Below are 57,047 nucleotides of genomic sequence, written 5' to 3' on the forward strand. Positions count from 1 at the left end.
ACGCCCAGCAGCAAAGTCGCTGGATCCCCGCCTGCGCGGGGATGACGCTTCCGCAAAGGCATGGCCGCGCTGCGGCCACGCGCTAAGCCCAACAGCAAAGTCGCTGGATCCCCGCCTGCGCGGGGATGACGCTTCCGCAAAGGCATGGCCGCGCTGCGGCCACGCGCGGAAGCGTCACTTGGCTTCGACGAAGACGTAGTCTGCTCCCGAGGGAGTCACTGCGGCCTTGACCCGCTCGTTGTCCGCTGCCTGGCCGATGAAGAGGATCTTGACCTTCTTCATGGTGTCCGGCGGTACGGGCTTGAAACCGGCGATGATGATGTCGGCCATCTTGGCCGACTCCGGCGAGCCGAATGCGATCAGGTTGCCGCCGACGATGCCGCGCGCCAGTGCATTGCTGACTTGATCCTGTTGGCCTTTGTAGTCGGATTCGAACTTGGGATTGTCTTGCCCGGTCAGGTAATAGACGAACGGGTTGTTGGTGATGTCGCCCATGTTGCGGCCGACCACATCCTGCAGGTAGGCCTTCCATGCGGCGTCATCGGCCGTGGCCGGGGCGCTCAGCGCCGCGGCTTGCGCGGGTGCGGCGGCTTCCTGCTTCTTGCAGGCTGCGAATGGCAGTACGAGGCAGGCGACCAGCAGTAAACGGGTAGCGATCTTCATGGTGTTTTCCCCTCCGTTGAGTCTTGCGATGAATGATGTTGCGTGGGTCATGGCGCGGTTTTGGACCGCCATTGTTCCTGCAGCGCGGCGGCCACGGCCTGCGGCACGAAACCGGAAATATCGCCGCCAAGGCGCGAGATTTCGCGCACCAGCGACGATGAGATGAATCCGTACTGCTCGGCCGGGGTCAGGAACAGCGTTTCCACTTCCGGGATCAGGTGGCGGTTCATGCTGGCCAGCTGGAACTCGTATTCGAAATCGGACACCGCGCGCAGGCCGCGCAGCAGCACGCCGCCGCCGACTTCGCCGACGAAATGCGCCAGCAGCGAATTGAAGCCGCGCACTTCGATGTGCGGATGATGGGCGACGGCTTCGCGCGCCAGCCGCACGCGCAATTCGAGCGGCAGCGCCGGACCCTTGCCCGGGCTTTCGGCGACGCCGATGATAAGCCGCTCGAACAGCGGCGCGGCACGGTCTATCAGGTCGATATGACCATTGGTGATGGGGTCGAACGTGCCGGGATAAACCGCGATACGGGTACGCGCCACACTCATTCAGGGACCACCACGGAAATGTTGCCGTTCAGTGTATCAGCGCTGCGCAGCCCGGGCGCGCGGTACAGGGCGTAGCGCACCTCGCGGGTGTGTCCTTCGCGGTGCAAGGCCCACTCCACCGGCAGCGTGGGCGCCTGTCCGGGCGGAGACTCCACGTACAGCCATGCGCTTTGCGCCAGCTTCGGCAGCAGCGCGGCCAGGGTCGGCTGCCACAGGTCCGCATCGAAAGGCGGATCGACGAATGCCACATCGAAACTGGCCGGTGCCTGCCGTCCCAGCCAGGCCAGCGCATCGCCGTGCGCGACTTCGACCAACTCCTGCGCCGATAATCGCGCAACCGTTTCACTCAGGGACCGGGCCAGCGCCGCGTCGCGCTCCACCAGCACCGCATGCGCCGCGCCGCGGGATACCGCCTCCAGGCCCAAGGCGCCGGTGCCGGCGAATACGTCCACCACCCGCGCGCCCGCAAGTACCGGCATCAACCAGTTGAACAGGGTCTCGCGTACGCGATCGCCGCTGGGGCGCAAGCCGGGGCTGGCCGGCACCGGCAGGCGCGTACCGCGCCAGCGGCCGCCGATGATGCGGACCTTGCCGTGCTCGGTTCGGGCGGCGAGATTCATAGGGGCGGGTTTCATCGGGGCATGTTCATCGGGGCCTGCCGGGTGCCGGTGCTAGCATGTGCGCATTCTCCGATATCCCCGAGCAATGGTCAGTTTTTTCCGCCGCAAGAAGCCTCCCACCGGCCCTGGAACCCCGCCCGATACCGACTCCACACGCCGTTTCAGCGTCGAGGAGCTGGCGGCTGCGTTCCCCGAACCAGCCCGGCAGGAGGAACCCGACTCAGGACAAATCGCTCCCGTGACCGGGGAAAGCGACGCGGCCGCAGCTTCGGTACCCGTGCAGGTCGCCGACCCGGTCATTCCCGTTCCGGCCTCCGCAGTCGTCGACAACTCGCCAGCGCCTGCGACTCCCGGCAAACCCGGCTGGCGCGAACGCCTGCGCGGTAGTGGTTTCGCCCGTGGCTTGGGTGGGTTGTTTTCGCGCAACCCCAAGCTCGACGACGACCTGCTGGACGAAATCGAGACCGCCCTGCTGACCGCCGATGTCGGCGTACCCGCGACCACGGCATTGATCGAAGACCTGCGCAAGCGCATGAAGGCGCGCGAATTCGCCGATGCCAACGCCTTGCTCAAGGCCTTGCGCGCCGAATTGATCGCGATGTTGGCCGCGGTCGCAATGCCGCTGCGGATCGACGCCTCCGCCAAGCCCTTCGTCGTGCTCACGGTCGGTGTCAACGGCGTGGGCAAGACCACCACCATCGGCAAGCTCGCGCGCCGTTTCAAGGAACAGGGCCACAGCCTGATGCTGGCCGCCGGCGACACTTTCCGTGCCGCCGCGGTCGCGCAACTGCAGACCTGGGGCGATCGCAACGGCGTGCCGGTGATCGCCCAGGGCCAGGATGCGGATGCGGCCTCGGTGGCCTTCGATGCGCTGCAGGCGGCCAAGGCGCGCGGCATCGAAGTGCTGATCGCCGACACCGCCGGACGCCTGCACACGCAACAGGGATTGATGGCCGAACTGGGCAAGATCCGCCGTGTACTCGGCAAGCTCGACCCCACCGCGCCGCACGAAGTATTGATGGTCATCGACGGCACCACGGGGCAGAACGCGCTTTCGCAATTGCGCCAGTTCCATGCCGCGGTCGGCGTCACCGGCCTGGTGGTGACCAAGCTGGACGGCACCGCCAAGGGCGGCGTGGTCTTTGCCCTCGCGCGCGAGTTCGGCATCCCGATCCGCTATGCGGGCATAGGCGAACGTTCCGAGGACCTGCGGGTATTCGATGCAGAAGCCTTCGTCGATGCACTGCTGCCGGAATCACTGGGCGCGTGAGCGACCACGGGCAGCGCTGACATGACCCGGCGCCGCAAGATCGCACTGCTGGTGATCGCGGCGGCGATACTGGCCGGCGTGGTGGCGTTGCGTTGGCTGCTCGATCCCGGCTATCTGGTGCCCACTGCGCTCAACCTGGCGGGAAAATCGCTGGGTCTTGAAATCACCGCCAGCGGCATCGGCGAATATCGGCTGCGTGGAACGCCGCAACTGGTCGCCCGCAACGTCATCGCGCGCGAACCGGGGGCGAAGACGGCCGTGTTGACCGCCGAACGCGTCTTCATTTCGGTGCCGTGGTCGACCTTGCGCGCTCGTGGCCGCGACCTGATCGCCAACCGTTTGGAACTGGATGCGCCGGTGCTGGATATGGCCGCCTTCCAGGCCTGGCAATCCAAGCGACCGCCAAGCACGACTCCCATCCCGACACTCGCCAGCGGCATCGGCATCGTTCGCGGGCAGGTGATCGGCGAAGGCTGGAAAATCGACAATCTCGATGCGGAGCTGAAGTCGCTGGCGCCCGCAAAACCGTTGAGAGCGCATTTGCGTGGCCGTTACGACGGCAATGGCCTGACCGCACCCATCGATGTACATGCGACTCTGACCAAACCCGCATCCGGTGCCGGCGTTGGTATTGCCGGACAGATCGCACTGGAAAGCGCGCAATGGCGATTGCCTTCGCGAATCACCTTGTCCGCAAAACTGAACATGGAGAGCGGCCTGGGCTTGCAGGGCGCGGTGCTGGCGGCGAAGTCGCGTTATGTTTCCGGCAACACTTCACTGCCGTTCGCCGTGGCTATCGCGGGACCGCTCCAGTTCGGCGACAGCGGACTGAGCCTGCGGCCCGCAGGTCTGGCGCTGCGTGGCCAGGAAACGATGCCCACGCTGGACGCCGGCGGTGCCTTCTCGTTGTACGACGACATGCGAATCGACCTGGACGGTTCGCTCGCCGACTGGCCCGCCGCATGGCCGGCATTGCCTGCACCGCTGGGACATTCGACCTCGCCGCTGCCGTTCGTGCTGGCCTATGGCGGACCCGGCGATCTGTCCGGTATCGCAGCCCTGAAGCTGCAACGCGACGACACCGTGTTCGACGTACGTTTCCATCTGTTCGAGGTGATGGAATGGATCGATGCTTCCACACAAGGCTCGCCCCTGCCTCCGATCGCAGGCACCTTGAAGACGCCGAAGCTGGAAATTTCCGGGGCGACGCTGGAAGGCGTGGAAGTGCGACTCGAAGACCCGTCGATGCCCACGACCGCACCTGCCCAATGAACAATCCGCCCGACACCTTCGCATCGCGCCTGCTGGACTGGTTCGATCATTCAGGCCGCCACGACCTGCCGTGGCAGCATCCGCGCACGCCCTACCGGGTGTGGCTGGCGGAAATCATGCTGCAGCAGACCCAGGTGAAGACGGTGATGCCGTACTTCGATCGCTTCGTCTCGGCATTCCCGACGCTTGCCGATCTCGCCAGGGCGTCGCTCGACGAAGTTCTGGCGCAATGGTCGGGGCTTGGCTATTACGCCCGCGCCCGTAACCTGCATGCCACCGCGCGCTTGTGCATGGAACTGCATGGCGGCGACCTGCCACGCGACCACGATGCGCTGGTCGCCCTGCCCGGCATCGGCCGCAGCACCGCCGGCGCGATCCTGGCGCAGGCCTGGGGCGATCGCTCCGCGATCCTCGACGGCAACGTCAAGCGCGTACTCACCCGCTACCACGGCATCGGCGGCTGGCCGAATTCGCCCGCGGTCGAGAAGGAACTGTGGGCATTGGCGCAGGCGCACCTGCCCGATGCGCGCATGGCCGACTACACCCAAGCGCAGATGGATTTCGGCGCGACCTTGTGCACGCGACAGAATCCCGCCTGCATGTTGTGCGTGCTGCAGGACGATTGCGCGGCCCTGCGTGACGGACGCGTGGAAGAACTACCCACCTCGCGTCCTGGCAAGCCGCTACCCGAACGCAGCGCGCTGGTCCTGCTGGCGGAAAACGCAGCCGGCGAAGTGCTGCTGCAACGACGGCCACCGACCGGCATCTGGGCTTCGCTCTGGTCGCTGCCCGAGGCGGAAAGCCACGAGCAGGCCCGCGAGTGGTTTTCGGTGCACCTGCGCGGCGACTACGACCACGCCGAAGCCCTGGCGGAAATCCCGCATGTATTCACCCACTACCGCCTGCGCATGCATCCGCTACGCTGGCAGGCCCTCGCCGCACGCGACGTGGTACGCGACAATGACGACCTGCGCTGGGTGGCGCGTGCGGACCTGGTCTCGCTCGGATTGCCCGCGCCCATCCGCAAGCTGCTCGGCGAACAAGCGCCGCGCTGAAAGGACCGCCATGCCAAGAACCATCTTCTGCGAATACGAAAAAGGCGAAGCCGAAGGCCTGGATTTCGTCCCCTATCCCGGCGAGCTGGGCCAGCGCATCTACGCGCACATCGGCAAGCCGGCCTGGGCCGCATGGCTGGCGCACCAGACCATGTTGATCAACGAGAACCGGCTGTCGCCGCGCGATCCCAAGCACCGCAAGTTCCTGGAAGAGGAACTGGAGAAATTCCTGTTCGGCAGTGGTGCAGAAAAACCCGCGGGTTTCGTCCCGGAACAGTGACGCACATGGCTTGTAGAGCCGAGCTTGCTCGGCTGCTCTGCGCACAGGATCAAAGGCAGCCGAGCAAGCTCGGCTCTACGTAGACCCAATTTGGACATCGGGCTCAACCAGCCGCAGCCTCGCGCTCAACCAGCTTCGCCTCGCGCAGGTTCTTCTGCGCCTGCTTCAACGCCTTCACGTCCAGCGGACGGATGGTCTCGATCCGGCACGGTACGCGCATGCTGCTGGAGCCGCCGCCATGCACGTAGACATTGTCGAAACGCGCCGAAACCCGGCTCATCATGTTGCTCAGGCTGATCGCCGGGGCGTAATCCAGATCGGCGCATCGTCCGTAGAGCTCCAGCAGATAGGCCTGACTGGGCTTGGTCCAGACCACGAGGGCGCTGTCGCCCAGCGGGGTCCAGCCATTGATCTGGCCGAAATACTGGAAATCCCTGACCGGTTCGCCGGCATGGGTCTTGTACAGGGCCAGGGTTTCGGCATCGCTCAACCTGGTGGTGCTGCATGCGCCCAGCACCAATGCCAAGGCCAGGCCCGATATCAACTTCTTCATGACGCTCTCCGGAGGGGAATAGCCGTGATACGCAGAGGATGCGGCCATCGTCGCTCCATGGACACCCCGCCACCCACCCGGTTCAGCCCACGTGCGGCTTGCCGCGAAGGCCCCGCGCCCGTATCATGCCGCCCCTCACTTCGGCTCGGCCGCAGGTGCATGGCCGGGTAGCTCAGTCGGTAGAGCAAGGGATTGAAAATCCCTGTGTCGGGGGTTCGATTCCCTCCCCGGCCACCATTCTGGTGGCGCTGAAACGTAGGAAGGACAAGGGTTTCCAGTGATGGAAGCCCTTTTTCGTTTCCGGGGTCCGGTTTCATTGTCCGGCAATTGTCCGGCCGGGATGAGTCTGGCCGGTGCCGTGTCAGATTTTCCCTACCCCACGCCGGGTCGTCCGCCGACTGTCGTGCCATCGCCCGCCGGGCATGCTGTCCCTGCGATGGAATTCGCCTTTGATGCACAGGGAATGGAGTGCCGGTTTGGATCGGCGGTGGGGCAGCGTCGACGCCTCGCTGCAGTCGAGGTGCCTGGCCATGAAACGTTCCCTGCTGATGCTTCGCCCATCGTACGAGGGATGGAAATTGATGGACAACGGCAAGCCGGTGTTCTGGTTTCCGGAAAAGAGCGCGGCGCTGGAAGTCGCCAATATGATCGCCGAAGCGCGCCATGCTTATTCGCAGCAACCCACCGGCGTCGAAGTGGAGTCCGATGGGCGCGCGCTCGAGCGGGTAAGCACCTATGGCTAGAGAAGCCCTGCATCATTGATCCCGTTCGTGGCGAGCCCGTCCAGGCCCTGCCGGGGACTCATCGAAAATCAACAACTTGCCGGCCAGGCCCGGTAAATACCCCAACGATTGCTTTACACATCCCCCTGGCGGCCAACCTAAGCTGCGCTTCCGACTGTGGAGCCGTCGCATGCGTAGCCTGCCCGCCCTGCTGTTGCTCTTGGCCTGTCTCGTACCTGATGCGCACGCCGCCAATCCCGTCGTCTCGGTGCCGCAGCTGGATATCTCGCGCTACGCCGGCCAGTGGTACGAGATCGCGCATTTGCCGACTTCGTTCCAGGCGAAGTGCATCGGCGACATAACCGCCACCTACACCTTGGGCGAGGATACGCATATCGGCGTGCGCAACGCCTGCCGCACCGCCGATGGCGGCATCCGGGTCGCGGAAGGCCTGGCGCGCCCGGTGGAAGGGTACCCCGGCCGCCTCGAAGTGCGTTTCGTACCCGACTGGCTGTCGTGGGTGCCGTTCGTATGGGCCGATTACTGGGTGATCGACCTGGATCCCGGCTATACCTGGGCCGTGGTCGGCGAACCGGACCGCGAGTACCTGTGGATCCTGTCGCGCGAACCGAGCATGGACCGCGTCCTGTTCGAGCAGATCAAGGCCCGGGCCATCGCCATGGGCTACGACCTGGGACTCCTGGTCGTGACTGCGCCGCTGCGAGGGGATTAGCTGCCATACGCCGTAGTATCCTTGTCCATCGCCTGATCGATGGGAACGGACATGACGCGTACTTGGCAGTGGATTTCGTTTTCGCTTCTTTGCCTGGCCCTTGCGGCCTGCAGCGGAGGACTGGTGCGGCGCGTATCCCCGCCCGCGGCCAGCATCCAGCAACTGACGGTCAACACCGACGGTAGCTGGTCGGTGGACCTGCGGCTGCAGAACTACAGCAGCATTCCGATGCGTTTCGACAGCGCCGATCTGGCGATCACGGTCGGCGATCAGACCGCCGGCAGCCTCAAGGGTGCGCCGCGGATTTCGATCGGCCCCGAGTCCGCCGACGTGGTCACCCTGCCATTCAAGCCCGGCATCGAAGCACGCATGGCCGTCGCCGACGCGTTGGCCGGGCGGCGCTCACTGGGCTACACGCTGAAGGGCAAGCTGGAAGCGGTGCCGGACGAAGGCAAATCGAAATCCTTCGATATCGATACCAAGAACACCCTGAGCCCGGTTCCCGGCCTGGATGGCGTGCTGCGCTGAAAATCCCCCGTAGGAGCGGGCCTTGCCCGCGACGCTCCTTCCAGTCGTAGCGAAAAGCATCGCGGGCAAGGCCCGCTCCTACACCACCTTATGGAACCCACTGACGCATGAGCACCTACAAAGCTCCCCTGACCGATATCCGCTTCGCCCTCTACGATGTGCTGGGCGCCGAAGCCCTGTTCGCGAAACTCGGCTACGACGATGCCACTCGCGACGTGCTGGACGCGGTGCTGGAGGAAGCCGGACGCTTCGCCGAAACCGTGCTGGCCCCGCTCAACAGCGTCGGCGACGAGGTCGGCTGCAGCTTCGACAAGGCCAGCGGCGACGTCACCACGCCGCCGGGCTTCCGCGAGGCGTACACGCAATTCATCGAAGGCGGCTGGACCGGCCTGACCGCCGCCCCGGAATCCGGCGGCCAGGGCCTGCCGCACGTCATGGGCGTGCCGTTGAACGAGATGATCAACGCCGCCAACCTGGCCTGGGGCAATTTCCCGCTGCTTTCGCATGGCGCGGTGGAGGCGCTGAAACAACACGGCGAGGACTGGCAGCGCGAGGTGTTCCTCAAGCCGATAGTGGAAGGCCGCTGGACCGGCACCATGTGCCTGACCGAACCGCATTGCGGCACCGATCTGGGCCTGATCAAGACCCGAGCCGAAACCAATGCCGACGGCAGCTATGCGGTCACCGGCACCAAGATCTTCATCACCGCCGGCGAGCACGACCTGACCGACAACATCGTCCACCTGGTGCTGGCGAAACTGCCGGACGCACCTGCAGGCGCGAAGGGCATCTCGCTGTTCGTCGTGCCCAAGTTCAAGGTCGCGCGCGACGGCAGCGTGGGCGAACGCAACGCGGTGCGTTGCGGCTCGATCGAGCACAAGATGGGAATCAAGGGTTCGGTCACCTGCGTGATGAACTTCGATGGCGCCGAAGGCTACCTCGTCGGACAGCCGCACAAAGGCCTGCTGGCGATGTTCACCATGATGAATACCGCACGCCTGGGCGTCGGCCTGCAGGGCATCGGCCTGTCCGAACGCGCTTATCAGAATGCGTTGCGCTATTCGCTTGACCGTTTGCAGACCCGCTCGCTCAGCGGCCCCAAATTCCCCGACAAACCCGCCGATCCGATCGTCGTCCATCCCGACGTGCGGCGCATGTTGTTGACGGTGAAGTCGCTGGTCGAAGGCAGTCGTCTGCTGGCGTTGCATGCCGGTACGTTGATCGACATCGCCCATCATGCCGAGGATGCGGCGGAACGCGAACAGGCCGACGTGCTGGTCAGTTTCCTGACCCCGATCTCCAAGGCCTGCCAGACCGAATGGGGCATCGAAAACACCTACAACGCGCTGCAATGCTTCGGCGGCCACGGCTATATCCGCGAGCACGGCATGGAGCAACTGGCCCGCGATGCGCGCATCACCACACTGTACGAAGGCACCACCGGCATCCAGTCGCTCGACCTGATGGGCCGCAAGACGGCTTCGACCAAGGCCGCGGGATTGAAGTTGTTCCTCGCCCAGATCGAGGCCTTCGCCAAGGAACACGAAGACGATGCGTCGCTGGCCGAATTCATCGCGCCATTGCGGCAGAAAGCCGCCGAGTGGGCCAGCTTGACCCAGGGCATCCTGCAGCGCGCGGCCGGCGATCCCGAGGAAATCGGCGCGGCCAGCACCGACTACCTGTTCTATTCGGGCTATGTCGCCCTGGCCTACTGGTGGGCGCGCAGCGTGGCCGCGGCCAATGCATCGGCGCATCCGCAATCGTTCAAGCAGTCCAAGCTGGAAACCGCGCGTTTCTACTACGCCCGCATCCTGCCGCGCACGCTGGCCCATGCGGCGGCGATCGAATCCGGTGCGGCGCCGCTCATGGCGATGGACGCAGAACGCTTCGGCCCCTGACCCTCTTGTAGGAGCGGGCCTTGCCCGCGATGCTTCTGACTCACCGGCAAAAGCATCGCAGGCAAGGCCCGCTCCTACGACCGACCGACCGACCGCCTGTACACAAATCATCAACATTTAGGTATAACCTGTTTCCCCGATGGAAGCAGACGCAGCTCAGCTTCACCTGATAGACACCGGCAGCACTCCTGACCCGGTCTCGTTCGCATCGCATCCCTCCACCCGTTCCAGTACCGTGCGCCTGCTGTCGCTGGATGCGCATGGCCGCGTCCTGGACTGGATCAACTGGCAGGACGCCACCTGCCTGTACGCGCGCGATGCCGTCGCCTGGACCCTGGGCGACCCCTGCCTGCGCGTGCATGGCGGCACCAGCCGCACGACCGGCGAACAAAGCATCATCGAGCTGCACCCCATCGTCGCCTCGCGCGGCCATGCGCGGGTGCAGGCGCTGTCGCCGACGCCGACCCTGAGCAACACCGCGCTGTTCGCCCGCGACGCCCAGCTGTGCCTGTACTGCGGGCGCGAATATTCGCGCCCCAGCCTGACCCGCGACCACGTGCTGCCGCTGTCCAAGGGCGGGCGGGATATCTGGGAAAACGTGGTCACCGCCTGTTTCCACTGCAACTCGCGCAAGGCCAACCGCACCCCGCAACAAGCCAACATGCCGTTGCTGGCGGTGCCTTACCGGCCCAGTTGGATCGAGCACCTGATCCTCTCCAACCGCAATATCCTGGCCGACCAGATGGCCTTCCTGAAGGCGCACCTGCCGAAGCGCTCCAAACTCTCTGCCTGAACCAACCCCGTAGGAGCGCCCCTTGGGCGCGATGCTCTTTCGTGTCGTAGCCGGCATAAAAGCATCGCGCCCAAGGGGCGCTCCTACGGGGTTTGCTTGCCCGTCCCTGCAATGGGGAGGAAAATGGCGCGAATGATCGACCCCAGCCGCTACCCCCGCCTTTCCCACATCGAAACCCCGGCCGACCTGCGCCAGTTCGACGAATCCGAACTGACCGCGATCGCCGATGAGTTGCGCGCCTACCTGATCGAATCGGTGGGCAAGAGCGGTGGTCATTTCGGCGCCGGCCTGGGGGTGATCGAACTGACCGTCGCCCTGCACTACCTGTTCAACACTCCCGACGACCGCCTGGTCTGGGATGTCGGCCACCAGACCTACCCGCACAAGATCCTGACCGGGCGCCGCGACCGGATCCACACGGTCAAGCAGGCCGATGGCGTGGCCCCGTTCCCCAAGCGCGAGGAAAGCGAATACGACACCTTCGGCGTCGGCCATTCCTCGACCTCGATCTCGGCCGCGCTGGGCATGGCCATCGCCAATGCGCGGGCCGGCAACGAGCGCAAGGTCGTGGCGGTGATCGGCGATGGCGCGATGACCGCGGGCATGGCCTTCGAGGCGCTCAACCATGCAGGCGGCATGGAGGACCCGGAACCCAACCTGCTGGTGATCCTCAACGACAACCAGATGTCGATTTCCGAGAACGTCGGCGGCCTGACCAAGATGCTCGGCCGGATCAGCAGCAGCCGCACGCTCAATGCCCTGCGCGAAGGCGGCAAGAAGCTGCTCGGCGACAAGCGCAAGCCACCGGCGCGCTTCATGCGCCGCTGGGAAGAACACTGGAAGGGCATGTTCGTGCCCTCCACCCTGTTCGAACAGATGGGCTTCCACTACACCGGCCCGATCGACGGTCATGACGTGCCGGCGCTGGTAGGCGCGCTGAAAACGCTGAAGACCCTCAAGGGTCCGCAACTGCTGCATGTCATGACCACCAAGGGCAAGGGCTACGAACTGGCCGAAGACGACCAGATCGGCTATCACGCGGTGGGACCGTTCGATCCCGAAAAGGGACTGATCAGCAAGGGCGGCGCGAAGAAGCCGACCTATACCGACGTGTTCGGCGACTGGATCTGCGACATGGCCGCCGCCGATCCGAAACTGCTGGGCATCACCCCGGCGATGCGCGAAGGCTCGGGCCTGGTGCGCTTCAGCAAGGAATACCCGCAACGCTATTTCGATGTGGCCATCGCCGAGCAGCATGCCGTCACCCTGGCCGCGGGCATGGCCTGCGAAGGCGCCAAGCCGGTGGTCGCCATCTATTCCACCTTCCTGCAGCGCGGTTACGACCAGTTGGTGCACGACGTGGCGATCCAGAAGCTCGACGTGCTGTTCGCGATCGATCGCGGCGGCGTGGTCGGCCCGGACGGCGCCACCCACGCCGGCAACCTTGATTTGAGCTACCTGCGTTGCGTGCCGCACATGGTGGTGATGGCGCCGGCCGACGAGGACGAGTGCCGCAAGATGCTCAGCACCGGCTTCCGGCACGAAGGCCCGGCCGCGGTGCGCTATCCGCGCGGCACCGGCCCCGGCGTGGCCATCGATCCGTCGCTGGCGACCCTGCCGATCGGCAAGGCCGAGGTCCGCGCGCAGGGCGCGCGCATCGCCCTGCTCGCATTCGGCGCGACCGTGCCGGCGGCGGAACAGGTCGGCAAGGAGTTGGGACTGACCGTGGTCAACATGCGCTTCGTCAAGCCGCTGGATCGCACCCTCATCCTGGAGCTGGCGAAGACCCACGAAGGCTTCGTCACCATCGAGGACAACGTGGTCATGGGCGGCGCGGGTTCCGGCGTGGCCGAATTGCTGAATTCGGAAGAGCTGCCGATGCCGATCCTGCACCTGGGCCTGCCGGACGATTTCCAGCATCACGCCAGCCGCGAACAACTGCTGGCCGAGGCGGGCATCGATGCGGTCGGCATCCGTGCGGCCGTACTCCGGCGCTGGCCGTCGTTGCAGGCGACGGACGCAGTCCGCAGCGTCGCCAGTTAGCGCTATCGGTTAAAGCGGCGCTTCGACCTGGTAGCCCTTCACCTGCAGGTAGGACAGGTAGCCATCCGGCTTCAACAGTTCGGCGATGGGCAGGATCGCGAAAGTAATCCGGTTCTTCTGCAGCGCCTCTTCCGCCGTTTTGAGCCACTGCGCCCTGACCCGGGCTTCGACGTCGCTCATCCCGCGCTTCCTGGCGAACTCGCTGCTGGTCAGCGCCGAGAGGCAGGCGCCCGCCTGCTTTTCCGATGGCAAGGCACGCAGTGCATCCAGGTCGCCGACGGACCATGCGTTGGCGCGATCGACCATCTCCGGGATGTCCTTCTCCACCCGGTCCAGGGACGCGCGGAAGCACTCGAGGTCGTTCACGCCTTCCCGGGTGAAATCCTTGATCGCCGCTTTCGGGTCGTCGATCACTATCTTCAGCGTGGTCGGCGTGATCTTCATCTTGCGCTGTTTCAGCACCGCCTCGATCACCGGCGTGATGACCGGCTTCTGCCCGAGGCCCGCCTTGCGATTGGCCTTCGCATAGAGTTCGTTGGCCACGAGTATCGGCCGCTTCTTCTCGATGCCCTTGTCCTTGCCGAAATACCGGGGCTTCAGCGCGGCCCATCGCGCATAGACGTCTGCCGGCAACACCTCGCTCAGGGTCTTGCCCTCCGGGTTCTTGCCTGCTTTCAGCGCCGAGGGCAGCAGCATCAGGCCCTTGAACACGCCGATATCCGCATCCAGCACCAGGCCAGGCATGCCAAGCACCTGGTCCGCCTGTTCGAGAATCGACCTGACCTCGTCCGATTTCCAGCTGATGCCGCTGGGCAGCGGCGACAAGGTTCCCAGCACCCAAAGCCCATGGTCGCCCTTCGATACCTTCCACATGCCCGGGCCAGGCTGCGCGCCGGTCACCACCATCGTTTCCAGTTCCAGCACGCCCTCGCTGTCGATGTGTTGCGCAGGCGTCGATTCGACGGGCGATGATTGCGCCATGACCGGCGAAGCCAGGCACCAGCAGGCCATGAGTGCGAAGAGGAAACGCATGGGCGTCGCCGTGAAGGGAGGTGTGCGACAGATTAGCCGCAAGCACGGGCGCATTGAATGATCGGCACCGGCAACGGCATGCCGATGTTCAGCATGATTCCTGCTGTCAGTGCGCCAGTCCGCCCGCGGCGCGCAGCTCGCTTGCCAGGGGACTCCGCTCGTCCAGCATCTCCAGTCCGCTCCACACGAACCCCGGCGACACCGAACAGTTCACCAGCGAATATTCGCCGTGGGTCCGCGCGCTTTGCCAGATGCCCGCAGGCACCACCTGCAGCAATTGCCCACCGCGCGCGGAGGTATCCAGTTGCACGCGGCTGAGCGCATGCGCGGCTGCGTCGTACATCAGCAACTCGACCGAGCTTCCTTCCTGCCAGTCCCAGACTTCGGCCGCGTCCACGCGATGCCAGCGGCTGCCTGCGCCTTCGGTAAGCAGGAACTGGATCGAGGTGAGCGTAGGCCGCAGCACGCCGTTCGCCTCGACCTGCTTGGTGGATTCGTAAACCCGCCGGTAATGGCCCCCTTCCGGATGTGGCGCCAGTTGCAGTGTGTCTATCAGTTCAAGGGCCCGCGGGTGCATCGATCAATCCTGGTCCAGCTTCGGTGTACATGCTTTTATGAACATGCTTCTGTGTACACGCTTCTGTGAGCATGGCGCAATAAAAACCCGCATTCTGCAATGCGGGTTTTGGTGAGTGCTTTCGCGATTGGTCGGGACGGCCGGATTTGAACCGACGACCCTCTGCCCCCCAGGCAGATGCGCTACCAGGCTGCGCTACGCCCCGAACTTGTGCGAATTCCCGCCTTGGCGACGGGGCGGCAATTATAGCTGTATTTCCTACCGTCTTTCAGAAGAAAGCGGCACGCCTCCGTAGGAGCGCCCCTTGGGCGCGATGCCTTTCCACCAACTCCCGCGAAAAGCATCGCGGGCGAGGCCCGCTCCTGCGGACATTGGCGGGAAATGCACGCTAACGGCGCAGCAGCTGCAGTATCTCTTCCAGCTCCATGCGCACCTGCTTGACGATCTGGTTGCTCAGTGCCGATTCCTGCCTGGCGCCCTCGCCTTCCAGGCGCAGCCGGGCACCGCCGATGGTATAGCCCTGCTCGTACAGCAGGCCGCGGATCTGGCGCACCATCAGCACGTCGTGGCGCTGGTAATAGCGGCGGTTGCCGCGGCGCTTGACCGGCTCCAGGCTGGGGAACTCGGTTTCCCAGTAGCGCAGCACATGCGGCTTCACGTCGCACAGCTCGCTGACTTCACCGATGGTGAAATAGCGCTTGGCGGGGATCGGCGGTAACTCGCGGTTGCTGCCCGGATCAAGCATGTCCGGCTCCGGCGTAGGCTTCCACGCGCTCCTTGAGCTTCTGTCCCGGGCGGAAGGTGACCACGGTGCGGGCCGAGATCGGAATCTCTTCGCCGGTCTTGGGATTGCGGCCGGGGCGCTGGTTCTTGCGGCGCAGGTCGAAATTGCCGAAGCCCGAAAGCTTGACCTGGCGGCCCTGCTCCAGTGCTTCGCGCAGCACGTCGAAATAGGCGTCCACGAATTCCTTGGCCTCGCGCTTGTTCAGCCCGACCTCGTCGAACAACCGCTCGGACATTTCAGCTTTCGTCAGTGCCATGTATTCCTTCCCCTCAATCCTTTAACCGCCGGCCTTCAACCACGAATCCTGGCGCCGTGGTCGCGCTCGATCGCGGCCACCACCGCGGTCACTACGCCTTCCACATCGCGGTCGGTCAGAGTGCGTGAGTTGTCCTGCAAAATCAAGCCCATAGCCAAGCTCTTTTGACCAGATTCGACCCCTGCGCCGACATAACGATCGAACAGCAGCAGATCCCGCAGCAATGGGCCCACGACCTCTCGGACCGTGGTCGAAATAGCCGCCCAGGGCACGCTGTCGGCCACGACGAACGCGAGATCGCGACGGACGGACGGAAAGCGCGAAAGCTCGGAAGCCCTCGGCAACGCGCGCGAGGTCAGCGGCGCCAGATCCAGTTCGAACCCGAGCACCTCATCGTCCAGATCCAGCGCGCGCAGCAGGCGAGGATGCAACTGGCCTATCCAGCCGATCCGCACGCCCTCGCGGAACACGTCGGCCGAGCGCCCGGGATGGCCGAACGCATGCGCGGAGGGACGGTATTCGAGGACCGCGCCGGAGGCTGCGGCCAGGCTGTCCAGGTCGCCCTTGAGGTCGTGGAAATCGGCCTTGCGCGCCGCTTCGCCCCATTGCTCGGACCGCGCGTCGCCATGGATCGCCGCGGCGATGCGCAGCGTCTCGAGGGGAGCTTCACCCGACTTCCGGCTCGCGAATACATTGCCCAATTCGAACAGGCGTACCCGGCCGGCTTGCCGGGCGACGTTGCGCTGCACCGCCGAAACGAGTCCGGGCAGCAGTCGCGTGCGCATCACGCCCAACTCCGCGCTGAGCGGATTGGCCAGGGGCACGGCGTTCTCGCTGGCGCTCCACTGCGCGAGCAGCGCGGCATCGACGAAGGCGTAGTTCACCGTTTCCAGATAATCGCGCGCGGCCAGCTGGCGGCGGACGCTGGAGGCTTCCACCCGGGTTTCGGTGGGCGCGGCGATACGGGTGGCGCCGCCGGGCAGTGTGGTCGGGATGCGGTCGTAGCCGTGGATACGGGCCAGTTCCTCGATCAGATCCTCCTCGATGGCGATATCGAAGCGCCTGCTGGGCGAAACGATTTCCCACCCGGCGTCGTTGGCTTCGACCTGCATGCCGAGCGCGCGCAGGATGCGCTCCACGTCGGCGTCCGCGATTTCGATTCCCAGGACACGTGCGATGCGGGCACGGCGCAACGCGATGCGAGCCGGCCTGGGCAAGTGCTCCGACAACATGGCCTCCACCACCGGCCCCGGCGAACCGCCGGCCAGTTCGACGATGAGCCGGGTCGCCACTTCGACGGCCTGGCGCGGCAGTTCGGGGTCCACGCCACGTTCGAAACGATGGCCCGCATCGGTATGCAGCCCGAGCTTGCGTCCACGGCCGATGATCGCCGAGGGAACCCAGTGCGCCGCCTCCAGGAAAACATTGCGCGTCGCATCGGTCACCCGGGTGTCGTGGCCGCCCATGATCCCGCCGAGCGCCACTGCGCGCGAACCGACGCCACCCTGCTGGCTATCCGACACCACCAGGAAGTCTTCGCCGAGCGACACCGTGCGGCCATCGAGGAGTTTCAGCTCTTCACCAGCACGCCCTTCCCCGCTCCGCGCATGGCGCACCACGATGGGGCCGGCCAGCGTGTCGCGATCGAACGCGTGCATCGGCTGCCCGAGTTCCAGCATCACGTACTGGGTCACGTCGACCAGGAAACTGATCGGCCGCACGCCGCTGCGACGCAGGCGTTCCGCCATCCATACGGGCGTGGCGATGGCAGCGTCCACGCCTTCGATCACGCGGCCGACGAAGCGCGGCACTTTCGCGCCGGCGTCCAGCTCGATCTCGAGCGCGCTGTCGATCAGTGCGGGCATCGGCGTGGCGTCGAAGGCGACCACCGCGCTGCCGCAGGCCGCGGCCACGTCGAAAGCGATGCCGCGCACGCTGAAGCAGTCGGCGCGATTGGGCGTTAGCTTGATCTCGATGCTGGCGTCGGGCAGCGACAGGTAATCGGCGATGGATGCACCGATCGGCGCATCGTCGGGCAATTCCAGCAGGCCGGAGGCATCGGCATCGATGCCCAGTTCCTTCGCCGAGCACAGCATGCCGTTGGAATCCACGCCGCGCAGCTTGGCCGCCTTGATGGTGATTTCGCCGACCACGGTACCGACCGTGGCCAAGGGCGCGACCAGGCCCGGTCGCGCATTCGGCGCACCGCACACGATCTGCAGCAACTCGCCCTGCCCGGCATCGACCTTGCACACCTGCAGGCGATCGGCTTCGGGATGCTTGGCGCATTCGACGATGCGCGCCACGACCACGCCGGCCAGCGATTCGCCGAGCGGGGTGACTTCCTCGACCTCAAGGCCGATCGCGGTCAGCGTGGCGGCGAGTTCGTCGCGCGAGGCGTCGGTGGGAACGTGGCTGCGTAACCAGTTTTCGGAAAATTTCATCGTGTCGTCACCATAGGGTGGGCCCTGGCCCACCATTTCCATGCATCAAATGTCGTGAATGCCGAACGAAGCGGTGGGCCAAGGCCCACCCTACGCGAACTGTTTCAGGAACCGCACATCGTTCTCGAAGAACGCGCGCAGATCGTTGACGCCGTAGCGCAGCATCGCGAAGCGCTCCACGCCCAGGCCGAAGGCGAAGCCGGTGTAGCGCTCGGGATCGATGCCGCAACTCTTCAGCACGTTCGGATGGACCATGCCGCAACCCAGCACTTCCAGCCAACGGGTGCTGCCGTCCGGCTGCTGCCAGGCGATGTCGACCTCGGCGCCGGGTTCGACGAAGGGGAAATAGCTGGGGCGGAAGCGCATCTCGAAATCGCGCTCGAAGAACGCGCGCACGAATTCGGTGAGCGTGCCCTTGAGGTCGGCGAAGGTGGAATGCTCGTCGACCAGCAGGCCTTCGACCTGGTGGAACATCGGCGAATGGGTCTGGTCGCTGTCGCTGCGGTAGACCTTGCCGGCGGCGATCATGCGCAACGGCGGTTGGTGCTCGCCCATGTAGCGGACCTGTACCCCCGAAGTGTGCGTGCGCAGCAGGCGACCATCGCCGAAATAGAAGGTGTCATGCATCGCGCGCGCCGGGTGGTGCGGCGGGAAATTCAGCGCTTCGAAGTTGTGCCAGTCGTCCTCGATCTCGGGGCCATCGGCCAGTTCGTAACCGAGCCGGCCGAAGATGTCGGCGATGCGTTCCAGGGTGCGGCTGATCGGGTGCAGGCCACCGCGTCCTGGATCGCGCCCCGGCAGGGTGACGTCGATGTTTTCGCCGGACAGACGCGCATCGAGTGCAGCATCCTCCAGCAGGGCCTTGCGTGCTGACAGCGCGGTGGCAATGGCATCGCGCGCGACATTGATCGCCTCGCCCGCGGCCTTGCGCTGGTCGCCCGGCAAAGTGCCCAGCTGCTTCAGTTGCGCGGTGACGGTGCCGCTCTTGCCCAGCAACGCCACGCGCAGGGACTCCAGCGCATCGGGCGTCTGCGCGGCGGCGATATCGGCCAACGCCTGGGTGGACAGCGATTCGATTTCACTCATGAACGATCTGACCTCATATGGCATCGGCTCGCACACCCTGCCGTGGGAGCGACGTAAGTCGCGATGGCGTTACCGATAGAACCCAATCGCGACTTACGTCGCTCCTACGCAGAATGGCCAGGCCAAAAAAACAATGGGGAAGGACTTGCGCCCTTCCCCACGTGTTCGGCGATGAACCGCCAGTACTGCTTTACGGTGGAGATCGCAGGCTTACGCCGCGAGTGCGCCCTTGGCTTTTTCGGCCAGGGCCGCAAAACCCACTGGATCATGCACGGCGATGTCGGCCAGCACCTTGCGGTCCAGGGTGATACCGGCCTTGAGCATGCCGTTCATGAAACGGCTGTAGCTCAAACCGTTGATGCGGGCAGCCGCATTGATGCGGGTGATCCACAGCGAACGGAAATTGCGCTTCTTCTGCTTGCGGCCGATATACGCGTACTGACCGGCCTTGATGACGGCCTGGTTGGCGACGCGGAAGACCTTGCGGCGGGCGTTGTAGTAGCCCTTGGCGAGCTTCAGGATTTTCTTGTGACGGCGGCGCGCCGTTACACCACGTTTGACTCGTGCCATTGTTCAGTCCTCAGAGATACGGAAGCATACGATCCAGACGCTTGGAGTCTTCGGCGCGAATGATGTTCGTCGCACGAAGGCCGCGCTTACGCTTGGTCGACTTCTTGGTGAGGATGTGGCTCTTGTTGGCGTGGCCAGCCTTGTATTTGCCGGAAGCGGTCTTCCGGAAACGCTTGGCCGCCGCCCGGTGGGTCTTGATCTTGGGCATTGCGGTGGTCCTTGTTGGTTTCTGTAACTGACCCGGGCGGCAGCCTTGATGCTTCGTCATGAAGCGGCCACGCTTTCCATCCATGCCCAATGTCGGCTTGTAAGTCGTTGAATCTTTTAGGAAATAAACGACAGGTCCTGTGGCTGCGAGCAGCCGGCCCGATGTACCGGGCCGCGTATTATGCCCGCGGCGGGTTTTCCTTGCAAATCAGGGTTTTGCCTCTGCTGGCCTGGGCCTGGAGATCAAAAGGCCCTCTCCCTTTGCCCTCTCCCGCAAGCGGGCGAGGGAAACGGGTGGCGTCAGCGGCCTTTGGCCGCCGACCTCATTTCTTTTTGGGCGCGATCATCATCACCATCTGCCGGCCTTCCAGGCGCGGGCGCGATTCGATCACGATCTCGTCGCCGAGCTCGGTCTCGATGCGCGTGGCCATTTCGCGGCCCAGTTCCTGGTGGCTCATCTCACGGCCACGGAAGCGGATGTTGATTTTGACCTTGTCGCCTTCTTCCAGGAAGCGGCGGATGTTGCGCATCTTGATCTGGTAGTCGCCCTCATCGGTGACCGGCCGGAACTTGAGTTCCTTGATCTCGACCTGCTTCTGCTTCTTCTTGGCGGCGTTGGCCTTCTTCTGGGCTTCGAACTTGAACTTGCCGAAGTCCATGATGCGGCAGACCGGCGGATCGGCCTGGGGCTGGATTTCCACCAGATCCATGCCGGACTCCTCGGCCAGCGCGATCGCGGCGTCGCGCGACAACACGCCGACCATCTCGCCATCGGCACCGATCACGCGCACGTTGGGTACGCGGATCTCGCCGTTCTTGCGGTTTTGTTTGTTATCGGGGGTACTGATTGGTGCAATCTCCCAAGGGATATTTCATGCCGGCCCCACAGGGGCCGGGACATTTCTTTACGCGACTTCTTTACGCGACTTGCTCCGCACGCAGGCGTTCGGCGAAGGCGGCGACGCTCATTGTGCCTAAATCTTCCCCGGAGCGCGTGCGTACCGCAATGGCGCCATTCTCCTTCTCGCGGTCCCCGACCACCAGCAGATAAGGCACCCGCTGCAGCGTGTGCTCGCGGATCTTGTAGCCGACCTTCTCGTTACGGACATCGGAAATGACACGAAATCCTTGATTTGAAAGGGATTTTTGCACTTCGGCCACATAATCGGCCTGGGCGTCGGTGATGTTCATCACCACTGCCTGGCGTGGGGCCAGCCACGACGGGAAGGCCCCGGCATGGTGTTCGATCAGGATGCCGATGAAGCGTTCCATCGACCCGACAATGGCCCGGTGCAGCATCACCGGGTGCTGGCGCGCGGAATTCTCGTCCACGTACTCGGCCCCCAGGCGTTCCGGCATCATGAAATCGACCTGCATGGTGCCCAGTTGCCAGGTCCGGCCGATGGCGTCCTTGAGGTGGTACTCGATCTTGGGGCCGTAGAACGCCCCCTCGCCCGGCAATTCTCCCCATTCCACCCCGGCCGCACGCAAGGCCGAGCGCAGCGATTCTTCGGCCTTGTCCCAGGTGGCGTCGTCGCCCAGGCGCGGTTCCGGGCGCAGCGCCAGCTTGACCTGCACCTCGGTGAAGCCGAAGTCGGCGTAGACCTTCATTGCCTGCAGGTGGAAGTCGGTGACCTCGGACTCGATCTGCTCTTCGGTGCAGAAGATATGGCCATCGTCCTGGGTGAAGCCGCGCACGCGCAGGATCCCGTGCAGCGCGCCGGACGGTTCATTGCGGTGGCAGGCGCCGAATTCGCCATAGCGGATCGGCAGGTCGCGGTAGCTGTGCAGGCCCTGGTTGAACACCTGCACGTGGCCCGGGCAGTTCATCGGCTTCAGCGCATAAGTGCGCTTCTCCGATTCGGTGAAGAACATGTTGTCCTGGTAGTTGTCCCAGTGGCCGGATTTCTGCCACAGCGACACGTCCAGGATCTGCGGGCAGCGCACTTCGCCGTAGCCGGTATCGCGGTAAACCTTGCGCATGTACTGCTCGACCACCTGCCAGACGGCCCATCCCCTGGGATGCCAGAACACCAGGCCCGGCGCCTCTTCCTGCAGGTGGAACAGCTCCTGCTGCTTGGCGATCTTGCGATGGTCGCGCTTGTCGGCTTCCTCGATGCGAGTGATGTAGGCCTCGAGCTGCTTCTTGTCGGCCCAAGCGGTGCCGTAGATGCGCTGCAGCTGCTCGTTCTTGGCATCGCCGCGCCAATAGGCGCCGGAAATGCGCGTGAGCTTGAACGACTTCAAAAAGCGCGTGTTGGGCACGTGCGGGCCGCGGCACATGTCCACGTATTCCTGGTGGTAGTACAGGCCCATCGCGGTCTCGTCGGGCATGTCCTCGATCAGGCGCAGCTTGTATTCCTCGCCGCGCGACTTGAACACCTCGATCACTTCCGCGCGCGGGGTGACCTTCTTGACCACGTCGTAGTCCTGTTCGATCAGTTCGCGCATGCGCTGCTCGATCGCGGCCAGGTCCTCGGGGGTGAACGGGCGCTCGTTCCAGATATCGTAATAGAAGCCTTCGGCGATGACCGGGCCGATCACCATCTTGGCCGCGGGGAACAGCTGCTTCACCGCATGGCCGACCAGGTGCGCGCTGGAGTGGCGGATGATCTCCAGCCCTTCCTCGTCCCTGGGGGTGATGATGCGCAGCGAAGCGTCGTGGTCGATGCGGTCGCTGGCATCCACCAGCTTGCCGTCCACCGCGCCGGCCACGGTGGCCTTGGCCAGCCCGGCGCCGATGGACTGGGCCACTTCCATGACGCTGACGGGGTTTTCGAATTCGCGGCGGCTGCCGTCGGGGAGCGTGATCGTGATCATTCTTCGGTTCCAGAAACGGAAAAAGGCGCTGCGCGCCTTCTGTACACCAACGGAAGAGGCGGCAGGGAAATCAGCAGGGGAAGTTGGTAGTGCTCATGTCGCACGCTAGACGGCCCGTCGCCGCCACCTCTGGATTGTCGCCATTGCCGGAACCACGCCTGCAAGCGTGGTGGGCGGTACAGGGTTCGAACCTGTGACCCCTACCATGTCAAGGTAGTGCTCTACCGCTGAGCTAACCGCCCGGTATGCCCCGAAAGCACGCTTTCAGGGGCGCGCATCATAGCATCCATGCGCGTGGTTCGGAATCCATCAACGCTCCGGCTGCGGGATCGGCATCCGGCGCTCGCGGGACTGTGGGCGGCCGCTGGCCGGACGTGGCCGGATCCAGGCCTCAAAGTCCAAACGCCGGGATAAAGAACGGCTCTGTTCCCGTTCGCTGCGGATGATTCCCTCAGAAGTCGCCCTGTCGCATAGGCGACAGGCCTTTGTGGGAGGGACTTCAGTCCCGATGCTTTATCGATAGAGCCCGTCGGGACTGAAGTCCCTCCCACGCCCCGAAGGAAGTCCCCTTGGGGGACAGACCGCGCCCTGATACGCACGGCGCCAAAACTAGAGAGAAGCCGGCCCTTCAGATCACCAGGCTGGCGTCTTTCAGCTTGTGGATCTCGTCGCGCAGGCGCGCCGCGTCCTCGAACTCCAGGTCGCGCGCGTGCTGGTACATCCGCTGCTCCAGCTGCTTGAGCCGGGCGGCGATCTGGGCCGGGCTGAAGGAAGCGTAGTCCGGCGCCTCCTCGGCCACGCGTCTGCCCTTGCCGCGCCCTCCCTTGCCGCTCTGGCCGCCCTCGTTGGCCGCCTCGCTGCGCGCGCCTTCCAGGATATCGACGATGGGCTTGGCCACCGAAATCGGGGTGATGCCGTGCTCCAGGTTGTATTCCACCTGCTTCTCGCGGCGACGGTTGGTTTCGTCGATCGCCGCCTGCATCGAGTTGGTGATCTTGTCGGCGTACAGGATCGCCTTGCCGCGCAGGTTGCGGGCGGCGCGGCCGATGGTCTGGATCAGCGAACCGCGCGAACGCAGGAAGCCTTCCTTGTCCGCGTCCAGGATCGCCACCAGCGACACCTCGGGCATGTCCAGGCCCTCGCGCAGCAGGTTGATGCCGACCAACACGTCGAACTTGCCCAGGCGCAGGTCGCGGATGATCTCGACCCGCTCCACCGTGTCCACGTCCGAATGCAGGTAGCGCACCCTGACCCCGTGTTCGCCCAGGTATTCGGTCAGGTTTTCGGCCATGCGCTTGGTCAGGGTGGTGATCAGCACGCGATCGCCCATGGCCACGCGCAGGTTGATCTCGGACAGCACGTCGTCGACCTGGGACGCGACCGGGCGGATCTCCACCGGCGGATCGATCAACCCGGTCGGACGCACCACCAGTTCCACCACTTCCCCGCCCGACTCGCGCAATTCGTAGGGTCCGGGCGTCGCCGAGACATAGATGCTGCGCGGCGAGCGCATTTCCCATTCCTCGAACTTCAGCGGCCGGTTGTCCAGCGCCGAAGGCAGGCGGAAACCGAAGTCCACCAGCGTCGTCTTGCGCGAACGGTCGCCCTTGTACATGGCGCCGATCTGCGGAATGGTCACGTGCGATTCGTCGCACACCAGCAACGCATCCGGCGGCAGGTAGTCGAACAGGGTCGGCGGCGGCTCGCCCGGCAGCTTGCCGGTGAGGTGGCGGGAATAGTTTTCGATGCCGTTGCAGTAGCCGACCTCGGCCATCATCTCCAGATCGAACTGGGTGCGCTGGGCCAGGCGCTGCGCCTCCACCAGCTTGTTCTGTGCGTACAGCTCTTCGAGCCGCGCCTTCAATTCGACCTTGATCGTCTCGATGGCCGCCAGCACGCGGTCGCGGGTGGTGGCGTAATGGGTCTTGGGGTAGATGGTGAAGCGCGGCAACCTGCGCAGGGTCTCGCCGGTCAGCGGATCGAACAGGGTCAGGTTCTCGATCTCGCCGTCGAACAGCTCGATGCGCAGCGCCTCGATGTCGGATTCGGCCGGGAACACGTCGATGACCTCGCCCTTGACCCGGAACGTGCCGCGATGCAGTTCGTATTCGTTGCGGGTGTACTGCAACTGGGTCAGGTGCTTGATCAGGTCGCGCTGGTCGATATGCTCGCCGCGCGACAGGATCAGGCGCAGCGACAGGTAGTCCTCGGGCGCGCCCAGGCCGTAGATCGCAGAGACCGTGGCGACCACGATCGTGTCGCGACGGGAAAGCAGCGCCTTGGTCGCGGCCAGCCGCATCTGCTCGATGTGCTCGTTGATCGAGCTGTCCTTCTCGATGAAGGTGTCCGACGACGGCACATAGGCTTCGGGCTGGTAGTAGTCGTAGTAGCTGACGAAGTACTCGACCGAGTTGTGCGGGAAGAACGACTTGAATTCGCCGTACAGTTGCGCGGCCAGGGTCTTGTTCGGGGCCATCACCAGGGTCGGCTTCTGCACCGCCTGGACCACGTTGGCGATGGTGTAGGTCTTGCCGGAGCCGGTGACGCCGAGCAGTGTCTGCTTGGCCAGGCCGGACTCGAATCCCTCGATGAGTCTGGCGATCGCCTGCGGCTGGTCGCCTGCGGGCGAGTACGGGGAAACGAGTTCGAAACGTTCGGTCATGGCGGGGATTCTGTGGCGACTGGCCAGTATAGCGGTGGCCGGGATTACGGCCGTGTCAGGGAAATCCCTACGTACCGGCACGTCGCCCGCCGATTCAAGGCGCCGGGCGATGGGAGGAATCTGGACAAGCCCGGACTGGGCCCACCAGGAGATCACCATGCGCAGGACGCGTACCGAATTCCATCCGAACCGACATTGCCTCCAGCGACTGCCCGCCTGCGGAACCTCCGCCAGGATCGAGACCGGCTTCAGCCTGGTCGAGGCGCTCACGATCCTGGCCATCACCGCCCTCCTGTTGCTGGTCGGGGTGCCTTCCTATGCGGGTCTGGTCGAAAGCCAGCGCGTGAGTTCCGCCATGCACCTGCTGACCGCGCACATGGCTTCGGCCCGCATCACCGCCATCACCTACCGCATCCCCACGGTGGTCTGCCCCTCCGACCGGGCCGGTGGTTGCCGCCGCGACGGCGACTGGAGCCAGGGTTGGCTGATGTTCTTCGATGCCGACGGCAACCGCCAGCCCGACTCCCGCCAGGACATCCTGCGCGATGAGAACGCACCCATCCACCCGTCTCTGCGCATCGTTTCCTCGGCGGGCCGCGCGCAGCTGCGTTACCTGCCTGATGGCCGCAGCGCCGGCAGCAATATCAGCGTGCGCCTGTGCCGCGAAGACAGGTTGCTGGCCCGGGTCATCGTCAACAACAGCGGTCGGATCCACGGCGAAAACGCATCCGGATCGAAGCCCTGCCGTGGCTGAACAAAGTCGGAGGGAATACACGCATAGCGGAGCCCTGTACTGGAAAAGGGCTTCAACGAACGCAAACCAGCCTTGCCTGACCGAATCGTCCCCCCTACAATAGCCGGCCCGCCCGAATAGCTCAGCCGGTTAGAGCACTTGACTGTTAATCAGGGGGTCGTTGGTTCGAGTCCAACTTCGGGCGCCAAGCATTGCAAGTACCGAGGCCGCGAGCAATCGCGGCCTTTGTTGTTCCTGGGTCAGGTCCGACGCGATGCAGTGGATGGAATGCCTGCCGCGTCTCGAGCACGCCGGCTAGGCATCGGAATATTCGCGCGGGGTGCGCTTCAGGCCGCTGAGCAACTGATAGGCACTGCCACCGCATTGCGCGGCCAACCCGCCGATGCGCACCTGCCGGCCCCACAGCTCGACGCGGCTGCCGAGTCCGGCCGCTGGATGATCGGTGAGATCCACCGTGAGCATGTCCATCGAGACCCGGCCGATCAGCCGGCCAGTACGGCCGTCGATGGCCACCTCCGTTCCATTGGGCGCATTCTGCGGATAGCCGTCGGCGTAGCCCATCGCGACCACGCCGACGCGGGTCGGACCCGCGGTGACGAAGCGCCCGCCGTAGCCGATGGGTTCGCCCGCCGGCAGTTCGCGCACGCTGATGATCCGCGATTCCAGGGTCATCACCGGCTGCAATGCATCGGCCAGCGGATGCGCGCGGTCGAAAGGATTGGCGCCGTACAGCATCAGTCCCGGACGCGCCCAATCGCTGCGCAACTGCGGCCAGCCGAGCAGCGCCGGCGAGTTGGACAAACTGGTTTCGACCCGCAGGCGCGCATTCAAATCCGCGAACACCGCCGCCTGCTCGCCGGAATACGGATGATCCAGTTCGTCGGCGCGGGCGAAATGCGACATCAGCACCTGCACTTCCACCTGCGGCATCGCCTGCAGGCGTCGCCAGGCGGCTGCGCATTCCAGCGCCGACAAGCCGACCCGATGCATGCCCGAATCGAGTTTCAGCCAAACCTTCAGCGGTCGCGACCGCGTGCTGCGCTCCAGCGCATCCACCTGCCACTGCGCGTGGATCACGCACCAGAATCCGTGCTCTTCGATCAGGGCCAGTTCACCGGCTTCGAAAAAACCTTCCAGCAACAGGATCGGCCCGCGGATGCCGGCCGCGCGCAGTTCCAGTGCTTCCTCGATGCAGGCCACCGCGAACCCGTCGGCCTCGTCCTGCAGCGCTTGCGCGCAACGGATCGCGCCATGCCCATAGGCATCGGCCTTGACCACCGCCAGCGCCCTGCCGCCGCCCAGCGCGCGGGCCTGGCGATAGTTGTGGCGCAGCGCCTGCAGGTCGATCAGTGCGCGGGCTGGACGCATGATCCGGATTCACGCACGACACGGCCGCCGTAGCGGGAGATGTCCAGCCCTTCGCTGCTGATCTGCGGCACCTTGTTGGCCATCACGTCGGCCAGGTAGCGGCCGGAACCGCAGGCCATGGTCCAGCCCAGCGTGCCGTGGCCGGTGTTGAGGAACAGATTGGAATAGCGGGTGCCGCCCACGATCGGCGTACCGTCGGGCGTGGCTGGACGCAGGCCGGCCCAGAACGTGGCGCCCGCCTTGTCGCCGCCTTGCGGATACAGGTCGCCGACCACCTTCTCCAGCGTGGCGCGCCGGCGCGGCGACAGCGACAGGTCGTAGCCGGCGACTTCGGCCATGCCGCCCACGCGGATGCGATCGTCGAAGCGGGTGATGGCGACCTTGTAGGTTTCGTCGAGGATCGTCGACATCGGCGCCATCGCCGGGTTGGTGATCGGCAGGGTCAACGAGTAACCCTTCAATGGATACACCGGTGCGCGGATGCCCAGTGGCGCGAGCAGCCGGGGCGAATAACTGCCCAGCGCCAGCACGTAACGATCGGCGGTTTCGAGCTTGCCGTCGATGCGCACTCCGGTGATACGGTCTCCGGCATTCTCCAGTGTTTCTATCGTCTGTCCGAAACGGAACTCCACCCCCGCCGCTTGCGCCATCGCCGCCAGCTTTTGGGTGAACAGATGGCAGTCGCCGGTCTGGTCGTTGGGCAGGCGCAGGGCGCCGGTCAACTGACCGGACACGCCCGCCAGCGCCGGTTCGACCCTCGCGATGCCCGCGCGGTCCAGCAACTCGTAGGGCACGCCGTATTCCTGCAGCACCGCGATGTCCTTGGCCGCGCCATCCAACTGCGCCTGGGTGCGGAACAACTGGGTGGTGCCGAGCTCGCGCCCTTCGTAGGCGATGCCGGTTTCGGCGCGCAGTTCGTCCAGGCAATCGCGGCTGTATTCGGACAGGCGCACCATGCGCGCCTTGTTCACCGCATAGCGCGCGGCGGTGCAATTGCGCAGCAACTGCGCCAGCCACAGGTATTGATGGGGATCCAGGCCGGGATAGATCGCCAGCGGCGCGTGCCGCATGAACAGCCACTTCAACGCTTTAAGCGGCACGCCCGGCGCGGCCCACGGAGAAGCATAGCCAGGGGAAATCTGCCCCGCATTGGCGAAGCTGGTTTCCTGCGCCGGTTGCTGCTGCCGATCGACGACGGTCACCTCGAAACCCGCACGCGCCAGATACCACGCGCTGCATGTGCCGATAACCCCGTTACCCAATACCAATACCCGCATGCCGAGCCCTCGTCAGACCTCCGTCCCGGATCGATTCGCGGAACAGGCAGACTGGCGCTGATTATACGCGGACCCATTCGGGTTTATTCCCGGTATTGCCCCGTGTCTCCGGCAAAGAATACGGTTATGGCGACTGCGATAACCGGTTTTCGCCATGCTTCCGGGATGAAGCTGCCCGCGTTCGGTCGTCGCCTTGATTGCTGCGCGGCTTCGCAAGTCCGAGCTTGGCCGGATGCTTTTTATTCTGCGCAAGGAGCATCCAGGCAAGCTCGGACCTACGCCGGGTCCTGCGCCCCCTCCCTTTGCGGGAGAGCGGCCGCTTCGGGCAGCGAAGCAGAGCCTGCCTCCACGAAGACGGGAGGAGAGGGCCCGCCTCCTGTCCCACGAAGAGTCTCCGGGCAAGCCCGGATCCGCTTCTGGAGGAAGTCGTCTTGGGAAACAAAGCCAAGGCTGTGCTTCTCGTGATAGCCGGGAAGACCGGAAGCAGGATCGAGATCGAAGGCATCCCTCCTCGACCCTCCCCTGCGCTGCACGCAAGGAGGCAAGGGCGGCGCTGCGTTACCTGGCCATGTCTTCCTCGGAAGGCATGACGAACACAGATGCTGCGCACCGACGGAAACCCCCTATGCGGACAAGGCGACTACAACTGCAATTCATCGCACGATCCGTTCACGACTTGCGGCCGACGCCTGCCATCAACGCAGGCTCGTGGAAGTTCGGCTGGCGCTCCAGAAGAAACGGATCCGCAAGCCACCCAATGAAGACTGATCGAGTTCCATCGTGCCGCCCGTCGCTTCCACCAGTTCGCGGGCGATGGCCAGGCCGAGCCCGCTGCCGCCGCCGGATTCGTCCAGGCGTCCTCCGCGCATCAGCGCATCATCGACGCGGTCCCGGGCGATGCCCGGCCCGTCGTCCTCGATCGCCAGGCTGGTCCATTCCGGTCCCGCGGCGCCGCCCACGCGTACCTGGCGGCGCGCGTACTTCACCGCGTTCTCGAGCACCGCGCCGAGGATTTCCGAAAGGTCGTCCGGCCTGATCGCCAGCTGCAGGCTGGCCGGAACATCCAGCGAGAAGGCCAGCTGCCCGCCCTTTTCCGTGTGTTCCAGCACCGTCACCACCCGCTCGACCGCCGCATGCAACGAAGTGAGGGCGCCTGTCTTGCGCGCGACCGTAGCGATACGGGCACGGGCCAGTTCGGCATCGATGGTGGCGCCGATCGCGGCGATGGCGCGATCCATTCCTTCCGCCGCCGCGGTCGCTCCGGCCTCGCCGGCGCGACGGCTTTGCGCGGCCAGGGCGGCGAGCGGCGTCTTCAGCCCGTGGGCAAGATCCGCGGCGCGGCGGCGGGCCAACTCCAGATCGTGTTCGCGCGCATCCGCAAGCGAGTTGATCGCATCGGTCAATGGCTGGATTTCGCGCAGGCTGGATTCGGGCAGGCGTGCGCTGGCGCTATCGCGCAAGGCCGCGAGTTCGCCACGCACCTTGCCCAGCGGTCGCAATCCCAGGGCGACCTGCAGCCAGGCGGCCGCCGAAAGCACCAGCCACAACACCGCGAGGAAAATGCCCAGCTCGCGACCGAATTCCGCACGCGCAGAAGCCAGTGGGCGTGTGTCCTGGGCCAGTTGCACCACGACCGGCGGTTTGCCCGAATCCGGCACCAGGCTGCGCTCGAGCACCGACACCGACTGGCGGAACGGACCCTGCAGATGACGCACGCGCCAGTCGCCGGCGGGCGCATCGGTGGGCACCGGCAAGGCTGCATCCCACAACGAACGCGAGCGCAGCGCGCCGTTGCGCGTCGAGATCTGCCAATAGTAGCCGCCGGCCGGTTTCTGCAGACGCGGATCGCGCGGTTCGGCGTCGAGCAAAGGCCGTCCGTCCGCGGCCAGCGAAAGATCGGCCACCAGGCCCAGCGCATCGCGGGTCATTTCGTCCTGCAGTCGCCGTTCCAGGTGACGCTCGAACAACAGGGTCATGAACAACCAGGCGACGACCAGCGCGACCAGGATCGCGGCGGTGGCGCCGAGCAGCAGACGCCAGCGCAGCGAGCGCGCGATCAAGCGCCGGTTTCCAGCAGGTAGCCGAAACCGCGGCGGGTGACGATGACGTCCGCGCCGAACTTGCGCCGCAATCGCGCGACGATGGCTTCGATCGCGTTGGCATCGCCGCTCTCGGTGGCGCCGTACAGGTGCTCGGCCAGTTCATCGGCCGACACCGCACGGCCGGGCTGGTGGGCGAGGAAATCGAGCAGGCGGAATTCCAGCGGCGAGAGTTTCGCCGGCGCGCCCTCGAACACCGCGCTCATGCGCGTGGTATCCAGGCGCAGTCCGCCGATCACCACGACACTGGACAAACGCCCCGCCCCGCGCCGGACCAGGCCGCGCAGGCGCGCGACCAGTTCGCCCATCTGGAAAGGCTTGGAAAGATAATCGTCGGCGCCGGCCTCGATGCCTTCCACCTTCTCGGTCCAGTCGCCACGCGCGGACAGCACGATCACCGGAAAGCCGCGGCCCGCCGAGCGCCAGCGGCGCAGCACCGACAAACCATCCAGGCGCGGCAAGCCGAGATCGAGGATAGCGGCGTCGTAGTCCTCCACGTCGCCCTGGTACCACGCGGCCTGGCCATCCGCGGCGACGTCGACGGAGAAGCCCGCCGCTTCCAGCGCGCGCTGCAGGTCGGCACTGATGTCCGGATCGTCCTCGACCACGAGACAACGCATGGATCAGTCGTCCTTGATCTTCACGACCGCGCCGTTGCGCGCGTTCAAGGTGATCTTGCGGACCAGTCCGGTGGGCGTCAGCACCTTCACCTCGTATTCCCAGCCCTCGTCCTCGCGTTCCAGCTCGACCTCGATGACGTCGCCGGCGACGCGGCGCTGGGCGATATCCAGGATGTGGTCCAGCGGCAGGATCTCGCCACGCCGCAGCAATTCGCGCGCTTCGACATGGTCGTCCTTGTGCTTGTCCTTGCCCGCCATCACCGCAGTCGCGGGAAGCAGGGCGGCCGCTGCGATCAGGGCCAGCGGGGCGGCGAAACGGCGAAGGCGCGTGGAATTATTCATGGGCCGAGCTTGCGGCAACGCTCCTGACATTTGTCTGACATTTGCGGCGACCTTGCTGTCAGCACGCCCAGTCTAGCCTGCGGGTCACTTCCAGGGAAACCGACCACGATGCCGACCGGAAAACGACCGACGCTCGCCTGGCTGGGACTGTGGGCAATCTGTTGCACGGCTGTTCCCGCCATCGCGCAGACTTCATCGCGCCCGGGCGTGACCGAATACCCGCGCGAATATTTCGCCGGCAATGCCCCGTCCAACGCCCGCGACATGATCGAGCGCCTGCCGGGTTTCAGCATCGTCGAAGCCGACGAAGACGTGCGCGGCTACGCGGCGGCGCAAGGCAACGTGCTGATCGACGGCGCACGACCCTCGAGCAAGCGCGAGGACATCGGACAGTTGCTCAAGCGGATCCGGGCGACGTCGGTGGAGCGCATCGAACTGATCCGCAGCGGCGCGGCGGGAGTCGACCTGGGCGGCTACCCGGTCCTGGCCAATGTGGTGCGTCGCCGCGACGCGACCACCGAGTCCGCACTCGAAGCCGGCGCGGTCGCTTCCACCGATGGCTGGCTGGCTGCGCAAGGCCAGTGGGAATACGGCAGGCGCTGGGAAGAGCAGGCCCTGGACCTGGCGTTGAAGCTGGAACCGGAGCTGGACGACGATAGCGGCAGCGGCACGATCTCCGTGTTCGCCCCCGATGGATCGCTGCTGGAACGCAGCCGACTCGACACCCGCACGGTCAAGCGCAAGGGCGAAGCCAGCGTGGGTTGGCGGCGGCCGCTTGCGGGCGGACGCATGACCCTGACCGCTGCCGCGCGTGGCGAACGCGCGCATACCGATACCGGCATCGATGCGCTCACCGCCGATGCGGACAGCGGGACGGTCGCGGAAGACGAGAATTCGACCGTGGCCGAAATCGGGCTGCGCTATGTGCGCCAGGTCGGTGCGCATTCGACCCTGGAAGCGATGATCAGCCAGCAGCTGGGATGGCTGAAGGACCGGGAGCACTCGCTCGAGGACGGCGAGGACGAAACCTTCGACGAATCCACCGATACCGGCGAAGGCATCGCCCGCATCGACCTGACCCACGAGCGCTCGCCGCGCCTGTCCTTCGCCACCTCGCTGGAGGGCGCATACAACTTCCTCGAGAGCGAGGCCGAGCTGATCCAGGAGGGCGAACCGGTGGCGCTGCCGGGATCGGACGTGCGGATCGAGGAAAAGCGCATCGAGGCCGCTTTCGGCGCCACCTGGAAACCGGCCGACGACTGGGTGCTGGAAGCGGGCATGCGGGTCGAGCAATCGTCGATCGCGCAGACCGGCGACAGTCCGCTGCGGCGTCGCTTCACCTACCCCAAGCCGCGGCTGGCGCTGCGCTGGGATGCGAACGAAGAGAACCAGTTGCGCCTGTCGCTGTCGCGCGAGGTCGGGCAACTGGATTTCGCCGATTTCGTCGCCTCCGCCTCGCTGGATACCGGCATGGTCAGCGCCGGCAACGCCGAGCTGGAACCGGACAAGACCTGGCGACTGGTCGCCGCCTGGGAGCGTCGCCTGTGGACCGACGCGACGTTGACCCTGAGCTGGACCCACGACCGTATCGACGACGTGGTCGACCGCGTGCTGGTGGTCACGTCCGATGATGTGTTCGATGCGCCCGGCAACATCGGCAGCGGCCGCAGGGACACGCTGGCGATGGAACTGTCCGCGCCACTGGATCGCTTCGGTTTCATTGGAGGCCACCTGCGCTCTTCCGCGTTGTGGCGCCGGAGCCGGGTCGCCGATCCGGTCACCGGCGAAAATCGCCCGATCTCGGAAGAGAATCCGGTCGAAGCGTCGATCGAACTGGGCCAGGACCTGCCGGCGTTGCGCATGAACTGGGGAATCGAATTCGAGCACATCGCCGAGCGCGAGACCAAGTACCGCTTCGACGAAGTGGCGCGCGAATCCGAGGACGCGGGATGGACCCTGTTCGTCGAGCGTCGCATCGGCGAACGTTGGCGCGTGCGCGCCGAAGCCACAGACCTGTTCGGTCGCGATTTCGCCGAGTCGCGCGCCAAGTACGACGGCCCGCGCTCGACTTACCCGATCGCGGAGATCGAACGCCGCAAGCGGGTCACGCCGGGTTATTTCAGTCTGGTTTTCCGTCGTAGTATGGGCGACTAGGCCAGCCGTCCGGCACATCCTGGCCGTAGTAGCCGCCGCCGCGCTTGAAGCGTTGCAGCCGTTCCAGTTCATCCGGGTCGGACTTGCTGTCCCAGGTCCTGATCCCGTTCTTCAGGTCGTCCGGGGTCAGCACCAGCGGCTCCCACACCGCCTCGCCCATCACGTCGTGCAGGGTGTAGGTCAGGGTCGGTTTCGCGCCGGTCATGTCGAAGCGCATCAGGCCCACGTTGACCGAACGCGTCCAGGTGTCGCGCACGCGCACTTCCGGCGCCTGCCGGGTGTTCTTGGCCGCCGGCATCTGCGCCAATGGCGAGGAGCAGAAATCGTAGATGTCGTAGCCGCCCTCGCCCGAGCGCGGGATGCAGTTCAGTTCGCCCATGTGCGAATCGCCGGAGATGCAGACCACTCCGCCGATATCGTTGTCGCGGACGAAGTCGAAGAGTTCGGTGCGCTCGCTCAGGTACACGCCCCACGAATCGCCGCCCTTCTCGTTCTCCGCGCACGACCAGCCGCCGCCGATGGCCAGCACCTTGAACGGCGTGCGGCTGGCCTTGAGCTCGCGCTTCAGCCATGCCTTCTGTCGCGCGCCGAGCATGGTCTTGCCGGCATCGTCGGTCTTGTCGATGGGGTCGCGGTGGTAGCGGCCGTCGAGGACGAAGAAATCCACGCCGCCGTAATGCTGCTTGAAATACACGCCGGGGTTGTCGGCCTCGCCGCTCGCGGGGTTCGCCCAGAAGTTGCGGAACACCTGCAGCGACTCGTCCTTGAACGGACTGCGGCCATCGGAATTGTTGTAGCCGAAGTCGTGGTCGTCCCAGGTGGCCAGCTGCGGCGTGGAGCGCAACAGCGGTTCAAGGCGTTCGACCACGCGGCCGCGGCCGTAGAGATCGACCAGCGCGGCGCGCTGGTCGCTGTCGGCATAGACGTTGTCGCCGAGCCACAGGAACATGTCCGGCTCCAGCGCGCGCACCGCGTTCCAGATGCGCTGGTCCGGGTCGTACTGGATGCGGCAGCAGGAGCCGAAGGCGACGCGGAAATCGGCGGCGCCGGCGGGCGCGGTCCTGGTCCGGTGCGGCAGGAACTGGTAGCGGTCGCCCTCGCCCGCATACTTGAGGCGGTACCAGTACGGCGTATCGGGCTGCAGTCCTTCCGCGCGCAGGGTCACGCAGCAATCGTCCCCGGCATTCGCAATCGCGCTGGAGCCTTGCAGCACGGTTTTGAAGTCGCGGTCGGTCGAGTACTCCAGCTTCACTTCGAACGCGCCGCTGGCGCGCACCCATACGGTGAAGTGGTTCGGCCCGGGCGATCCGATCATCGGCCCTTGCAGCGCGCGCGGATAGCCCAGCGCTTCGGCCCAGCTGCGCGGTATCGCCGAGAACAGCGCGGCCAGTCCGGAACCCTTGAGGAAAGTACGGCGGCGCAGTTTCATCCTTCGACTCCTATCGCAGGGCTTCGTTGAGCTTTTCGATCAGCGCGGCCTGCACCGCGCCATTCGAAACGCAGACATTCTGTCCATGCAGGTCCAGCGGCCCGCCGGTTACCGAGGTGGCAACGCCGCCCGCTTCCTTCACCAGGATGATGCCCGGCGCCATGTCCCAGGCATTGAGCGCGCGTTCCCAGTAAGCGTCCCAGCGACCCGATGCGACCCATGCCATGTCCACCGCGCAGGCGCCGGTGCGGCGGATGCCGGCGACTTCCGCGCTCAGCAGCGCCATCTCGCGCGCGAACACCGGATGGTCGGGTTTGCCGGCGAAGGGAATGCCGCAGGCCAGCACCGATTCGATCAATGTGGCGCGAGTGGAAACATGGATGCGCTGGCCGTTGAGCCAGCAACCCTTGCCCTGCTCGGCCACGTACATTTCCTCGATCACCGGCAGGTAGGTGACGCCGGCGACGACTTCGCCTTCGCGCGCCAGGGCGACGTTGACGCCCCACAGCGGCGTGCCGAACAGGAAGTTGGTGGTGCCGTCCAGCGGATCGACGATCCAGGTGTTGGCGGCGTCGCTGCCGCCGAATGCGCCGCCCTCCTCGCCCAGGAAGCCATAACCCGGCTGCGCCTTGGCGAGGATGCCGCGGGTGGTGCGCTCGGCTTCCTCGTCGGCGATGGAGACCAGGTCGGCGGGGCCGCTCTTGGAGCGGACGCCGAGTTCGGACAACTGGCCGAAATGTTTCAGCAATCCGGCGCCGGCCGCTTGCGCGGCCTCGATCATCGCCAACAGGTCCCGCGAAGGTTCAAGCACGTCGTCTTCCTCAGTCTCTAAGTTTGGTGCGCCACAGACTGGTGGCGAGCAGCGTGGCCAGTACCGAACAACCGATCCAGAACCAGATCACCGGGCCGAAATCGTAGCTGCGCACATCACCAATCACGGTCATGCCTTTTTCGATCAGCAGGCCCGACACCTGTTCCTGGATGCCCGCGCCGATATAGCTGAAGATGCCGATCACGCCCATCGCCGCACCGGCGACGCGCTTGGGCGCGATATCCACCGCGAACAGTCCGCCCAGCGAAGTGACCATGCCGGTCATGCCCATGCCGAACAACAGCATGCCCGTCACCAGCACCGGCATGCTGGCCGGGCCGAAGAAGATCAGCAGCAGGCCGATCAGCTCCAGCGCGCCGAACAGCAAATTGGCCGGCGGACGCCGGCCACTGAACACTTTGTCCGACACCAACCCGAAAGCGATGGCGCCGACGATGCCGGCCAGCGTGCTGACCATCAACAGGGTGCCCGCCGCTGGTAACGAGAAACCACGCGCTTCCTGCAGGTACAGCACGCCCCAGGAATTGATCGCATAGCGGGTGACGTAGGTCAGCGCGCTGGCCAGGCACAACACCCAGATCGCCGGGATCCTGAGGATGGAAAGCTGCAGGCCGATGACCGATTTCGCCGCGGGCTTTTCGGCTTCGCCGTAGTTGTCGTTCTTCCAGTCGTTGACCGCCGGCAAACCCATGGTGCGCGGGCGGTCCTGGATCAGCGCGAAGCAACCGATCGCCGTGGCCACCCCGATCAGTCCCGGCCCCCAGAACCCCCAGCGCCATCCCAGCGCCGCGACCGTGCTGCCCACCACGAGGAAAGTCAGCCCTTCGCCGATCGAGTGCGCCGTGCTCCACAAGCCATAAGCGCGTCCGCGCTCGCGGTTCGAAAACCAGCTGGTCATCGCGACCACGCCGCCAGGCGCACCGAAACTCTGGAACCAGCCGTTCAGGCCCCACAGCATCACCGCCGCCCACAGCGCGGTGGTGAAACCCATCGCCAGGTTGCACAACGCGGTGGCGAGGAACGCGAACGCCAGGAAGCGCTTCATGTTGGCGTGGTCGGCGAGGAAACCGTTGGTCAGCTTGCCGATCGCATAGGTGTAGAACAGCGCCGAACCGATCATGCCGAGGTCGCTGGGCGAATAGATGCCCGAATCGATCAGCGGCTTCTTCACCACGCCCAGCGCGAGCCGGCAGGTATAGATCAATCCGTAGCCCAGGGTGATGGCCAGCATCACCCGGAAACGATGGCGTTTGTACAGGCTGTCGACCTGTGCGCGGTCGGACATCTCCGGCAGGTCGGCGCCGGTCGAGAAGAACTTCAGGATTCCACCAGCCACGATTCCCTCCCAGGAATGGTCGGACTCTTTCGTATCGGAGCGTTGCTCAGCGCATCGTCGGCAGGACGAAGCTCTGGTCGGTCACCGCGCCGCCTTTCGGCCAGCGCTGGGTCACGGTCTTGGTCCGGGTGAAGAAGCGCACCCCGTCCTGGCCGTACTGGTTGAGGTCGCCGAAGCCCGAACGCTTCCAGCCGCCGAAGCTGTGGTAGGCCACCGGCACCGGGATCGGCACGTTGATCCCGACCATGCCCACCTCCACCCGATCGGCGAATTCGCGCGCCGCATCGCCGTTGCGGGTGAAGATGCTCACGCCGTTGCCGTACTGGTGCTTCGACGGCAGTTCCAGCGCTTCCTCGAAGGTTTCCGCACGCACGATCTGCAACACCGGCCCGAAGATCTCTTCGCGGTAGGTTTTCATTTCAGAAGTCACGTGGTCGAACAGGCTCGGGCCGAGGAAGAAACCGTCTTCATGCCCCGGCAGCGAGAAACCGCGGCCATCGAGCACCAGTTCGGCGCCCTCGTCGACGCCGAGCTGGAGGTAGGACTCGATCTTGGCCCGATGCGCGGCATTGATCACCGGGCCGTAATGCGCCTGCGCGTCGGTGGAAACGCCGATGCGCAGCTCCTTCACCGCCGCGACCAGTTTCTCGCGCAGCGCTTCGGCGGTCGCCTTGCCCACCGGCACCACCACCGGCAAGGCCATGCAGCGCTCGCCCGCCGATCCGTAGGCCGCGCCGAGCAGGTCGGCCACGGTCTGGTCCAGGTCCGCATCCGGCAGCACGATGCCGTGGTTCTTGGCCCCGCCCATCGCCTGCATGCGCTTGCCGTGCTGCGCGCCGAGCGCATATACCGACTGGGCGATGTCGGAGGAACCGACGAAACTCACCGCCTTGATCGTCGGATGCCTGAGGATCGCCTCGACCGTGTCCTTGTCGCCATGGACCACGTTGAGCACGCCCGGCGGCAGGCCGGCTTCGATCATCAGTTCCGCCAGCCGCACCGGCACCGACGGATCGCGCTCCGAAGGCTTGAGGATGAAGGCGTTGCCGCAGGCGATGGCCGGGCCGAACATCCACATCGGGATCATCGCCGGGAAATTGAACGGAGTGATGCCGGCGACCACGCCCAGCGGCTGGCGCACCGAATACACGTCGATACCCGGGCCCGCGCCTTGCGTGTATTCGCCCTTGAGCAAGTGCGGGATGCCACAGGAGAACTCGATGACTTCCAGCCCGCGCTGCAGATCGCCTTTGGCATCGGAGACCACCTTGCCGTGCTCGGAAGACAGCAGGTGCGCCAGTTCGTCCATGTTCGCTTCGAGCAGGCGCTTGAACTCGAACATCACCCGCGCGCGGCGCTGCGGATTGACCTGGGCCCAGCCTCTCTGCGCCTCCGCGGCGTCGGTCACGGCGCGATCGAGTTCGGTGGCGGACGCCAGCGACACCCGCGCCTGCACCTGCCCGCGATTGGGATCGAAGACCTCGCCGTGCTTGCCCGAGGTGCCCGCGACGGACTGGCCGCCGATGAAATGTTCGATATTGCGCATGTTCGTATTCCTTGAAGTATTCGCGTTGCGGATCAACGCTTGCGCACGATCCAGTCGTGCGCCGGGTCGTTGCGGAAGACCCAATGGCGGCTGGGGCCGGCCATGACGTTGAGGTAGTACAGGTCGTAGCCGTGCGGCGCGCCGACCGGATGGTAGCCACGCGGCACCATCACCACGTCGCCATCTTCCACCGCGATGGTCTCGTCCAATGAGCGGTCGTCGGTATAGACCCGCTGGAAGGCGAAACCCTGCGGTGGCTGCAGGCGGTGGTAATAGGTTTCCTCCAGCGCCGATTCCTGTTCCGGCATGGCGGTGTCGTGCTTGTGCGGCGGATAGCTGGACCAGTGCCCGCCCGGGGTGATCACCTCCACCACCAGCAGGCCCTCGGCCGCTTCGGTCTCGGGCAGGATGTTGCGCACGTAGCGGGTGTTGGTATCGCTGCCGCGCACTTCGCGCGACATGCTTGCCGGGTCGATCAGGCGCACCTGTCCCGCGCCTGTTCCCGGCGCGGTGCATACCGCGAGTTCGACTTCTGTTTTAGCGACGACTTCGAACGCGACGCCGGCGGGAACATAGACCGCCCCCGGCGCCTTGTCCTCGAACGGCGTGGCGCGACCGCCCAGATCCTCGAACGCTTCGTCGCCAGCCTTGATATCCGCCGTTCCCGCGACCAGCACCAGGCAGGTTTCGCGACCGGCGAAATGTCCGGCGTGGCGCCCGCCCGCCTGCAGGCGCACGACACGGAAGCCGACGTGTTCCCAGCCCGCGCTGGCCGGGGTCACCTCCAGCACGGTGCCGGTGGCGTCTGGCGCATGCGGGCGGACGCGCAGCTGCGGCATCAGTGCAGCCCCGCCTTCGCCGCTTCGTCCTTCAATGTCTTCAGGCCCAGCGCCGCATAGGTACGCGGATCGGCCAGCTTGGGATCCTGTTCGGCTTCGATCACGATCCAGCCGGAATAGTCGATGGCCTTCAGCGCACTCATGATCCCGGCGTAGTCCAGGCCGCCGTCGCCGGGCACGGTGAACATGCCCGAGAGCACGCCGTCGAGGAAACTGGATTTGCCTTGCTTCGCCCTGGCGAAGGTCTCCCAGCGCACGTCCTTGCAATGCACATGGGCAACGCGCGCCGGATGGTTACGGATCACATCCAGCGAATCGACGCCGCCGAGCGCGGCATGTCCGGTGTCCAGGGTCAGCCCGACCGACGGGCCGGTGTTGTCGATGAAGGCCTGCAGGTCGGCCGCGTTCTCGACCACCGTGCCGAGATGATGGTGGTAGGCGAACTTCAGGCCTTGCGCCTGGATGTAGTCGGCGACCGCGGTCATCCGCGATCCGAACAGCACCCAATCATTGCCACTGAGCCGCGGGGTGCCGGACAACGGCACGCTGCGGTCGCCATGCACGGCATTGCTGGTTTCGGCGAACACGAACACGCTGCTGTCCAGCGCCTTGAGCAACGCAAGATGCGGCTGCAGCGCTGCGATCTCCGCTTCGGCATCCTGGGCCAGCAGCGAACCGCTGTACCAGCCGCCGATCAGGTCGATGCCGTAATTTGCCAACAGCGGCTTCAGCGTGGCCGCCTCGCGCGGGAACTTGCCGCCCAGTTCGACGCCCTCGAAGCCGAGCTCCTGGATGTCCTTCAGGATGCTTTCCAGCGGCGTGTCGCCGCCCAGCTCGGGCATGTCGTCGTTGGCCCAGGCGATGGGACTGACACCGAATCGGATACTCATGGTTTCATTGCGCTCATGACAGGTCTCTCTTCATGCGCACGCCGTCTTCGTAGGCACGGCGTGCGGCGTTGACTTCGGGGCGGTCGGAAACTTCGGGGACGGCCACGTCCCACCACCAGCCGCCGGCTTCGGTGGTTTTCAATGGATCGGTGTCGATGACGACGACGTAACTGCGGTCGGCGGCGCGGGCGCGGCCCAATGCGGCGGCGAGTTCGCCGAGCGTCTCCACTTTTTCCGACAGCGCGCCCAGGCTGCGCGCGTGCGCGGCGAAATCGATGTCGGCCAGCACTTCATGCCGCGAATCGGCGAGCAGGTTGTTGAAGCCCGGGCTGCCGGTGGCCTGCTGCAGGCGGTTGATGCAACCGTAGCCGCGGTTGTCCAGCAGCACCACGATCAGCTTGCGGCCCAGCATCACCGAGGTGGCCAGTTCCGAGTTCATCATCAGGTAGCTGCCGTCGCCGACCATGACCACCACTTCGCGATCGGGCTCGGCCATCTTCACGCCGAGGCCGCCCGCGATCTCGTAACCCATGCAGGAATAGCCGTATTCCAGGTGGTAGCCGCCCGGCTTCGAGGTCCGCCAGAGCTTGTGCAATTCGCCCGGCAATCCGCCGGCCGCGCAAACCACCACCGCATTGTCGGCGACCGCCCGCTGCACCGTTCCGATCGCCTGCGCGTCGCTGGGCAGTCTCTGGCTTTCTTCGCCTGCCGTCGCAGCGACCACCATCGCATTCCACTCGACGATGGCATTGCGGTTGCGCACCACCACGTCCTCGGGCACGCACCAATCGCGCAGGCGTTCGGCCAGCGCCTGGATCACCGTGCGCGCATCGCCAACCACCGACGCAGCGTTATGCTTGTGCGCATCGAAGGCCTGCACGTTGACCTGGAAAAGTTGGCGGTCAGGAAACAGGCTGCGCGAACCCGTGGTGAAATCCTGCAGGCGCGTGCCGATGCCGATAATCAGGTCGGCTTCCTGCGCCGCGGCGTTGGCCGCAGCCGATCCGGTGACGCCTATCGAACCCAATGCTCGTGGATGCTGCCACGACAGCACGCCCTTCCCCGCCTGCGTTTCCGCCACCGGCATGCCGGTGGCTTCGGCCAGCGCAGCCAGCGCGGCTTCGGCCTGGCTGTAACGCACACCGCCACCAGCGATGATCAGCGGGCGCTTCGAAGTGCGTATAGCGGCGACCAGTTCGTCGAGCTCATGTGCATCGGCGGCCTGGCGTCGCTGCCGCCACACACGACGCGCGAAGAAGTGCTGCGGATAATCGAAGGCTTCCGCCTGCACGTCCTGGCAGAACGCGAGCGTCGCCGGACCGCAGCCGGCGGGATCGAGCAGGGTCGCCAGCGCCTTCGGCAACGAATCGATCAGCTGTTCGGGCCGGGTGATGCGGTCGAAGTAGCGCGAGACCGGGCGGAAGCAATCGTTGGCCGACACGGTGGCGTCGCCGAAATCCTCGACCTGCTGCAGCACCGGATCCGGACGACGGCTGGCGTAGACGTCGCCCGGCACCAGCAGCACCGGCAAACGATTGACGTGCGCCAGCGCGGCGGCAGTGATCATGTTGGTCGCGCCCGGGCCGATGGAGGTGGTGCAGACCATCGCGCGCTGGCGGCGCATCTGCTTGGCGTAGGCGATGGCGGCATGGGCCATGCCCTGCTCGTTGTGCGCGCGCCAGGTGGGAAGATCGTCACGCCCGGCGTGCAGGGCTTCGCCCATGCCGGCGACATTACCGTGGCCGAAGATCGCCCACACGCCGGCGAAATACCGCACTTCCCCGCCATCCACTTCAACGTACTGGGCGGACAGCCATCGCACCATGGCCTGCGCTGCGGTCAGGCGTAGCGTCGACATGTCAGGCGGCTCCCTGTTGCGGAACGACGCCGGCCTTGGCCGCGCGCCAGGCATCGACCAGCACGGCGAAACGGCGCGACAGGTCGGCGATGGCGGTCTCGTCGTCGATCCCGCCCGCCAGCCATTTCTCGGCGGCGTCGGCGAAGATGGTGCGGCCGACGGCGAAGCCCTTGACGATCGGCGTCGACGCCGCCGCCTTGAACGAGGCGATCAGTTCCGCTTCCGGCGCCGACAGGCCCAGCAGCACCACCCCACGACAATGCGCGTCGTTGGCGCCGATGACGCGCTCGATATTGGCCCACGCCGCCGCGCTGTCGTTGGGTTCCAGCTTCCACCAGTCCGGTTTCATGCCCAGATCGTAAAGCCGCTGGATGACGCGCGATACCGTGGTGTCGTCGACCGCGCCGTTGCGCGAGGCGATGATCTCCACCAGCAGCTCGTGGCGGGTCTTGCGCGCGGCGTCCTGCAGCCGCAGCAACTGCCGTTCCTGGCGTTCGCGCAGGTCCTGCGCATCGTCGGGATGGTAGAAGACCAGGCACTTGATCACGTGGTTCGACGGCCAGGTGGCGAGTTCGGTGGCCACGTCGGCGGAACTTTCGAATTCCAGGGGGCACGAGCCCGGCAATTCGATCGGCCGCCCGATCCAGTAAGGCGCATCGGCCGCGGCTTCCAGTCCGCGCATGCCGAAGCGTCCGTCCAGCAGCACGCCGAAACGCGGGTCGCCCTGGGCCAGCCGGTCCACCGCCTTCAACGCCAGCGCCTTGAACGGTTCGATGCGCGAAGGATCCGCGCCGGTTTTCTCGCAGATGGCCTCGAACTGGCTGCGATGGTCCATCGCCAGCACGGTGAGCTCTTCCCAGCGGCCGACGCGCGTGCCGGCCCAGTGCGTCTGCTCCAGCGCCGCGTCGTCGCGCAGGCGGAATGGATATTCTTCGCCGCTGCCCAGGAACTGCTGCAGTTCCTGCCAGGTCGGCATCGCCGGTGCGCAGCCGTGGCGCGAGACGACAATGGCGCCGCAGGCGTTGGCGTAGCCGCAGGAAGTCTCCAGCGACTCGCCGCGCAACCAGCCGCGCAGGAAGCCGGCCATGAACGCATCGCCAGCGCCGAGCACGTTGAAGACTTCGACCTTGAATCCACGCCCGACCACCCCCTCGTCGAGGTGGCCGGGAATGGCCCCTGGAAACGCAGAACAACCCAGCGCGCCGCGCTTGCACACCAGCAGCGCATCGGTTTTTTCGCGGATCACGCGCAAGGCGGCGATCGTGTCGGTGCTGCCGCCGAGGATGTGCACTTCCTCTTCCGTGCCGACGATCAGGTCGCACAGCGGCAGCACTTCCTGCAGGCGCGCGGTGACCGCGTCGTGGGCGACGAAGCGGTTCTCGCCCGCATCCCTGCCGGTCAGCCCCCACAGCACCGGGCGGTAATCGATGTCGAACACGACCTTGCCGCCCGCGGCGCGCACGATTTCGCAGGCGCGCAGGCTGGCATCGAACACATTGGGTTGCGACAGGTGGGTGCCGTTGATCAGCACCGCGCCGGCCGAGCCGAGGAACGCGGGATCGACGTCGGCCGCTTCCAGGGCCATGTCCGCGCAGTTCTCGCGATAGAAGATCAGCGGGAAGGTGTCCGGATCGCGGATGCCCAGGAACACCAGCGCGGTCAGGCGTTGCGCGTCTTCCAGCACCCCGCGCGTGGAGACGCCTTCGCGCCGCAGCTGTTCGCGGATGAAACGGCCGAAGTGGTCGGCGCCGACCCGGGTCAGCAGGCCGCTGCGCAGGCCCAGGCGCGCGGCGCCGACCGCGGTGTTGGTGGGACTGCCGCCGATGTACTTGGCGAAGGAGGCCATGTCCTCCAGCCGGCCACCCACCTGTTCGCCATACAGGTCGATGCTGGATCGGCCGATGGTGATCAGGTCATGCCTGATCGGGTCGTGTTGTTGTTCCTTCCCAGCCATGCAGGCCGTCCCTCACCCGGTTGCGGGCGACGTTCGCCCCCAATGGATGTAACATATATTCCATTATTGAAATGAAAGCAACATTTGTTTCATTTCTTCGCGCGTTTGCTGGCCGCCGGCTTGCCCGGGCCGGCACCCGTGGCCGCGAATGCGTAGGAAATCACCAGCGCCTGGGCCAGGCACATCGATGCCGACAGCGAACGGAACTTGCGGATCTCGGCTTCGCGCACCTGCAGCACCAGCGACGCCGGCTTGGCCACCGGGCTGACCAGGCTGTCGCTGATCGACAGCACCTTGCAGCCCTTTTCCACCGCCGCATCGACCACGTGCACGGTCTCGCCGGCATAGGGGTGGTAACTGACCGCGATCAGCAGGTCGCGCCCGGTGATGCCGTGCACCTGCTGCAGCGACATGCCGCCCAGGCTGTCGATGAACACGGTCTTCTTGTCCACCTGCAGCAACGAATAGGCCAGGTAGGCGGCGACCGGGAACGAACGCCGGAAGCCGGCCACATACACGGTTTCGGCCTGGGAAATCAGCTTCACCGCGCTTGCGAGATCATCGCGGGCGATGATCTTGGACAGGTTCTGCAAGGCCAGCACGTTGCCCTCCACGAACTCGCCCAGCACCTGGCTGGGATCGCCGACCGTCTTGCCTTCCACGTTCTGGTTGAACTCGCGCACCCGTTCGCTGTAGCCCAGCGGCGCGGTGCCGGAAAGCAGGCCGTCGCGGAACAGGCGCTGCATCTGGGTCGCCCCGTCGAAGCCGAACGACTTGGCGAAACGGACGATGGCCGAAGGCTGCACGCCGGTACGCTCGGACAGCACGGCCAGGGTTTCCAGGGCGATCGCGTTGGGCTCGTCCAACACGTAGCGCGCGATCTGCTGCAGGCGCTTGCTCAGGGATTCGTAGCGGACCAGGATCGCCGCACGCAGTTCCTCCGCGGTGCCCGGCGGATTGTTCGACTCGGCCATGCAGCCGCTCCTCAGTAAGGTGGGTCCGGCATCCGCCGGCAGTTGGAATATAAAGTATTTTTCTGGAAATTCTATTACAATATGAAATAGAATAGAACTTCCATTCATTGGCCGGTCGGCCGCGGGAGCAACTCGTGGAAAGAATCGATGTGGCGCTGATCGGCGCCGGGCGCATGGGCCAGGTGCATGGACCGAATGCGGCCCGGCATCCCGGCCTGCGGTTGAAGTACGTGGTCGACCCCAGGCCGGAAGCCGCCGAGGCGATGTGCCAGCGCTTCGGCGCGCAGGCCGCGAGCCTGGAACAGGCGCTGGCCGACCCCTCGGTCAAGGGCGTGCTGGTGTGCAGTTCCACCGACCAGCACCTGTCCAACGCGCTGGCCGCGGTCGAAGCCGGCAAAGCGGTGTTCTGCGAGAAGCCCATCGACCTGGACCTGCAGAAAGTGCTGCAGGCGCGCCCGCGTTTCGAAGGCGCGTGCTTCCTGCTCGGCTTCAACCGGCGTTTCGATCCGCACTTCAAGACCTTGAAACAGAAGCTCGATGCGGGCGCGGTCGGCAAGCTGGAATCGCTGCAGCTGATCAACCACGATCCGGCCTCGCCGCCGCCTGGTTTCATTCCCACCAGCGGCGGCCTGTTCAAGGATTTCACCATCCACGACCTGGACATGGCGCGCTGGCTGCTGGGCGAAGAGCCGGTGCAGGTCTACGCCACCGCCAGTTGCCTGGTCGATCCGGAAATCGGCCGCCTCGGCGATGTCGATACCGCGCGCACGGTGCTGAAGACCGCGTCGGGAAAACTCTGCGTGATCTCCAACACGCGCCGCAGCGGTTATGGCTACGACCAGCGCATCGAGGCCTTCGGTTCCTCGGGCATGCTCAACGCGGGCAATGTGCAGCGGGACACGCTGCAGACGCTGACCGAAGCCATGGTCGCCGGCGCGCCGATCCATCCGGGTTTCGCCTCGCGCTACAGCGATGGTTATCGCGACCAGATCCATCATTTCGCCGACGTCGTCCATGGCCGCGCCGAACCCTTCGTGGGCTACGCCGACGGCGTGGCCGCGCTGGTCCTGGCCGAAGCCTGCGAAGCGTCGATGCGCAGCGGCACCGTCATCACTCTCTGAGGGGAATCCACATGCACAAGGTCGTACTCATCGGCGCCGGACGCATCGGCCGCATCCATGCGAAGAACGCCGCGTTCAACCCGCGCATCGAACTGGCCGGCGTGGTCGACGCCATCGACGCGTCCGCGCAATCGCTGGCCGCCGAATACGCTTGCCCGGTACTGAGCCTGGACCAGGCGATGGACGATCCGTCGGTCGCTGGCGTGATCATCGCCAGCTCCACCGATACCCACCTGGACTACAGCGTGCGCGCCGCGGCCACGGGCAAGGCGATCTTCTGCGAAAAACCCATCGACCAGGATCTCGCACGCGCGCGCAGCGCCGCGAACGTATTGTCGAAGGCGAAACTGCTGCTGGCCTTCAACCGTCGCTTCGATCCTAACTTCCAGGCCTTGAAGGCGCGGCTGGACAGCGGCGCCATCGGCACCCTGGAAACCCTGCAGATCACCTCCAACGATCCCAGCCCTCCCCCGCCCTCCTATGTCGCCGTGTCCGGCGGCCTGTTCAAGGACATGGCCATCCACGACTTCGACATGGCGCGCTGGCTGCTGGGCGAAGAGGCAGTCGAAGTCTATGCCGCGGGCAGCTGCCTGGTGGATCCCGAAATCGGCAAGCTCGGCGACGTCGATACCGCACGCACCGTGCTCAAGACCGCCTCGGGCCGGATCTGCGTGATCTCCAACAGCCGCCGCTCCGGCTTCGGCTACGACCAGCGCATCGAGGCCTACGCCTCGGCCGGCATGGTCCGCGCCGACAACGTCACCGAAAGCACGGTGCAGGTCTGGAGCGAGAACGGCGCCGCCGCCGATCGCTTCCAGAACTTCTTCCTCGACCGTTACGCCGAAGCCTATCGCCGCGAGATGGACCACTTCGCCGACATGCTCGACGGCGCCGATGCGTCGGTCGGTTACGCCGATGGCGTGAATGCGTTGGCGCTGGCGGAAGCGGCGGCGGAATCGGTGAAGACGGGGGCACCCGTTCGCATCTGAAGTTCCCGGCAGTCGCGCGGCAAGAATCGACCGGGCTGCGCCACTGGAAACAATGACATCGAGACCCACTGCCCTCTACACGCATCCAGCGTGCAGCACCCTAAAGAGCACATGCTTCCCATCCCTGCGGAGTCGCGCTGGTCGAGTCGCCTTTGAAATTTCCCCGTAGGGTGGTCTGGGCCCATTGGTCCGCATCGGCGAGCTGCGCCGGCGTCAGGTTCGCTGCCGCTGCCGCTAATTGCTGGTCGAGCCTGGCAACGCGGTGTTGTTCCGCACCAAGGCGATAGAGCCGGAGATAGCGATAGTGCTGCACCGGATCGGCACCGACCAACCCGGCGAGCAGGCCCTGCGCGCCCGGCTCGTAGGCTTGCTGCAGCAGATCGACGACTCGCCAGTCGCCTGCGGCGAGGCCGGCCTCCATCATCGCCGAAGTATTGTTGCGATAAGCCTGCAGCGTTTCCGGATGCGCGAGCAGGCTGCGTGCGTCATAGAGCGGTCCACGGCCGAGATAGCATGCGCGCGCGTCCTCATCGCCGAGCCGCGCCGCCTGGGCGAGATTCGGAACCAGGGTATCGAGCATCTCATCGCTTACGCCAGCGCATAGCGCCTGGTTCTCATGCACGGATTGCTGGCGCACTTTCATCGTATCGAACAGGATCTGGTAGGTCCGAAGCTGTTCCGGGCTCATGCCGTCGGTTTTCTTGTTGGCCAGGTCCCCCGTCACACCCTTGTTCCTCCACTCCGAACCGCGTAGCCGGTTGCAACGGTCGAGATCGCGGAACAGGCGCGTGGCCGCAACTGCGTCTCCCGCATTCGCACGCGCCTGCAGGTCCGTGAACGTGGCTTTCAACGGCACGCCAGGTGCCGGCAGCGGCCCGCCAAGAGCGACGGCGACGGAGGTCGGCCTGGTGGTGGATGGCGGCAATTTCCCAGGAGTCTGTTCTGCCGCAACAACCGCAGCGTCTACGCCTGGGGTATCGGCCGGTTCCATTTCAGGCGCCGCGCGGCCGAGAAGATATGCACCGATGATCGCTGCAAGGAATGCACCGGGAATGAGCAGGGTTCTTTTATTCATGCGGATCCACCTGCACGGAAGAATACGTCTGCAGCGGCATGCGGTGCCATGTCACTCGTAAGGGAATCCACACGGGTCCCATCCTGCAACCGTCGATTCGGTCGAGTTGCCGGCATTGAAGTTCGTATGGAAAGTCGTCTCTGCCCAGGCGTCGGCTTCGGCAAGCTGATCCGGGATCAGTTGCGCCGCGGCGGCCACCACCTGCTTGTTCAACTTTTCAACAAGGTGCGGCTCCGCGCCAAGGCGATAGAGCTTGAGGTAACGGTAATACTGGTAGGGATCGGCGCCCAATACGCCAGAAAGCAGGCCCTGCGCGTCTGGCTGGTAGGCGTTGCGAAGCAGGTCCACGACTTTCCAGTCGCCGGCAGCAATGCCTGAGTCGATCATGGACGAAACGCTGCCACGATAGGCCGCAAGCCATTCCGGATGGTTCACGAAGCCGCTTGCATCGTAGTTGGGCCCACGCGACAGATAGCAGGCGCGCGCATGCTCCTCGCCGAGCCTGGCCGCCCTCTGCAGATTGGGCACCAGGGATTCGAGCATGGCATTGCTGGCCCCATCGCACAGGTTGTGGAGTCTCTGCATATTGCGCTTGTTGGATTCGACCGCGTCGAGCTGGGCGCGATACTCCTCCAGTTGATCGGGCTTCATTCCACCGACCTGTTCGTCCAATACTTCCTTGGCATGGCCTGATATGGCCCAATCGATCCCCCGGAGGCGGTTGCAGATGCTGAGATCGCGGTATAGCCGGGTCGCAGCGGCAAGGTCTCCAGCATCGGCCCGGGCCTGCAATTGAGGGAAGGACAGCCGCAACGGCGTTCCAGGTGCAGGCAAAAACATCGACGCGAAAGCGCCCGCCTGTTGTCTGCCGGCCATCGGCGGTGGCTTGGCGGCGTTCACTATGGACGGCGTCGGAAGATCCCCTCGTGCCGGCCATTGCCCATGCGCGCGGAATGCGAAATAGGCTGCGGCAAGCACCAAAGCCCCAATGGCCGGAATTAGAAAACGTTTCAAGGGCATGGGGAGATGCTATCGGAAAACCGCAGGTCAGCACAAAACCGACCTGCGATGGAAATCATCCGTGAATTTCCCGATATTCCCGCAAGCAGCAGCAAAGCTACTGCTCGCTAGCCAGCACGTATTGTGCGGCCGCTATCGCGGCTTCGCTGTTCATGATCGCGGTGTTCTTGCCGGCTGCCGATGGCAAGCCTACTTTCAGGTTCACCGCGCCCGAAACCAGAGCATCCAGCACCTGCGTGACTATCGGCAAGCCCAATGCGATATTCCCGCATCCGCTTGCCGCCGGCACAGAGAACGAGTTGTCTACGAAGGTAGCTCCGCTGGTCTGAAGGTAGCCGATGTAGTTCGGCTCATCGGTCCACACGATCTGTGTCGTGCCCGGGTCGCCGGAAATAGGTTGATTCGGGAGCGGCGGACTTGTCGTGCCCGTCTGCAGGTTGATGATGATCGGATTCTGCGGCGTGCCGATATAACAGTTGTTGCCGAGGAAAGGATTCTGCAAACGCACTCGAACGGCCAAGCGCAATGCCGTGTTGTCGTTGACGCCGTCATTCGGCGGGTACAGGGCGTTCGAGAGCGTGGCCTGGCCCTGTTGAACCAGTTCCATGGTCGCCGTGACATCGTTTGCCGTACCGACGATGCTCCAGAACGCAAGCCACAACGGGTATGGCCAATCAGACCTTGGATTCATGATCCCCAGCAAGCCACCAGGCACCTTGCCCGGAGGGGCCGCGAGCGTCGGGGCGCCCACTGCGTCGTACAGGGGCGATTGCGCCAGGCTTTCTACTCCGCCTTGCAGGACGATCGGCTTATCGATCGGCAAGGTCGTGCTCCCGATCTTGAAAGATCCGGAACCGGTCACGCTGTACAGGCAACTTCCGACGTTGGTATCTGTATAGGGGCAGTACTTGAACTGCGCGTACGCCCCCGTTGGCGTAGCTCCGATTGCGACAGGTGCCCAGGCGGCACCCATCATCACTGCCAAAGCAAGCGTTAGATTACGTCTGTGCATGATGTCTCTCCAATTCAATGCGTCAATCCGCAAGCGCTGTGGGCATGGACACTCACCGGCCTGGAACCAGGGCGCCGTCCCCGGCGCGACATTTAATGAAAATCCCGTCGACCTCGGATGGCGGAAGAGGCTGGCCGCCCCTTCCACCATCCCTTCTCTGCCTAATCACGGAACCCGTTCATTGACGAGCGTGCGGTCACGGAAAAATGGCATCCACGACCGGGCTGGAACTCAGGTGCGGAGAAACCGAGTTGACGGTACATAGCCCAAGCGCGCCGCTGAAGGAAAACACGCCGCTATTGTTCAGGGTGCCGGTCACATTGCCAGGGCAGGTGGCGCCGAGCGCCGGGATCGTCACGCTGACACTGTTGACCTTGACGTTCCCGGGCCCCGCATCGCTGGTCGGTGGGGAAATGGTCCACGGCAAGCCATTCGAAGTGATGGCGTCGCACGCAGCGCTGTAGCCCAGGGTGCCCGGCGCCCTGGTTTCGAAATCGGCAGCGGTGACGCTTGCCGTTCCGCTTGCGGTGACGTTGACCGTCAACTTGACCGAGTCGCACGGGAGCGAATTGCCCAGGACGGTCGCGTTGGTCTTTCCGGTAAAATTGCTGCTGCCTGCGCCTCCTACCCGCGAATAGCTGGCAGCGAAAGACGTTGAGGCAGCAAGCATGCTCGCTACGGCCAAGGTACCGACAAGAACTTGTTTGAATGTGGACATGGCTTCAATCTCCATCTACAGGTTATCGATATTCAGGCGGTTTCCCGTCCGACCTTTGCCGCAGGTCAAGTGCTGCGGTGCCACTGGTTGAACCGCATCTGCGACTCAACCAAAACGGTGGGCCTGCCCGGCTTGTTCAAGCAAGTCGGTCAGAAGAAGCCCTTGCGAATACTGAATCCGATAATTCTTGGATCCTGCAAGAACACGTTGGTGGTCAGGCCGCTGTCGTCGCTGTTGAGGAAAGTGCCGGTGATCGAGTCGTCGTCCAGCAGGTTCTTGGCGTACAACTGCACGCTCAGGTCGGCGCCGGGCTTGTACCAGGTGAGCGATACGTTGACGTTGTGCCAGCTGTCCAGGCGATCGACCTGGTCCTGATATACGCGTGCCCAGCTCTTGCCCTGGTAGTACAGGTCGGCGCGCACGGTCAGGTCGCTGTCGCCCAGGGCGAAGGTGTACTGCGGGCTGAGGCTGACGGTGATCTTGGGCGCATTGGGCAGGTCGTTGCCGCCCAGGTCCTTGGTGAAGCCGGCACCGCCATTGGGCGCGTCCACGGTTGGGTCGTAGGTGAAGCCGTAACGCTCTGCCCAAGGGCCTCCCGGCGTGAACCCGCCGGGTGCCGTTGGCAGATTGACGGTACAGAAACTCTGCAGGACATTGGTCGCGTCGGGAGTGAACTGCTGCCCGCTGTAATGCGATTGCAGCACGGTCTCCACCAGTTCCCTGGGTGCGATGCAGTTGGACGCCAACTGGATCCAGGGCCGTATCAGCACCCAGTCCGGATTGCCGGCGGTGCGGTCGAGCACGTCGATGGAGCGCTCGCCATCGGCGATGCGGGTGCGCAGCAGGCCCACATTGCCGCTGAGCTGGAAGTTGGCGGTTGGCCGCCACACCGCTTCCAGTTCCGCGCCCCAGGTCCTGGCGTCGAAGTTTTCGTTCAGGGTGGCGCGGTCGACGATCTGCGAGACCTGGTAGCCCTTGTAATCGTTGTAGAACAGGGTGCCATTGAGGATCAGCCGGCCATCGGCCATCACGTTCTTCATGCCCAGTTCGAGGGCGTTGACGTACTCGGCGTCGAAGCGCGGGTCGCGCTGCGTGAAGCTCAGGTAGTCCGGGTTGGCGTCGATGCCGGGCGAGTTGGTGCCGCCGGCCTTGTAACCGCGCGCGACCGAGGCATAGAGCAGGGTGCTGTCGGTGAAGGACAGGTCCGGCGACCAGTCCAGCACCAGGCGCCCGGTGGGCTCGTTCCAGATCTGGCGGATGTCCGGCTGCGCCGGATAGCCGCCGTTGACATAGCCGCCGCCGAGATAGCCCGGCGTGAGCAGGGCCTGGCTGGGCACTGGCGTGGTGGTCTTGACGTCGTGGGTCCAGCGCAGGCCGGCGGTCAGGCGCAGGGTATCCGAGAGCTTCCAGTAGCCCTCGCCGAAGATCGCGCTGGAGCGGGTACTGGCCAGGTTGCGGCTGCGGAAATAGTTGTGCCCCTGCCCGTCCAGCGCGCCGATCGGGTTGGGATCCACATAGATGCAGGAGAAATCCCCGAACTCGCGCACCGGCGCACCGAGCTGGCAGTTCTCCACCACAGGACTGCCAGCGAAACCGGTGCGGCTGTAATAACTCCTGGCGATCGCGGTGAACAGGTTGTTGAAGACGTAATAGCTTTCGTCGATATCGAACTCCAGGTAATTGGCGCCCAGGCTGAAGTTGAACGCGCCGTCGTAATCCGACTGCAGGCGGAACTCCTGCGACCACTGGCGGCTGTTGGCGTCGACAAGGTCGCTGGCCAGCATCCGGTCCGAGCACCCCAACTGCGGGTCGCAAAATACGCCGCCGGGAGCCAGATCGTAGGCCGGCCCCAGGGTGAAGTCCGGAAGGAACTGGACCAGGTTCGATGACGTGTTGTTGAACACAGGGTTGGACTGGAACCGCCCGTAGTCCTGGGTGGACCAGTAGCGATCCTTCGTGTACAGAGTCTGCGAGACGAAATGCAGGTGATCGCCGATGGCCGCATCGAAGTTGAACTGGGCGATATCGTTCGAGGCCTTGAACCTGGGATCGTAGGTGGTGGCGATCTCGCGCAGGTTTCTCGATTGGATGACGCCCGCATATGGATCCACGCCCGTGGGGATCAGCGTCCCTGCGCCAACGAAGTTGCCGTCGGCATCGGTGGCGTAGCCGGTGAGACCGGCCAGCCCACCCGCCGCCAGCACATAAGGCAGGCCAGCGCCGTTGGGGGTGCCATAAGCGGCATCGTTGTACATCGAGCCATCCACACAGCCCTGGCTCATGTAGTTGCGGTCCAGTGCGGAGACGGCGGTGCCGCCTATGGTTTCCGGTCCCGGATCGGTGTGGCACAGCTGCTTGCCGCTGCGCGCGCGGCTGTCGTCTTCCTGGAAGTGCTCCCAGACCAGGCTGGCGTTGAAACGCTCGCTCGGCTTCCAGGCCAGCGACGTACGGACTCCCAGGATGTCGCGGTCGTTGACGTTTTCCTTGGTGACGGTGTTGTAGTCGTAACCGTCACGCTTGGTGTACTGCGTGGCCAGGCGAAAAGCGAAGCTGTCGCTCAGCGGCACGTTGATCATGGCGTTGACGCGGCGGGTGTCGTAGTTGCCGAACTCGCCCATGGCATTGGCCTCGAATGCCTCGGGGTCGGCCAGGTTGGGGATCATGTTGACCACGCCGGCGGTGGCATTGCGCCCGTACAGCGTGCCCTGCGGGCCGCGCAGCACCTCGACGCGCTCGACGTCGAAGTATTCCTGTTCGAACAGGCGGTTGCGGATCATCGGCGCGCTGTTGAAGCTGATCGCCACGGCCGGGTCGGTGGTCACCGACAACGCCTGCGTGCCGATGCCGCGGATCTGGAAGTTGTAGCTGGCGAAATTGGTCTTGGAAAAACTGACATTGGGTACGGCAGTGACCAGGTCGCCGCCGCTTTCGATCTTGCGGTCGTTGAGGTCCTGCCCGCCGAAGGCGCTGATCGCGATCGGCACCTTCTGGATGTTCTCGACCTTCTTCTGCGCGGTTACGACGATGGTGTCGAATGTAGTCGCGTCAGCCGCCCTGCCGCGCGCGGCTTCGGGTTCGCCTTGCGGTCCGGTGTCCTGCGCGCCTGCCTCCTGTGCGGATACAGCAGCGGCCGTGGAAGGCGTGGATGCCGCCCCATCGAGGATGGCGATGGTGCTGTCGCCCACCTGCTGGAAGACCAGTGGAGTGCCTGTCAGCATCAACCCGAGCGCTTCGGGCACCGAGTAATTGCCTCTTATCGGAGGCGTCTGCAATTGCGCTACACGTTCGGAGGAGAACACCAGGGTGATGTCGGCCTGCCTGGCCAGTTCGTTCAGCCCCAGCGTTGCTGCCTGTGCCGGGATATCGAAATCCTTCTTCGTCTCCGATGCCGCGGCGTTGACCGCCACGCTCATCGCCAATGCGCAGACCAGCGCGTTGCGCAATGTGTTGTGCCGCAATGCGGCCCGCATGCGCACAGGGAAACACACACCGTGATCGTGCATTTTCAATCCCCCCCCGGGGTGTTTTACCAGTTGTGAAATATCCGGCTCTCCCAACAAAGACGGGATAGCCGTCGGTTTCCGCTATCGCTTCGCTTCTTTCTGTTTTTGCTTGCCTGGCGCCGCACCTTGTCCAGTGCTTTCGATCCTATGCAAGTTGCCCGCGCCACTTTGGTCCGGGCTGCAGGAACTGTGACCGCAGACGGTGAAAACGCCTTGCCCAACCTGTTGATAGCCCAGGCCCGTGCCGGTCAACAGCAATCCCAGGCCCTGGTTGATGGAGTACCGACCACGCAGTTCACCGGTGACGGCGTGTGCCACCAAGTCGTAGGAAAAAACCAGCGTGATATCCGCCTGACGGGCGAATTCGTTCAGTCCCGCAGCAGCGGGTTGGCGGGGAACGTCGAAGCGCCGCAGCGTAGCCTGCTCGCTGCAACCAGCAGGCAATGCCGCAATGGCCAGCAGGCTCGCCAGCATGAGCCGATGCAATTGCGTGGGCTTGCCCATAGTTCCTGCTTTCCCCGGTTCCTTGAAATGGCGAGGTCAATTTCAAACGACTCGCCTCCCAAAGACGGGGCAGGAAAGATTTTCCTCTACTGGTTGCGCCCTTCATTCGATGCGAATGAAGAGTCGAAGCGCCTGGTTTCACGGCGATCGCTTCGGTAAGAAGCCGCCCATCGAACACCGGGGCGCGAGATTCACCTAGGCGCGGGGCTCGATATAGACCACGCGATCCGACGCACGACGCGTCTTGACCGGCAGCGCCTTGGTCAAGGCTTGCAGGAAATCCTCGACATCACCCGCAGTGAACCGCCCACCCACCCGCAGGCTGTTGAGGCTGGGGTCGGCGATGATAAGCCGCGTATCCGTGTAGCGGTTCAGCTCCGCAACGGCAATGGGCAGGGTCTCTCCTTCGAACACCACCGCGCCCTCGCGCCAGGCCAGGGTATTCGACAATCGCGTTGAACTGATTGTTTCGACCGGCGCGGTCGTTCCCGTCGCGGCCAGCTTCTGGCCCACTCCCAGCGTGCGCTTCAGTGGCGTCGGCTTCGTGCCTGCGGCAATCGCAGGCTGCGGCTCGGCTGAGTCCACTTCCACCCGGCCTTCCGCAACGATGACTTCGACATCGTGCTGATCGCGTATCCGCACATTGAATTCCGTGCCAACCGCGCGAATCACGGTATTTCCGGCATGCACGTAAAAAGGCCGCTTCGCGTCGTGCGCGACCTTGAACAAAGCCTCGCCCTTGCGCAGGGTGACGTCGCGACGTCCGCGCACGAAGTTGGTTTCGATGATGGTATTGGTGTTGAGCTCCACCGTTGAGCCGTCGGCCAGTTTCACATTGCGCTGCTGCCCCACGGCCGTCGCCACGACCAGGGCCTCGTTGTCGCGCTGGAACCAGTACACCGTCGCAACGGCAAGTATCAGCGTGGCCGCCACCGCCAGCGGGATGAAACGGTTCATGACCCCTCGCCGATGCAGCGGCTTGCCCGTCGTCGGGCGGGTCAGATGCTCCTGCTCCGCCACGAATGTGGCGACTTTCTCGTCCCTCCTGGCCTCGGCCAGGTGGTCGAGCGATTCCCAGACCCCGTTCATCTCTTCGAAAGCACGGCGGTGGCGCGCGTCCTTGCGCAGCCATGTTTCAAACGAGTGCCGCAGTTCTTCAGATCCTTGTCCGTCGTCAAGCCGCCAAACCCAGGCCGCGGCCTCCTGGTCGATTTCCGCCGTCGATTTGAATTGGATGATCCCACTCATGGGCCACTCCTTTTATCCCGCCGGAAAGAGGCCTGGACGACTGTGTCTATTCCACTTTCTCCTTCTTTGCCGTGCTCACGCAGGTAATCGCGGCACCTGACCAATCCCTTCACCACGTGTTTCTCGATCGTGCTCTGCGCGATACCCAGCACCGTCGCGATTT

At 64.9% G+C, this 57,047-nt stretch carries 51 protein-coding genes and 4 tRNA genes (1 of these 55 running past the window's edge); 16 read left to right on the forward strand and 39 right to left on the reverse strand.

The genetic code is table 11. The features are described from left to right. Positions 1-174: 174 nt before the first annotated feature. The 3 genes from CSC74_RS05650 to rsmD are packed head-to-tail and all read right to left on the reverse strand — an operon-like array spanning position 175 to position 1,852. Positions 175-663: a hypothetical protein gene (locus CSC74_RS05650; RefSeq protein ID WP_162313400.1), complete on the reverse strand. Its 489-nt coding sequence runs from the start codon at positions 661-663 to the stop codon at positions 175-177. Between the two features lie 47 nt (positions 664-710). Continuing rightward, positions 711-1,217 carry a pantetheine-phosphate adenylyltransferase gene (gene coaD / locus CSC74_RS05655; protein ID WP_162313401.1) on the reverse strand — a complete coding sequence of 169 codons (507 nt, stop codon included), beginning with the start codon at positions 1,215-1,217 and terminating at the stop codon, positions 711-713. Then, positions 1,214-1,852, reverse strand: coding sequence for a 16S rRNA (guanine(966)-N(2))-methyltransferase RsmD (gene rsmD / locus CSC74_RS05660; RefSeq protein WP_246192950.1), 639 nt, complete (start codon positions 1,850-1,852; stop codon positions 1,214-1,216). The genes coaD and rsmD overlap by 4 nt, the downstream gene beginning before the upstream one ends. Before the next feature lie 70 nt (positions 1,853-1,922). Between rsmD and ftsY the strand changes: the two genes are divergently transcribed. Genes ftsY through CSC74_RS05680 form a run of 4 tightly spaced genes read left to right on the forward strand, consistent with a single transcriptional unit; the run spans position 1,923 to position 5,714 of the window. Then, complete coding sequence (gene ftsY, locus CSC74_RS05665) at positions 1,923-3,107, forward strand: signal recognition particle-docking protein FtsY (RefSeq protein WP_162313402.1); 1,185 nt, start codon at positions 1,923-1,925, stop codon at positions 3,105-3,107. A gap of 21 nt (positions 3,108-3,128) precedes the next feature. Next, entirely contained in the window at positions 3,129-4,379 is a 1,251-nt protein-coding gene (locus CSC74_RS05670; RefSeq protein WP_162313403.1) for an AsmA family protein, read from the forward strand. Further along, on the forward strand, positions 4,376-5,434 hold the full coding sequence (gene mutY / locus CSC74_RS05675; RefSeq protein ID WP_162313404.1) for an A/G-specific adenine glycosylase: 1,059 nt from the start codon (positions 4,376-4,378) through the stop codon (positions 5,432-5,434). The genes CSC74_RS05670 and mutY overlap by 4 nt, the downstream gene beginning before the upstream one ends. A gap of 10 nt (positions 5,435-5,444) precedes the next feature. Continuing rightward, a complete protein-coding gene (locus CSC74_RS05680; protein ID WP_162313405.1) occupies positions 5,445-5,714 on the forward strand; it encodes an oxidative damage protection protein in 270 nt (89 codons plus the stop codon). 103 nt (positions 5,715-5,817) lie between these two features. Here the strand turns inward: CSC74_RS05680 and CSC74_RS05685 are convergent, their stop codons facing one another. Continuing rightward, positions 5,818-6,267: a DUF6491 family protein gene (locus tag CSC74_RS05685; RefSeq protein WP_162313406.1), complete on the reverse strand. Its 450-nt coding sequence runs from the start codon at positions 6,265-6,267 to the stop codon at positions 5,818-5,820. Positions 6,268-6,428: 161 nt separating this feature from the next. Between CSC74_RS05685 and CSC74_RS05690 the strand changes: the two genes are divergently transcribed. From CSC74_RS05690 to dxs, 7 genes are all read left to right on the forward strand, one after another. Then, positions 6,429-6,504 (forward strand) — tRNA-Phe (locus CSC74_RS05690). A 293-nt stretch (positions 6,505-6,797) separates the two neighbouring features. After that, a complete protein-coding gene (locus CSC74_RS05695; protein WP_162313407.1) occupies positions 6,798-7,010 on the forward strand; it encodes a hypothetical protein in 213 nt (70 codons plus the stop codon). Between the two features lie 169 nt (positions 7,011-7,179). Then, positions 7,180-7,722 (forward strand): lipocalin family protein, encoded by a 543-nt coding sequence (locus CSC74_RS05700; RefSeq protein WP_162313408.1) that lies wholly within the window; start codon positions 7,180-7,182, stop codon positions 7,720-7,722. Between the two features lie 51 nt (positions 7,723-7,773). Next, entirely contained in the window at positions 7,774-8,250 is a 477-nt protein-coding gene (locus CSC74_RS05705) for an LEA/WHy family protein (RefSeq protein WP_162313409.1), read from the forward strand. A gap of 107 nt (positions 8,251-8,357) precedes the next feature. Next, positions 8,358-10,148 (forward strand): acyl-CoA dehydrogenase C-terminal domain-containing protein, encoded by a 1,791-nt coding sequence (locus CSC74_RS05710; RefSeq protein WP_162313410.1) that lies wholly within the window; start codon positions 8,358-8,360, stop codon positions 10,146-10,148. A 139-nt stretch (positions 10,149-10,287) separates the two neighbouring features. After that, positions 10,288-10,941 (forward strand): HNH endonuclease, encoded by a 654-nt coding sequence (locus CSC74_RS05715; RefSeq protein WP_162313411.1) that lies wholly within the window; start codon positions 10,288-10,290, stop codon positions 10,939-10,941. A gap of 132 nt (positions 10,942-11,073) precedes the next feature. Then, a complete protein-coding gene (gene dxs, locus CSC74_RS05720) occupies positions 11,074-12,984 on the forward strand; it encodes a 1-deoxy-D-xylulose-5-phosphate synthase (RefSeq protein WP_162313412.1) in 1,911 nt (636 codons plus the stop codon). 9 nt (positions 12,985-12,993) lie between these two features. On the opposite strand, the gene CSC74_RS05725 is transcribed toward dxs, so the two are convergent. The 13 genes from CSC74_RS05725 to uvrB form a co-directional block, all read right to left on the reverse strand. After that, positions 12,994-14,016 carry a TraB/GumN family protein gene (locus tag CSC74_RS05725; RefSeq protein ID WP_162313413.1) on the reverse strand — a complete coding sequence of 341 codons (1,023 nt, stop codon included), beginning with the start codon at positions 14,014-14,016 and terminating at the stop codon, positions 12,994-12,996. A gap of 106 nt (positions 14,017-14,122) precedes the next feature. After that, positions 14,123-14,593 carry a cupin domain-containing protein gene (locus tag CSC74_RS05730; protein WP_162313414.1) on the reverse strand — a complete coding sequence of 157 codons (471 nt, stop codon included), beginning with the start codon at positions 14,591-14,593 and terminating at the stop codon, positions 14,123-14,125. Positions 14,594-14,721: 128 nt separating this feature from the next. Further along, positions 14,722-14,798: transfer RNA gene (locus CSC74_RS05735), tRNA-Pro, on the reverse strand. Positions 14,799-14,981: 183 nt separating this feature from the next. Further along, entirely contained in the window at positions 14,982-15,338 is a 357-nt protein-coding gene (locus CSC74_RS05740; protein ID WP_162313415.1) for a MerR family transcriptional regulator, read from the reverse strand. Beyond that, positions 15,331-15,633, reverse strand: a complete 303-nt coding sequence (gene ihfA, locus CSC74_RS05745) for an integration host factor subunit alpha (RefSeq protein ID WP_162313416.1) — start codon at positions 15,631-15,633, stop codon at positions 15,331-15,333. Before ihfA ends, CSC74_RS05740 begins: the two co-directional genes overlap by 8 nt. A gap of 35 nt (positions 15,634-15,668) precedes the next feature. Next, positions 15,669-18,077 carry a phenylalanine--tRNA ligase subunit beta gene (gene pheT, locus CSC74_RS05750; RefSeq protein WP_162313417.1) on the reverse strand — a complete coding sequence of 803 codons (2,409 nt, stop codon included), beginning with the start codon at positions 18,075-18,077 and terminating at the stop codon, positions 15,669-15,671. 90 nt (positions 18,078-18,167) lie between these two features. Further along, the gene (locus tag CSC74_RS05755; protein ID WP_162313418.1) at positions 18,168-19,163 is read right to left on the reverse strand and encodes a phenylalanine--tRNA ligase subunit alpha; all 996 of its coding nucleotides are present in this window, start codon (positions 19,161-19,163) and stop codon (positions 18,168-18,170) included. 210 nt (positions 19,164-19,373) lie between these two features. After that, the gene (rplT, locus tag CSC74_RS05760) at positions 19,374-19,733 is read right to left on the reverse strand and encodes a 50S ribosomal protein L20 (protein ID WP_162313419.1); all 360 of its coding nucleotides are present in this window, start codon (positions 19,731-19,733) and stop codon (positions 19,374-19,376) included. Between the two features lie 10 nt (positions 19,734-19,743). Continuing rightward, positions 19,744-19,941: a 50S ribosomal protein L35 gene (gene rpmI / locus CSC74_RS05765; protein ID WP_162313420.1), complete on the reverse strand. Its 198-nt coding sequence runs from the start codon at positions 19,939-19,941 to the stop codon at positions 19,744-19,746. 322 nt (positions 19,942-20,263) lie between these two features. After that, a complete protein-coding gene (gene infC / locus CSC74_RS05770; RefSeq protein WP_211369573.1) occupies positions 20,264-20,788 on the reverse strand; it encodes a translation initiation factor IF-3 in 525 nt (174 codons plus the stop codon). Positions 20,789-20,858: 70 nt separating this feature from the next. Continuing rightward, entirely contained in the window at positions 20,859-22,760 is a 1,902-nt protein-coding gene (gene thrS, locus CSC74_RS05775; protein WP_162313421.1) for a threonine--tRNA ligase, read from the reverse strand. A gap of 167 nt (positions 22,761-22,927) precedes the next feature. Further along, positions 22,928-23,002 (reverse strand) — tRNA-Val (locus CSC74_RS05780). Positions 23,003-23,388: 386 nt separating this feature from the next. Next, on the reverse strand, positions 23,389-25,422 hold the full coding sequence (uvrB, locus tag CSC74_RS05785; RefSeq protein WP_162313422.1) for an excinuclease ABC subunit UvrB: 2,034 nt from the start codon (positions 25,420-25,422) through the stop codon (positions 23,389-23,391). A gap of 157 nt (positions 25,423-25,579) precedes the next feature. Between uvrB and CSC74_RS05790 the strand changes: the two genes are divergently transcribed. Continuing rightward, entirely contained in the window at positions 25,580-26,176 is a 597-nt protein-coding gene (locus CSC74_RS05790; RefSeq protein ID WP_162313423.1) for a GspH/FimT family pseudopilin, read from the forward strand. Between the two features lie 110 nt (positions 26,177-26,286). Continuing rightward, positions 26,287-26,363: transfer RNA gene (locus CSC74_RS05795), tRNA-Asn, on the forward strand. A gap of 107 nt (positions 26,364-26,470) precedes the next feature. Here CSC74_RS05795 and alr read toward each other — a convergent pair. From alr to CSC74_RS05820, 5 genes are all read right to left on the reverse strand, one after another. Next, the gene (gene alr / locus CSC74_RS05800) at positions 26,471-27,544 is read right to left on the reverse strand and encodes an alanine racemase (RefSeq protein WP_162313424.1); all 1,074 of its coding nucleotides are present in this window, start codon (positions 27,542-27,544) and stop codon (positions 26,471-26,473) included. Beyond that, a complete protein-coding gene (locus CSC74_RS05805) occupies positions 27,523-28,821 on the reverse strand; it encodes a D-amino acid dehydrogenase (protein WP_162313425.1) in 1,299 nt (432 codons plus the stop codon). Before CSC74_RS05805 ends, alr begins: the two co-directional genes overlap by 22 nt. Before the next feature lie 695 nt (positions 28,822-29,516). Next, the gene (locus CSC74_RS05810) at positions 29,517-30,881 is read right to left on the reverse strand and encodes a sensor histidine kinase (protein ID WP_170865774.1); all 1,365 of its coding nucleotides are present in this window, start codon (positions 30,879-30,881) and stop codon (positions 29,517-29,519) included. Further along, positions 30,878-31,540: a response regulator transcription factor gene (locus CSC74_RS05815; protein ID WP_162313426.1), complete on the reverse strand. Its 663-nt coding sequence runs from the start codon at positions 31,538-31,540 to the stop codon at positions 30,878-30,880. The genes CSC74_RS05810 and CSC74_RS05815 overlap by 4 nt, the downstream gene beginning before the upstream one ends. Positions 31,541-31,543: 3 nt before the next feature. Continuing rightward, the gene (locus CSC74_RS05820; RefSeq protein WP_162313427.1) at positions 31,544-31,882 is read right to left on the reverse strand and encodes a PepSY domain-containing protein; all 339 of its coding nucleotides are present in this window, start codon (positions 31,880-31,882) and stop codon (positions 31,544-31,546) included. Between the two features lie 108 nt (positions 31,883-31,990). Between CSC74_RS05820 and CSC74_RS05825 the strand changes: the two genes are divergently transcribed. Then, positions 31,991-34,036 (forward strand): TonB-dependent receptor plug domain-containing protein, encoded by a 2,046-nt coding sequence (locus CSC74_RS05825; RefSeq protein ID WP_162313428.1) that lies wholly within the window; start codon positions 31,991-31,993, stop codon positions 34,034-34,036. Here CSC74_RS05825 and CSC74_RS05830 read toward each other — a convergent pair. The 9 genes from CSC74_RS05830 to CSC74_RS05870 all read right to left on the reverse strand — a co-directional run bounded on the left by CSC74_RS05830 (position 34,002) and on the right by CSC74_RS05870 (position 45,694). Further along, entirely contained in the window at positions 34,002-35,465 is a 1,464-nt protein-coding gene (locus CSC74_RS05830) for an alkaline phosphatase D family protein (RefSeq protein WP_162313429.1), read from the reverse strand. The genes CSC74_RS05825 and CSC74_RS05830 overlap by 35 nt on opposite strands. 10 nt (positions 35,466-35,475) lie before the next feature. Then, positions 35,476-36,276 (reverse strand): inositol monophosphatase family protein, encoded by an 801-nt coding sequence (locus CSC74_RS05835; RefSeq protein ID WP_211369551.1) that lies wholly within the window; start codon positions 36,274-36,276, stop codon positions 35,476-35,478. 10 nt (positions 36,277-36,286) lie between these two features. Further along, positions 36,287-37,633 (reverse strand): MFS transporter, encoded by a 1,347-nt coding sequence (locus CSC74_RS05840; protein ID WP_211369552.1) that lies wholly within the window; start codon positions 37,631-37,633, stop codon positions 36,287-36,289. A gap of 46 nt (positions 37,634-37,679) precedes the next feature. Beyond that, positions 37,680-39,179, reverse strand: coding sequence for a CoA-acylating methylmalonate-semialdehyde dehydrogenase (locus tag CSC74_RS05845; protein WP_162313430.1), 1,500 nt, complete (start codon positions 39,177-39,179; stop codon positions 37,680-37,682). A gap of 32 nt (positions 39,180-39,211) precedes the next feature. Continuing rightward, on the reverse strand, positions 39,212-40,018 hold the full coding sequence (gene iolB, locus CSC74_RS05850; RefSeq protein WP_162313431.1) for a 5-deoxy-glucuronate isomerase: 807 nt from the start codon (positions 40,016-40,018) through the stop codon (positions 39,212-39,214). Continuing rightward, on the reverse strand, positions 40,018-40,908 hold the full coding sequence (iolE, locus tag CSC74_RS05855; protein ID WP_162313432.1) for a myo-inosose-2 dehydratase: 891 nt from the start codon (positions 40,906-40,908) through the stop codon (positions 40,018-40,020). The genes iolB and iolE overlap by 1 nt, the downstream gene beginning before the upstream one ends. Positions 40,909-40,921: 13 nt before the next feature. Continuing rightward, entirely contained in the window at positions 40,922-42,766 is a 1,845-nt protein-coding gene (gene iolD / locus CSC74_RS05860; RefSeq protein ID WP_162313433.1) for a 3D-(3,5/4)-trihydroxycyclohexane-1,2-dione acylhydrolase (decyclizing), read from the reverse strand. A gap of 1 nt (position 42,767) precedes the next feature. After that, positions 42,768-44,720, reverse strand: a complete 1,953-nt coding sequence (locus tag CSC74_RS05865; RefSeq protein WP_162313434.1) for a bifunctional 5-dehydro-2-deoxygluconokinase/5-dehydro-2-deoxyphosphogluconate aldolase — start codon at positions 44,718-44,720, stop codon at positions 42,768-42,770. Between the two features lie 89 nt (positions 44,721-44,809). Then, entirely contained in the window at positions 44,810-45,694 is an 885-nt protein-coding gene (locus tag CSC74_RS05870) for a MurR/RpiR family transcriptional regulator (RefSeq protein WP_162313435.1), read from the reverse strand. Between the two features lie 134 nt (positions 45,695-45,828). Here CSC74_RS05870 and iolG (CSC74_RS05875) point away from each other — a divergent pair, with 134 nt between their 5' ends. Beyond that, positions 45,829-46,815, forward strand: a complete 987-nt coding sequence (gene iolG, locus CSC74_RS05875; RefSeq protein ID WP_211369553.1) for an inositol 2-dehydrogenase — start codon at positions 45,829-45,831, stop codon at positions 46,813-46,815. Positions 46,816-46,826: 11 nt separating this feature from the next. Continuing rightward, positions 46,827-47,804: an inositol 2-dehydrogenase gene (gene iolG, locus CSC74_RS05880; RefSeq protein ID WP_162313436.1), complete on the forward strand. Its 978-nt coding sequence runs from the start codon at positions 46,827-46,829 to the stop codon at positions 47,802-47,804. Positions 47,805-47,904: 100 nt separating this feature from the next. Here the strand turns inward: iolG (CSC74_RS05880) and CSC74_RS05885 are convergent, their stop codons facing one another. The 8 genes from CSC74_RS05885 to CSC74_RS05920 form a co-directional block, all read right to left on the reverse strand. After that, positions 47,905-48,879 (reverse strand): hypothetical protein, encoded by a 975-nt coding sequence (locus CSC74_RS05885; RefSeq protein WP_162313437.1) that lies wholly within the window; start codon positions 48,877-48,879, stop codon positions 47,905-47,907. Between the two features lie 51 nt (positions 48,880-48,930). Continuing rightward, on the reverse strand, positions 48,931-49,899 hold the full coding sequence (locus tag CSC74_RS05890) for a hypothetical protein (RefSeq protein WP_162313438.1): 969 nt from the start codon (positions 49,897-49,899) through the stop codon (positions 48,931-48,933). 97 nt (positions 49,900-49,996) lie between these two features. Beyond that, complete coding sequence (locus CSC74_RS05895) at positions 49,997-50,911, reverse strand: hypothetical protein (protein WP_162313439.1); 915 nt, start codon at positions 50,909-50,911, stop codon at positions 49,997-49,999. A 196-nt stretch (positions 50,912-51,107) separates the two neighbouring features. Then, positions 51,108-51,644: a hypothetical protein gene (locus CSC74_RS05900; protein WP_162313440.1), complete on the reverse strand. Its 537-nt coding sequence runs from the start codon at positions 51,642-51,644 to the stop codon at positions 51,108-51,110. A 134-nt stretch (positions 51,645-51,778) separates the two neighbouring features. Continuing rightward, on the reverse strand, positions 51,779-55,132 hold the full coding sequence (locus CSC74_RS05905) for a TonB-dependent receptor (RefSeq protein WP_211369554.1): 3,354 nt from the start codon (positions 55,130-55,132) through the stop codon (positions 51,779-51,781). Between the two features lie 81 nt (positions 55,133-55,213). Continuing rightward, positions 55,214-55,636 (reverse strand): hypothetical protein, encoded by a 423-nt coding sequence (locus tag CSC74_RS05910; RefSeq protein WP_162313441.1) that lies wholly within the window; start codon positions 55,634-55,636, stop codon positions 55,214-55,216. Positions 55,637-55,831: 195 nt separating this feature from the next. Beyond that, positions 55,832-56,884: a FecR family protein gene (locus CSC74_RS05915; RefSeq protein ID WP_162313442.1), complete on the reverse strand. Its 1,053-nt coding sequence runs from the start codon at positions 56,882-56,884 to the stop codon at positions 55,832-55,834. Then, positions 56,881-57,047, reverse strand: the 3' portion of a protein-coding gene (locus CSC74_RS05920) for an RNA polymerase sigma factor (RefSeq protein ID WP_162313443.1). Its footprint extends 499 nt past the window's final position; only the last 167 of its 666 coding nucleotides appear in the window; the start codon falls outside the window, past its right edge; the stop codon is at positions 56,881-56,883. Before CSC74_RS05920 ends, CSC74_RS05915 begins: the two co-directional genes overlap by 4 nt.

The organism is Pseudoxanthomonas yeongjuensis, assembly GCF_010093345.1.
Lineage (GTDB): Bacteria > Pseudomonadota > Gammaproteobacteria > Xanthomonadales > Xanthomonadaceae > Pseudoxanthomonas_A > Pseudoxanthomonas_A yeongjuensis.

What these genes read in the sequence shown, in the direction of transcription:
- CSC74_RS05650 (WP_162313400.1), bottom strand. Translation starts at nt 663, where the DNA reads ATGAAGATCGCTACCCGTTTACTGCTGGTCGCCTGCCTCGTACTGCCA.
- coaD (WP_162313401.1), bottom strand. Translation starts at nt 1,217, where the DNA reads ATGAGTGTGGCGCGTACCCGTATCGCGGTTTATCCCGGCACGTTCGAC.
- rsmD (WP_246192950.1), bottom strand. Translation starts at nt 1,852, where the DNA reads ATGAAACCCGCCCCTATGAATCTCGCCGCCCGAACCGAGCACGGCAAG.
- ftsY (WP_162313402.1), top strand. Translation starts at nt 1,923, where the DNA reads ATGGTCAGTTTTTTCCGCCGCAAGAAGCCTCCCACCGGCCCTGGAACC.
- CSC74_RS05670 (WP_162313403.1), top strand. Translation starts at nt 3,129, where the DNA reads ATGACCCGGCGCCGCAAGATCGCACTGCTGGTGATCGCGGCGGCGATA.
- mutY (WP_162313404.1), top strand. Translation starts at nt 4,376, where the DNA reads ATGAACAATCCGCCCGACACCTTCGCATCGCGCCTGCTGGACTGGTTC.
- CSC74_RS05680 (WP_162313405.1), top strand. Translation starts at nt 5,445, where the DNA reads ATGCCAAGAACCATCTTCTGCGAATACGAAAAAGGCGAAGCCGAAGGC.
- CSC74_RS05685 (WP_162313406.1), bottom strand. Translation starts at nt 6,267, where the DNA reads ATGAAGAAGTTGATATCGGGCCTGGCCTTGGCATTGGTGCTGGGCGCA.
- CSC74_RS05695 (WP_162313407.1), top strand. Translation starts at nt 6,798, where the DNA reads ATGAAACGTTCCCTGCTGATGCTTCGCCCATCGTACGAGGGATGGAAA.
- CSC74_RS05700 (WP_162313408.1), top strand. Translation starts at nt 7,180, where the DNA reads ATGCGTAGCCTGCCCGCCCTGCTGTTGCTCTTGGCCTGTCTCGTACCT.
- CSC74_RS05705 (WP_162313409.1), top strand. Translation starts at nt 7,774, where the DNA reads ATGACGCGTACTTGGCAGTGGATTTCGTTTTCGCTTCTTTGCCTGGCC.
- CSC74_RS05710 (WP_162313410.1), top strand. Translation starts at nt 8,358, where the DNA reads ATGAGCACCTACAAAGCTCCCCTGACCGATATCCGCTTCGCCCTCTAC.
- CSC74_RS05715 (WP_162313411.1), top strand. Translation starts at nt 10,288, where the DNA reads ATGGAAGCAGACGCAGCTCAGCTTCACCTGATAGACACCGGCAGCACT.
- dxs (WP_162313412.1), top strand. Translation starts at nt 11,074, where the DNA reads ATGATCGACCCCAGCCGCTACCCCCGCCTTTCCCACATCGAAACCCCG.
- CSC74_RS05725 (WP_162313413.1), bottom strand. Translation starts at nt 14,016, where the DNA reads ATGCGTTTCCTCTTCGCACTCATGGCCTGCTGGTGCCTGGCTTCGCCG.
- CSC74_RS05730 (WP_162313414.1), bottom strand. Translation starts at nt 14,593, where the DNA reads ATGCACCCGCGGGCCCTTGAACTGATAGACACACTGCAACTGGCGCCA.
- CSC74_RS05740 (WP_162313415.1), bottom strand. Translation starts at nt 15,338, where the DNA reads ATGCTTGATCCGGGCAGCAACCGCGAGTTACCGCCGATCCCCGCCAAG.
- ihfA (WP_162313416.1), bottom strand. Translation starts at nt 15,633, where the DNA reads ATGGCACTGACGAAAGCTGAAATGTCCGAGCGGTTGTTCGACGAGGTC.
- pheT (WP_162313417.1), bottom strand. Translation starts at nt 18,077, where the DNA reads ATGAAATTTTCCGAAAACTGGTTACGCAGCCACGTTCCCACCGACGCC.
- CSC74_RS05755 (WP_162313418.1), bottom strand. Translation starts at nt 19,163, where the DNA reads ATGAGTGAAATCGAATCGCTGTCCACCCAGGCGTTGGCCGATATCGCC.
- rplT (WP_162313419.1), bottom strand. Translation starts at nt 19,733, where the DNA reads ATGGCACGAGTCAAACGTGGTGTAACGGCGCGCCGCCGTCACAAGAAA.
- rpmI (WP_162313420.1), bottom strand. Translation starts at nt 19,941, where the DNA reads ATGCCCAAGATCAAGACCCACCGGGCGGCGGCCAAGCGTTTCCGGAAG.
- thrS (WP_162313421.1), bottom strand. Translation starts at nt 22,760, where the DNA reads ATGATCACGATCACGCTCCCCGACGGCAGCCGCCGCGAATTCGAAAAC.
- uvrB (WP_162313422.1), bottom strand. Translation starts at nt 25,422, where the DNA reads ATGACCGAACGTTTCGAACTCGTTTCCCCGTACTCGCCCGCAGGCGAC.
- CSC74_RS05790 (WP_162313423.1), top strand. Translation starts at nt 25,580, where the DNA reads ATGCGCAGGACGCGTACCGAATTCCATCCGAACCGACATTGCCTCCAG.
- alr (WP_162313424.1), bottom strand. Translation starts at nt 27,544, where the DNA reads ATGCGTCCAGCCCGCGCACTGATCGACCTGCAGGCGCTGCGCCACAAC.
- CSC74_RS05805 (WP_162313425.1), bottom strand. Translation starts at nt 28,821, where the DNA reads ATGCGGGTATTGGTATTGGGTAACGGGGTTATCGGCACATGCAGCGCG.
- CSC74_RS05815 (WP_162313426.1), bottom strand. Translation starts at nt 31,540, where the DNA reads ATGCGTTGTCTCGTGGTCGAGGACGATCCGGACATCAGTGCCGACCTG.
- CSC74_RS05820 (WP_162313427.1), bottom strand. Translation starts at nt 31,882, where the DNA reads ATGAATAATTCCACGCGCCTTCGCCGTTTCGCCGCCCCGCTGGCCCTG.
- CSC74_RS05825 (WP_162313428.1), top strand. Translation starts at nt 31,991, where the DNA reads ATGCCGACCGGAAAACGACCGACGCTCGCCTGGCTGGGACTGTGGGCA.
- CSC74_RS05830 (WP_162313429.1), bottom strand. Translation starts at nt 35,465, where the DNA reads ATGAAACTGCGCCGCCGTACTTTCCTCAAGGGTTCCGGACTGGCCGCG.
- CSC74_RS05845 (WP_162313430.1), bottom strand. Translation starts at nt 39,179, where the DNA reads ATGCGCAATATCGAACATTTCATCGGCGGCCAGTCCGTCGCGGGCACC.
- iolB (WP_162313431.1), bottom strand. Translation starts at nt 40,018, where the DNA reads ATGCCGCAGCTGCGCGTCCGCCCGCATGCGCCAGACGCCACCGGCACC.
- iolE (WP_162313432.1), bottom strand. Translation starts at nt 40,908, where the DNA reads ATGAGTATCCGATTCGGTGTCAGTCCCATCGCCTGGGCCAACGACGAC.
- iolD (WP_162313433.1), bottom strand. Translation starts at nt 42,766, where the DNA reads ATGTCGACGCTACGCCTGACCGCAGCGCAGGCCATGGTGCGATGGCTG.
- CSC74_RS05865 (WP_162313434.1), bottom strand. Translation starts at nt 44,720, where the DNA reads ATGGCTGGGAAGGAACAACAACACGACCCGATCAGGCATGACCTGATC.
- CSC74_RS05870 (WP_162313435.1), bottom strand. Translation starts at nt 45,694, where the DNA reads ATGGCCGAGTCGAACAATCCGCCGGGCACCGCGGAGGAACTGCGTGCG.
- iolG (WP_162313436.1), top strand. Translation starts at nt 46,827, where the DNA reads ATGCACAAGGTCGTACTCATCGGCGCCGGACGCATCGGCCGCATCCAT.
- CSC74_RS05885 (WP_162313437.1), bottom strand. Translation starts at nt 48,879, where the DNA reads ATGAATAAAAGAACCCTGCTCATTCCCGGTGCATTCCTTGCAGCGATC.
- CSC74_RS05890 (WP_162313438.1), bottom strand. Translation starts at nt 49,899, where the DNA reads ATGCCCTTGAAACGTTTTCTAATTCCGGCCATTGGGGCTTTGGTGCTT.
- CSC74_RS05895 (WP_162313439.1), bottom strand. Translation starts at nt 50,911, where the DNA reads ATGCACAGACGTAATCTAACGCTTGCTTTGGCAGTGATGATGGGTGCC.
- CSC74_RS05900 (WP_162313440.1), bottom strand. Translation starts at nt 51,644, where the DNA reads ATGGAGATTGAAGCCATGTCCACATTCAAACAAGTTCTTGTCGGTACC.
- CSC74_RS05905 (WP_211369554.1), bottom strand. Translation starts at nt 55,132, where the DNA reads ATGCACGATCACGGTGTGTGTTTCCCTGTGCGCATGCGGGCCGCATTG.
- CSC74_RS05910 (WP_162313441.1), bottom strand. Translation starts at nt 55,636, where the DNA reads ATGGGCAAGCCCACGCAATTGCATCGGCTCATGCTGGCGAGCCTGCTG.
- CSC74_RS05915 (WP_162313442.1), bottom strand. Translation starts at nt 56,884, where the DNA reads ATGAGTGGGATCATCCAATTCAAATCGACGGCGGAAATCGACCAGGAG.